At 68.2% G+C, this 57,671-nt stretch carries 42 protein-coding genes and 1 pseudogene (1 of these 43 running past the window's edge); 17 read left to right on the top strand and 26 right to left on the bottom strand.

Going from position 1 to position 57,671, the window contains the following annotated elements; genetic code table 11:
* The 14 genes from gspD to purL all read right to left on the bottom strand — a co-directional run.
* On the bottom strand, window positions 1-1,314 hold the 5' portion of the coding sequence (gene gspD, locus ACM0PK_RS10225; protein WP_414607520.1) for a type II secretion system secretin GspD. It extends 888 nt beyond the left edge of the window; the window shows 1,314 of its 2,202 coding nt (coding positions 1-1,314); it begins with the start codon at window positions 1,312-1,314; the stop codon falls past the left edge of the window.
* A 9-nt stretch (window positions 1,315-1,323) separates the two neighbouring features.
* Window positions 1,324-2,112, bottom strand: a complete 789-nt coding sequence (locus ACM0PK_RS10220; protein ID WP_180885660.1) for a type II secretion system protein, XpsN-like — start codon at window positions 2,110-2,112, stop codon at window positions 1,324-1,326.
* Complete coding sequence (gspM, locus tag ACM0PK_RS10215; RefSeq protein WP_061478433.1) at window positions 2,102-2,815, bottom strand: type II secretion system protein GspM; 714 nt, start codon at window positions 2,813-2,815, stop codon at window positions 2,102-2,104. Before gspM ends, ACM0PK_RS10220 begins: the two co-directional genes overlap by 11 nt.
* Window positions 2,790-3,935 carry a PilN domain-containing protein gene (locus tag ACM0PK_RS10210; RefSeq protein ID WP_065179642.1) on the bottom strand — a complete coding sequence of 382 codons (1,146 nt, stop codon included), beginning with the start codon at window positions 3,933-3,935 and terminating at the stop codon, window positions 2,790-2,792. The genes gspM and ACM0PK_RS10210 overlap by 26 nt, the downstream gene beginning before the upstream one ends.
* Window positions 3,932-4,795: a type II secretion system minor pseudopilin gene (locus ACM0PK_RS10205; protein WP_065179641.1), complete on the bottom strand. Its 864-nt coding sequence runs from the start codon at window positions 4,793-4,795 to the stop codon at window positions 3,932-3,934. The genes ACM0PK_RS10210 and ACM0PK_RS10205 overlap by 4 nt, the downstream gene beginning before the upstream one ends.
* Entirely contained in the window at window positions 4,792-5,424 is a 633-nt protein-coding gene (locus ACM0PK_RS10200; RefSeq protein ID WP_231352537.1) for a type II secretion system protein J, read from the bottom strand. The genes ACM0PK_RS10205 and ACM0PK_RS10200 overlap by 4 nt, the downstream gene beginning before the upstream one ends.
* Window positions 5,421-5,840, bottom strand: a complete 420-nt coding sequence (xpsI, locus tag ACM0PK_RS10195; RefSeq protein WP_414607521.1) for a type II secretion system protein XpsI — start codon at window positions 5,838-5,840, stop codon at window positions 5,421-5,423. Before xpsI ends, ACM0PK_RS10200 begins: the two co-directional genes overlap by 4 nt.
* A complete protein-coding gene (gene xpsH, locus ACM0PK_RS10190; protein WP_414607522.1) occupies window positions 5,837-6,331 on the bottom strand; it encodes a type II secretion system protein XpsH in 495 nt (164 codons plus the stop codon). The genes xpsI and xpsH overlap by 4 nt, the downstream gene beginning before the upstream one ends.
* Window positions 6,332-6,337: 6 nt before the next feature.
* A complete protein-coding gene (gspG, locus tag ACM0PK_RS10185; protein ID WP_005415225.1) occupies window positions 6,338-6,781 on the bottom strand; it encodes a type II secretion system major pseudopilin GspG in 444 nt (147 codons plus the stop codon).
* 49 nt (window positions 6,782-6,830) lie between these two features.
* The gene (gene xpsF, locus ACM0PK_RS10180) at window positions 6,831-8,051 is read right to left on the bottom strand and encodes a type II secretion system protein XpsF (RefSeq protein ID WP_069139470.1); all 1,221 of its coding nucleotides are present in this window, start codon (window positions 8,049-8,051) and stop codon (window positions 6,831-6,833) included.
* A 24-nt stretch (window positions 8,052-8,075) separates the two neighbouring features.
* Window positions 8,076-9,797 carry a type II secretion system ATPase GspE gene (gene gspE, locus ACM0PK_RS10175; protein ID WP_053499707.1) on the bottom strand — a complete coding sequence of 574 codons (1,722 nt, stop codon included), beginning with the start codon at window positions 9,795-9,797 and terminating at the stop codon, window positions 8,076-8,078.
* Window positions 9,798-9,933: 136 nt separating this feature from the next.
* Window positions 9,934-11,787, bottom strand: coding sequence for a S8 family peptidase (locus tag ACM0PK_RS10170; RefSeq protein WP_072168891.1), 1,854 nt, complete (start codon window positions 11,785-11,787; stop codon window positions 9,934-9,936).
* A 158-nt stretch (window positions 11,788-11,945) separates the two neighbouring features.
* Window positions 11,946-19,853 carry an ESPR-type extended signal peptide-containing protein gene (locus ACM0PK_RS10165; RefSeq protein ID WP_414607523.1) on the bottom strand — a complete coding sequence of 2,636 codons (7,908 nt, stop codon included), beginning with the start codon at window positions 19,851-19,853 and terminating at the stop codon, window positions 11,946-11,948.
* Between the two features lie 439 nt (window positions 19,854-20,292).
* Entirely contained in the window at window positions 20,293-24,177 is a 3,885-nt protein-coding gene (purL, locus tag ACM0PK_RS10160) for a phosphoribosylformylglycinamidine synthase (RefSeq protein WP_235646810.1), read from the bottom strand.
* An 814-nt stretch (window positions 24,178-24,991) separates the two neighbouring features.
* On the opposite strand from purL, the gene ACM0PK_RS10155 reads away from it, so the two are divergent.
* Window positions 24,992-27,091, top strand: a complete 2,100-nt coding sequence (locus ACM0PK_RS10155) for a glycosyl hydrolase family 18 protein (protein ID WP_180885668.1) — start codon at window positions 24,992-24,994, stop codon at window positions 27,089-27,091.
* A 121-nt stretch (window positions 27,092-27,212) separates the two neighbouring features.
* Here the strand turns inward: ACM0PK_RS10155 and ACM0PK_RS10150 are convergent, their stop codons facing one another.
* The gene (locus ACM0PK_RS10150; RefSeq protein ID WP_088496901.1) at window positions 27,213-27,998 is read right to left on the bottom strand and encodes a thioredoxin fold domain-containing protein; all 786 of its coding nucleotides are present in this window, start codon (window positions 27,996-27,998) and stop codon (window positions 27,213-27,215) included.
* Window positions 27,999-28,098: 100 nt separating this feature from the next.
* Window positions 28,099-29,076 (bottom strand): site-specific tyrosine recombinase XerD, encoded by a 978-nt coding sequence (gene xerD / locus ACM0PK_RS10145; RefSeq protein ID WP_414607524.1) that lies wholly within the window; start codon window positions 29,074-29,076, stop codon window positions 28,099-28,101.
* Window positions 29,077-29,132: 56 nt separating this feature from the next.
* Here xerD and ACM0PK_RS10140 point away from each other — a divergent pair, with 56 nt between their 5' ends.
* Window positions 29,133-29,624, top strand: coding sequence for an RDD family protein (locus ACM0PK_RS10140; protein ID WP_072168876.1), 492 nt, complete (start codon window positions 29,133-29,135; stop codon window positions 29,622-29,624).
* Between the two features lie 90 nt (window positions 29,625-29,714).
* Here ACM0PK_RS10140 and lptG read toward each other — a convergent pair whose 3' ends face one another.
* Together lptG and lptF are read right to left on the bottom strand one after the other, a co-directional pair.
* Window positions 29,715-30,821 (bottom strand): LPS export ABC transporter permease LptG, encoded by a 1,107-nt coding sequence (lptG, locus tag ACM0PK_RS10135; RefSeq protein WP_134972845.1) that lies wholly within the window; start codon window positions 30,819-30,821, stop codon window positions 29,715-29,717.
* Complete coding sequence (gene lptF / locus ACM0PK_RS10130; RefSeq protein ID WP_180866674.1) at window positions 30,818-31,900, bottom strand: LPS export ABC transporter permease LptF; 1,083 nt, start codon at window positions 31,898-31,900, stop codon at window positions 30,818-30,820. The genes lptG and lptF overlap by 4 nt, the downstream gene beginning before the upstream one ends.
* Before the next feature lie 104 nt (window positions 31,901-32,004).
* Between lptF and ACM0PK_RS10125 the strand changes: the two genes are divergently transcribed.
* From ACM0PK_RS10125 to ACM0PK_RS10110, 4 genes are all read left to right on the top strand, one after another.
* On the top strand, window positions 32,005-33,483 hold the full coding sequence (locus ACM0PK_RS10125; RefSeq protein ID WP_180885670.1) for a leucyl aminopeptidase: 1,479 nt from the start codon (window positions 32,005-32,007) through the stop codon (window positions 33,481-33,483).
* A gap of 82 nt (window positions 33,484-33,565) precedes the next feature.
* Entirely contained in the window at window positions 33,566-33,991 is a 426-nt protein-coding gene (locus tag ACM0PK_RS10120) for a DNA polymerase III subunit chi (RefSeq protein WP_005415211.1), read from the top strand.
* 72 nt (window positions 33,992-34,063) lie between these two features.
* Window positions 34,064-36,892 (top strand): valine--tRNA ligase, encoded by a 2,829-nt coding sequence (locus tag ACM0PK_RS10115; RefSeq protein ID WP_180885676.1) that lies wholly within the window; start codon window positions 34,064-34,066, stop codon window positions 36,890-36,892.
* A gap of 133 nt (window positions 36,893-37,025) precedes the next feature.
* Entirely contained in the window at window positions 37,026-37,847 is an 822-nt protein-coding gene (locus tag ACM0PK_RS10110) for an EamA family transporter (RefSeq protein ID WP_134972707.1), read from the top strand.
* A 45-nt stretch (window positions 37,848-37,892) separates the two neighbouring features.
* Here ACM0PK_RS10110 and rimI read toward each other — a convergent pair whose 3' ends face one another.
* Genes rimI through pssA form a run of 3 tightly spaced genes read right to left on the bottom strand, consistent with a single transcriptional unit; the run spans window position 37,893 to window position 39,663 of the window.
* Window positions 37,893-38,390, bottom strand: coding sequence for a ribosomal protein S18-alanine N-acetyltransferase (rimI, locus tag ACM0PK_RS10105; protein WP_053462112.1), 498 nt, complete (start codon window positions 38,388-38,390; stop codon window positions 37,893-37,895).
* The gene (locus tag ACM0PK_RS10100; RefSeq protein ID WP_414607525.1) at window positions 38,387-38,890 is read right to left on the bottom strand and encodes a hypothetical protein; all 504 of its coding nucleotides are present in this window, start codon (window positions 38,888-38,890) and stop codon (window positions 38,387-38,389) included. The genes rimI and ACM0PK_RS10100 overlap by 4 nt, the downstream gene beginning before the upstream one ends.
* Window positions 38,887-39,663, bottom strand: coding sequence for a CDP-diacylglycerol--serine O-phosphatidyltransferase (gene pssA / locus ACM0PK_RS10095; protein WP_134972900.1), 777 nt, complete (start codon window positions 39,661-39,663; stop codon window positions 38,887-38,889). The genes ACM0PK_RS10100 and pssA overlap by 4 nt, the downstream gene beginning before the upstream one ends.
* Window positions 39,664-39,743: 80 nt before the next feature.
* On the opposite strand from pssA, the gene ACM0PK_RS10090 reads away from it, so the two are divergent.
* The 3 genes from ACM0PK_RS10090 to ACM0PK_RS10080 all read left to right on the top strand — a co-directional run bounded on the left by ACM0PK_RS10090 (window position 39,744) and on the right by ACM0PK_RS10080 (window position 43,016).
* Window positions 39,744-40,121, top strand: a complete 378-nt coding sequence (locus ACM0PK_RS10090) for a DUF4124 domain-containing protein (RefSeq protein ID WP_414607526.1) — start codon at window positions 39,744-39,746, stop codon at window positions 40,119-40,121.
* A 586-nt stretch (window positions 40,122-40,707) separates the two neighbouring features.
* A complete protein-coding gene (locus tag ACM0PK_RS10085) occupies window positions 40,708-42,411 on the top strand; it encodes a proline--tRNA ligase (RefSeq protein ID WP_111200803.1) in 1,704 nt (567 codons plus the stop codon).
* Window positions 42,412-42,632: 221 nt separating this feature from the next.
* Window positions 42,633-43,016 (top strand): H-NS histone family protein, encoded by a 384-nt coding sequence (locus tag ACM0PK_RS10080; RefSeq protein WP_005415203.1) that lies wholly within the window; start codon window positions 42,633-42,635, stop codon window positions 43,014-43,016.
* Window positions 43,017-43,125: 109 nt separating this feature from the next.
* On the opposite strand, the gene ACM0PK_RS10075 is transcribed toward ACM0PK_RS10080, so the two are convergent.
* Window positions 43,126-44,385 carry a threonine/serine exporter family protein gene (locus tag ACM0PK_RS10075; RefSeq protein ID WP_046428410.1) on the bottom strand — a complete coding sequence of 420 codons (1,260 nt, stop codon included), beginning with the start codon at window positions 44,383-44,385 and terminating at the stop codon, window positions 43,126-43,128.
* A gap of 92 nt (window positions 44,386-44,477) precedes the next feature.
* On the opposite strand from ACM0PK_RS10075, the gene ACM0PK_RS10070 reads away from it, so the two are divergent.
* The 5 genes from ACM0PK_RS10070 to ACM0PK_RS10050 all read left to right on the top strand — a co-directional run bounded on the left by ACM0PK_RS10070 (window position 44,478) and on the right by ACM0PK_RS10050 (window position 49,040).
* The gene (locus ACM0PK_RS10070; protein WP_065179137.1) at window positions 44,478-45,599 is read left to right on the top strand and encodes an MlaE family ABC transporter permease; all 1,122 of its coding nucleotides are present in this window, start codon (window positions 44,478-44,480) and stop codon (window positions 45,597-45,599) included.
* Between the two features lies 1 nt (window position 45,600).
* Window positions 45,601-46,428 carry an ABC transporter ATP-binding protein gene (locus tag ACM0PK_RS10065; RefSeq protein ID WP_072167780.1) on the top strand — a complete coding sequence of 276 codons (828 nt, stop codon included), beginning with the start codon at window positions 45,601-45,603 and terminating at the stop codon, window positions 46,426-46,428.
* 3 nt (window positions 46,429-46,431) lie between these two features.
* Window positions 46,432-47,358: an MlaD family protein gene (locus ACM0PK_RS10060; protein ID WP_049416832.1), complete on the top strand. Its 927-nt coding sequence runs from the start codon at window positions 46,432-46,434 to the stop codon at window positions 47,356-47,358.
* Window positions 47,355-47,996: an ABC-type transport auxiliary lipoprotein family protein gene (locus tag ACM0PK_RS10055; RefSeq protein WP_125892546.1), complete on the top strand. Its 642-nt coding sequence runs from the start codon at window positions 47,355-47,357 to the stop codon at window positions 47,994-47,996. Before ACM0PK_RS10060 ends, ACM0PK_RS10055 begins: the two co-directional genes overlap by 4 nt.
* A gap of 81 nt (window positions 47,997-48,077) precedes the next feature.
* Complete coding sequence (locus ACM0PK_RS10050; RefSeq protein ID WP_111200801.1) at window positions 48,078-49,040, top strand: glycosyltransferase family 2 protein; 963 nt, start codon at window positions 48,078-48,080, stop codon at window positions 49,038-49,040.
* Between the two features lie 6 nt (window positions 49,041-49,046).
* On the opposite strand, the gene ACM0PK_RS10045 is transcribed toward ACM0PK_RS10050, so the two are convergent.
* The 3 genes from ACM0PK_RS10045 to ACM0PK_RS10035 are packed head-to-tail and all read right to left on the bottom strand — an operon-like array spanning window position 49,047 to window position 51,046.
* Complete coding sequence (locus ACM0PK_RS10045; RefSeq protein ID WP_069139453.1) at window positions 49,047-49,634, bottom strand: alpha-ketoglutarate-dependent dioxygenase AlkB family protein; 588 nt, start codon at window positions 49,632-49,634, stop codon at window positions 49,047-49,049.
* Between the two features lie 46 nt (window positions 49,635-49,680).
* Window positions 49,681-50,313 carry a CoA transferase subunit B gene (locus tag ACM0PK_RS10040; RefSeq protein ID WP_134971157.1) on the bottom strand — a complete coding sequence of 211 codons (633 nt, stop codon included), beginning with the start codon at window positions 50,311-50,313 and terminating at the stop codon, window positions 49,681-49,683.
* Window position 50,314: 1 nt separating this feature from the next.
* Window positions 50,315-51,046 (bottom strand): CoA transferase subunit A, encoded by a 732-nt coding sequence (locus ACM0PK_RS10035; RefSeq protein ID WP_069139451.1) that lies wholly within the window; start codon window positions 51,044-51,046, stop codon window positions 50,315-50,317.
* A gap of 160 nt (window positions 51,047-51,206) precedes the next feature.
* Between ACM0PK_RS10035 and ACM0PK_RS10030 the strand changes: the two genes are divergently transcribed.
* From ACM0PK_RS10030 to ACM0PK_RS10020, 3 genes are all read left to right on the top strand, one after another.
* Window positions 51,207-54,518 (top strand): DEAD/DEAH box helicase, encoded by a 3,312-nt coding sequence (locus tag ACM0PK_RS10030; protein WP_414607619.1) that lies wholly within the window; start codon window positions 51,207-51,209, stop codon window positions 54,516-54,518.
* A 98-nt stretch (window positions 54,519-54,616) separates the two neighbouring features.
* Window positions 54,617-55,963 carry a phosphohexomutase domain-containing protein gene (locus tag ACM0PK_RS10025; RefSeq protein ID WP_414607618.1) on the top strand — a complete coding sequence of 449 codons (1,347 nt, stop codon included), beginning with the start codon at window positions 54,617-54,619 and terminating at the stop codon, window positions 55,961-55,963.
* 11 nt (window positions 55,964-55,974) lie between these two features.
* Entirely contained in the window at window positions 55,975-57,378 is a 1,404-nt protein-coding gene (locus ACM0PK_RS10020) for a mannose-1-phosphate guanylyltransferase/mannose-6-phosphate isomerase (protein WP_414607617.1), read from the top strand.
* Between the two features lie 98 nt (window positions 57,379-57,476).
* Here ACM0PK_RS10020 and ACM0PK_RS10015 read toward each other — a convergent pair.
* Window positions 57,477-57,671, bottom strand: a pseudogene (locus ACM0PK_RS10015) (glutamine--fructose-6-phosphate transaminase (isomerizing)); the annotation flags it as partial.

Here is a 57,671-nt window from a genome sequence, read left to right as displayed (position 1 = left end):
CGGGGTCGAGCGCACCAGCAGGGTGTTGGTCTCCTCCACCGCCGACACGCCGACGCGGTCGCCCTCCACTTCCAGGCTGACGCTGACGTTGCCGGGCTGGCGCTGCGGCAGGTTCAGGCTGCCGTTGCTGCTGCCACTGCCACTGCTCCCGCCCAGCGTCGAGCCGAGGGTGCTGCTGTTGTTGTCCATGCCACGATCGCCGTCACCGCCCAGCTGCGACGGGATGGCGCCTGGCGCGAGCGAGGCCGGGCTGGAGGCGCCGCGGTTGCCACTGCTGGCGAAGGCCTCGCTGAGGCGCTCGGCCAGGTCGCGTGCCTTGATGTAGCGCAGCTCGTAGGAGAACAGGCGGGCGCTGCCACCTGCGGTGTCGATGCGATCCAGCCACTGCTGGATCTGGTCCAGGTAACGTACCTGCGGCGTGATCACCAGCACGGCGTTGGCGTTCTCCAGCGGCAGGAAACGGAACATGCCAGCACTGGGCGTCTTGCTCTCTTCGCCGAATACCTTTTCCAGGTCGGCCGCGACCTGCTCAGCCTTGCCCGACTGGATCGGGAACACGCCCACCGACATGCCCGACAACCAGTCGACGTCGAAGATCTCGACGGTGCGCAGGTAGTTTTCCAGTTCTGCGCGCGTACCACCGAGGGTGATCACGTTGCGGCCGCTGTCCACATTGACGATGGCGTTGGGACGCGCATACGGCTCCAGCACCTTCTTCATCTCGGTGGCGGAGATGAACTGCAGCGGGACCACGCGGACCTCGAAGCCGCGTGCGCTGGCCGCCGGCGCGGTGCTCGGCGCGACCGTGCCGGCCAGCGCCTGGTCGGCGGCGACGATGTTGTAGCGGCCGCCGCTGTAGACCATGCGCGCGTTGTTCCAGCCCAGCACCATCTCCAGCAGGTTCAGCGCCTGCGCCGGCGAGACCGGCTTGGGCGTGGCCAGGGTCACCGTGCCCTGCACGCCCGGTGCAATCACGTAGTTCTGGCCAAGCATGTCGCCAAGGATGGCCTTGACCACCGCATGCAGCGATTCGCCTTCGAAGTTGAAGGTGGCCTCGCCGGTGCTGGCGCCATGCAGCGCCGGGGCCGGTGCGCGCGCGGCCTCACGGTTGATCATGGTGCCGGTGCCGCGACGGATCACCGCCTGCGGTGCGCCCTGGCTTTCGCGGGCGGCATCAGCGGCGACGTCGGCCGCTTGGCCGGCAGCGGCGCTGGGCGACAGGTTGCCGTTGCGCTGCACGTGCGGCGCGGACACCGTACTGCAGCCGACCAGCAGCGCGAGGGCAAAGGACCAGGGAAGAAAACGCAGGTTCATGCATTCACTCTATCGGTTGGTGCCATCGCCCGGGGGCGGCGACGGTTGTTGCTGCTGTTGCTGCAGCTGGCGGCGGCGGGCCTGGATGCGTTCGCGGATGGCCTGCATCTGCGCTTCGCTGGGACCGTTGTTGTTGGCCGGTGGTGTTTTGGCAGCTGACGCCGCAGGTGTGGGGGCATTGCCGGCGGGCGGCGTCGGTGGGGTGGCCGCGACCGGGGACGGCGCCGGCGGAGCACCCGCCGAAGGCGGCACAACGATCGCACCTGCAGGCGGTACACCGTTGGCACCGCGCAGCACCGTCGGCGGCTCACCGCCCTGGCCGTTGAACACGGCCAGTTCCAGGACCTGGTTGCCACCGGGGCCGATCACCGTCGCCTGACGCGGCTGCAGCGCGACCAGCTGCCAGCCATCCACGGCTTCGCCGTTGAGACGCAGGCGCAGCGAGCGGTTCTGTTCGGTGGTGAAGGTGGCCATGCCGAAATCGCCGGTCAGCAGCACGCCGGTCAGGCGCAACGCGGCACTGGCCGCCGGTTCGCTGCCCCCCAGCAGATAGGGCCGCGGCCTGCGGTCTTCGGCGAACAGCGGGCGCTCTCCGATCGCGCTGTAGCTGTCGGCGCTGGCCATGCGCTCTGCAGCCAGCGGCGGCAGCGATGGCAGCGATGGCGCGGCGTCGGCATCACCGTCCGCGCCCGGCAGCTGGCTGCCCAGCCCGAAGACGGTTGCCAGCCAGACCATCGCCGCCCAGCCGGCCAGTGCCAGCAGGAAGCCGGTACGCAGGCTGATCTGCTCAAGCTTCATCGGCCACCTCCTGCCCTTCGGACGGGGGCGCCGGCTGGGGCGCAGGCGTGGCCTCGGCCGGCGAAGCAGCCGGCGTCGGCGCTGCAGCGGGCGCCGGAACCGTGCCATCGGCGGCGGCGCCTGGCAGCAGATAGCCGGCCAGCTCGAAGGACACATCCAGGCCCAGCCCCGATTCGTTCGGCGATTGCTGGAAGCGCTGCGCGATCAGGTTGAGGTTGTCGACGAACAGGCGGGGGCTGCCGGTTTCGAGGCTGTGCAGCACGGTGGCCAGTTCGGCCACGCCGCAGCGCAGGCGCACCTGCATGGCGACGCGCACGAACTCGGCATCGCGCCGGTTGTCGGTCAGCGGCGTGCGGTTGCTGATGGTGCAGCTGCGGTTGCCCGGGCTGGCCATCGCTACCGCATCCTGCAGCCGGGCGCCCAATGCAGCGGCGGCAGCTTCGGCGGTGGCTTCGCGCAGGAAGCCTGGCCGCTGCTGCAGTGCCTCGCGGGTAGCGCGAAGGCGCTGTTCGATCTGCGGCTGCTGCTGCAGCTGCGCCTGCACGCGCGACTCGCGTTCGCGCAGGGCGGCGACATCGGCATCGATCGCACGCAGCGGCTGGGTGAACCAGGGGTGCACCAGCAGCAGATAGGCCAGGCCCAGCACTGCCAACAGCAGTGCCAGCGCCAACCAGCGATCACGGCGTGCGCTTGGCATCGGCATCGGCCGCCTCCGGGGTCGGTGCTGCGGCCGGCAACGGCTGCAGTTCGGCGGTCATGGTGAAGCGGTCGCGGCCACTGGCCGCGCCATCGGCCTGCAACACCCCGGTCAGGTTGACCTTGCGCCACTGCGGTGCATCCTGCAGCAGCTGCACCAGCTGCGATGCCTCGCGGCTCAGGCCGATCAGCTGCAGGTTGTTGTTCTCGATCGCCAGCTTTTCCAGGTAGGTGCCTTCCGGCAGGCGCCGGGTCAGTTCGTTCCAGATCTCCACGGTACCGGCGCGCTGGCTGCGCTGCTTCTCAAGGAATGCAGCACCATCGATCAGCGCCTGCAGCTGCGCGCGTTCGCTGGCCACGCCACGCGCGCTGCGCGCGCTGCGCTCGACCTGCGCCCGCAGTTCGTCGGCGGCGGCCTGGCGGTTGTCCAGCAACTGCACCGCGGCCAGTACCAGCATCACGACGGATGCCGCTGCCAGCAGCAGGTTCCAGCGCCGCATCGGGTCTGGCCGCAATTGGCGCTGCGCGGGCGGCAGCAGGTTCACCTGCAACACGTTGCCCTGCGCATCGATGGCATCGACGCCGGCCAGCGCATCGGCCCATTGGCCCACCCGCGTGCGCCATGCTTCCAGCTGCCGCAGTGGCCACGCTACCAGTTCGACCTGCAACTGCCCTTCGCCGCCCGCGCCGAGTTCACGCACGTCATAGCTGACCTGGGACGCTTCGAACGGGGTCTGCCGGTCGATCTCGAAACCGACCACGGCACGCAGGCGGTCGGCCGCCGCGGCGGGCAGGCGCAGCGTGCGCCGCAGCACATCCGCCGCGGGCAGCAGCCACACCCGGGGCAGGCTGCGCAGGCGCGGCTCGAGTACCCGGTCCAGTTCCACCGGCGACAGCGGCCACGGCAGGCGCGCCACCACTTCGCGGCGTTCACCGGCCTCACGCCAGACCTGCAGCTGGTCGCTCTCAGGCTGCAGCAACAGGCGGGCCTGGCCCCAGCCCAACGCCCATTGCCAGCGCACCGGTACCCAGGCCAGCAGCGACTGCCGCCACCAGCGCAGGAAACGGCCAGCGCCCGGGCCGATCCGGCCCTGCACCTGCCGCAGACTGTCCTGCCACGCCGTCATCTTGCTGTCATTCCCTGCTCCCAGCGAAGCACTGTGTAGGTCCGCCCGGGAACCCCGCCCGAGCCACTGCGTATCACTGCCTGCAACACCGACCTGCGTCCACTGCTGTCGATGGCAGCGGACTCGATACTATAGGTGCCGCTGCTGCTGGCAAGCGTTGTCGTACCACCAGCGGAATCTGCATCACGCTCCTGCTGGGCGCGCTGCGCCAGCACGGTATCCGCATCCAGGCCCAGTGCGGTCAGCACCGGTGCGCCGGCGAACTGGGGATCCGGCCGCGCCTGGCGGCTGTACAGGGTCAGGTGCGGCAACATCGCCCGGTACAGCGTGCCGCGCATGCCCAGCACGCGCTGCAGCTCGCCCAGGGTCTCGAACCGCTTGTTGCGTGGGCCATAGGGCAACCCGGCTGCGGCGTAGTCCTGCGCTTCGGCACCACCGCCCGGCTGCAGCAGGCTGTCCTCGTCACGCCAGTCGATGATGGCCCCGGCCAGCTGCCGGGCCTGTGCATCGTCTTCACCCAGTGCCTTGAGGAAGGCGGCCAGCAGCGCGGCATCGGCCAGGTTCAGGTTGATCTTGCCGTTCTCGTCCAGCACCTTGATCTCGATGCTGGCGTCGTCGAACTGCCAGCGATAGGTCCGGCCATCGGCACGCCAGGGCGCGCGCTGCGGATCGGCCGACAGGCGCAGCAGTGCATATTCGAGGCCGGCGCGCGCACGTTCCTGCCCGCGTGCATCGTCATCCAGCACGCGCTGCTGCAGGTGTTCGACCCGTGCGCTCAGCGCGAATGCGCCGACCAGCGCGGTCATCAACGCGATCAGCCACAGCACCAGCACCAGTGCCGCCCCACCCTGACGCCTCATCGCGCGCCTCCGCTGCCACCGGCGCGCAGCGCCACCACCAGCGGCGGCCACGGCGCACCCCGGGCCGGCGCGATCTGGATCTCCACCAGCATCGGCAGGCGGCGGGTGTCGTCCCAGCGAGGCATCCAGTCAGTCACCTGCCCGGTGCTGGCATCGATACCCCGATAGCGCAGCTGCACCGACTTCAGGTTTTCCACCAGCACCTCGGGCGGGCGCGGCGGGTTCTCGGCGATGCGCTCGCCTTCCTGCAGCAGCACCAGCTCCAGCAGCAGGCGCTGTTGGCCATCGTGTCCGTCGACCTGCAGCGCATGCAGGTAGGGTCCGCCACGGCCGAGGTAGCCGGGCAGGTCGGCGGCGAACAGCATGCGCTGCTCTTCGCCCTGGAAGAAGACCGGCTCGCGGGTGGGATCCGGAACTTCCAGCGGCGTGCGCAGCGCAGCCGCCAGCTGCCTGCGCAGCAACGATTCCACCGCGCGCATGCGTTCGCTTTCGGCGGCGATCTGCTCGCCGCGCTGGCTGACCGCCATCGCCGAGCGCACGCTGGCAAAGGCCAACGCCAGGCCGCCGGCCAGCAACACGGTGGCCAGCATCACTTCGACCAGGGTGAACCCTGCGGCGCGGCGCCTCACCGGGCATTCTCCAGGTCGGGCGGCAACAGGCGCAGGCTGCGCCAGCGCAGCTGCTCGCGTTCGCTGTCGCCCCAGCGCACCTGCAACTGCAGCTCCGCCAGCCATGCAGTACCCGGTGACGTCGCCTGCCCGACAGTGCCGGCGCGGGGCTCCACCCACGGCTGAACCTGCAGTTTCCAGTGATAGCGCCCCTGTTCCCAGTCACCCTGTTGGCTGCCCACCTGCAGCGGCGTGTCGACACCGGCTTCGGCCAGCAACGACTGGGCGTGCAGCACCGCGCGCGTGCGCAACTCGGCATCGCGCACCTGTTTTGCGCCGCCGGACAGGCTGCCCAGCAGCAGGGTCAACGCCAGGCCCAGCAGGGCGAAGGCGATGATCACTTCCAGCAGGGTGAAGCCACGCGCGCGCCGCTTCATTGCGCCCGCCAGGGGCCGGAGCGGACCTCGCCGGTGAGCCAGCCGACGTCGACGCGCCATTCGGCGCCGTCGCGCTGCAACCGGATGCGGCCACCGCTGGAGCCACCATCGGGATGGAATTCGATCACGCCCTGCCCCGGCGCGGTGGCCAGCTGTGCGGCACCTTCGAACTGCACCTGCAGCTGTACGGGCACCTCACCGTGGCGCTGGTTGGCGCCTTCCCAGCGCCGCCGCGCCGGCTCGATGACGAAGCGCTGCGGTTCACCGCGGGCGATCGCCTGCGCGCGCACCATGCGCAGCTGGCTGGCGATGTCCTTGCCTGCGCTGCGCAGCTGCATGCCGGCGACGCCGCGCGACAGGCCAGCGGCGGTGATCAGGCCGATCGCCGCGATCAGTGCGATCACCAGCAGCATTTCCAGCAGCGACAGTCCCGCCGCGCGCCTGCCGTGCAGGCGCGGGTGGGGCAACCGGCGCGGCAGGAAATACGTCATGCGCGGTTACGGCTGGTAGCGGATGTCAGCGTCGACGCTGCTGCCGCCGGCCTTGCCATCCTTGCCCAGGCTGACCAGCTCATAGGGCTGGCCTTCGCCCGGTGCGCGGTATTCCAAGGCGTGGCCCCACGGGTCGTTCAGGTCGGCCGGCTTGGCGTACGGGCCGAGCCAGCCGCCAACACCGGCCGGTGCGGTCACCAGGTCATTGAGCGAGCCGGGCAGCTTGCCGGTGTCGATCTGGTAGTTATCGATCTTGGACGCCACGGTCTGCACCTGCGCCTTGGCGATGTTGGCCTTGCCACGGTCGGCACCGCCCAGCACGCGGCTGGCGACCAGGGTCAGCACCGCGCCGATCAGCACGATGACGATGATGATTTCCAGCAGGCTCATGCCCGACTGGTTGCGCGCGGCAGTGAAGGAAAGGCGGATCGGTCGGCGACGGGCAATCATGGACGGTCCTTTCAGTTGCGGAGTGTCGGGGTTGCAGGGAGTGCCATCGTCAACCGATGGCATTGGTCAGGTCGTACAGCGGCACCAGCACGGCCACGATCACCGCGCCCACCACCGAGGCCAGCACCAGGGTGATCGCCGGCACCATCGCCGCCAGCAGGCGGTCGATGCGCCGGGCACTATCCTGTTCGAAGGTGTCGGCCGCCTTCAGCAGCATGGTATCGAGGGCGCCGGATTCCTCGCCGACCTGGATCATCTGCAGGGCCAGGCGCGGGAAGCGCTTGCCGCGCGACAGTGCCAGCGACAGGCCGGCGCCGTTCTTCACTTCATCGGCGGCCGTTTCCACGTCGGCGGCGAGTGCGCGGTTGCCCAGCACGTTGCGGGCGATGCCCAGCGCGCCCAGCAGGGGCACGCCGTTGCGCAGCAGGGTGCCCAGCGTGCGCGCCAGGCGCGCGGTTTCCAGTTCACCGACGAGACGGCCGATGCCACGGCGCTGCAGCAGCCAGCCATCCAGCGCCAGCCGGAACGCGGGTTGCCGCGCCTTGCGCTCGAAGAACAGCGCCAGCAGCGCCGGCACCACCAGCAGCAGCACCCACCAGTCGCGCACGAACAGGCCCAGCTGCAGCACCGCATTGGTGAACCACGGCAGCGCCACGTCCAGGCTCTCGTACATCTGCGCGAACTGCGGCACCACATAGCCAAGCAGGAACAGCAGCGCGCCGCCCACCACCACCAACAGGATGGCCGGGTAGACCAGTGCGTTGATGACCTTGCCCTGCAGCGCGCGGCTGCGCTCGAGGTAGTCGGCCAGGCGTTGCAGGGTTTCATGCAGGCTGCCACCGGCTTCGCCGGCGCGCACCATGTTCACGTACAGCCGCGAGAACAGCCCATGCTGGCGTTCCAGCGCGGTGGACAGCGGTGCACCGCCGCGCACCACGTCGCGGATGTCGGTGATCGCGCGGCGCGATCGTTCGTCCTCGGGCAACCCCAGCAGGATCGACAGCGCGCGGTCCAGCGGCTGGCCGGCACCGAGCAGGGTCGCCAGCTGCTGGGTGAACTGCAGCAATGCAGCGCCCTGCAACGGGCGCTGCTGCAGCAGGTTGCGCCAGCTGCTGCCGCCGATCGCGCCGGCGTCGGCCAGCTGCGTCTCCATCGGCAGGTGGCCCTGGTCCTGCAGGCGCGCGATCAGCTCGGCCTCGCTGGCCGCTTCCATCTGCCCGTCGAAGACCTCACCGTGCGGATTGAGCGCCTTGTAGCGGTAGTTCGGCATGTCAGCCCCGGCGCCCTGCACGCATCAGCTTTCCTCGGTCACGCGCAGCACTTCCTCGATGGTGGTCTGTCCGCTCAACGCCTTGGACAGGCCATCCTCGTACATGGTGCGCATGCCGGCTTCGCGGGCGATGCGCTCGATCTCGCCCATGCCATCGCGACGCATCACCGCACGCCGCAGCGCATCGTTCATCACCAGGAATTCCATGATGGTGGTACGCCCCAGGTAGCCGGTCGGCGCCAGCGCCGAGGGCTTCGGGCGGTAAAGGTGGATCGGTCCCTCCGGCTGCAGGCGGCGCAGCTCGAAGCGTTCGATCTCCTCTGGCGAGGCTGCGTAGCGTTCGGCATGGGTCGGCTCCAGCCGGCGCACCAGGCGCTGGGCGAGGATGCCGTTGATGGTCGAGGTGAGCAGGTAATCCTCCACGCCCATGTCGAGCAGGCGGGTGATGCCACCGGCCGCATTGTTGGTGTGAAGGGTGGACAGCACCAGGTGGCCGGTCAATGCCGACTGGATGGCGATGCGCGCGGTTTCCAGGTCGCGCATTTCACCAATCATGATGATGTCCGGATCCTGGCGGACGATGCTGCGCAGCGCGTTGGCGAAATCCAGGCCGATCTGCGGCTTGGCCTGGATCTGGTTGATGCCCTCGATCTGGTATTCGACCGGATCTTCCACCGTGATGATCTTGACGTCGGCGGTGTTGAGCTGGCTCAGCGCGGTGTACAGCGTGGTGGTCTTGCCCGAGCCGGTCGGGCCGGTCACCAGCAGGATGCCGTGCGGCTGCTCCAGTACCTTGCGGAACTGCGGCAGGAAGGCGTCGGTGAAGCCGAGCCGGTGGAAATCGAAGACCACCGTTTCACGGTCCAGCAGGCGCATCACCACGCTTTCGCCATGCGCGGTGGGCACGGTACTCACGCGCAGGTCCAGCTCCTTGCCCTGCACGCGCAGCATGATGCGGCCGTCCTGCGGCAGGCGGCGCTCGGCGATGTTGAGCCGGGCCATGATCTTGATGCGGCTGATCACCGCGGCGGTGAGGTTGGCCGGCGGGCTTTCGCCCTCCACCAGCACGCCATCGACCCGGTAGCGGACCTTCAACCGGCTCTCGAACGGTTCGACATGGATATCCGAAGCGCGCAGTTCCACCGCACGCTGGATCACCAGGTTGACCAGACGGATCACCGGCGCTTCCGAAGCGAGGTCGCGCAGGTGCTCGATATCGTCGACCGCGCCGCCCTCGCCATCGGCGGTTTCCACGATCGCGCCCATCGCGCTGCGGCCCTGGCCGAACCAGCGCTCGACCAGGTCATCGATCTCCGCGCGCATGCCCAGCACTGGTGTCACCGGAACCCCCAGCGCCAACTGCACGGCCTGCTGCGGATAGGCATCGTGGGCATCGGCCAGCCACAGACGCACCCCGTGTTCATTCAGCTCCAGCGGGCACACATGGAACTGTTTCAGGAAACGCAGCGACAGCGGCAGTCCCTCGGCCAGCGCCTGCGGCGGGGCTTCCGGCACCTGCTTGCCCTCCAGCAGCGGCAGGCCCAGCACCTCGGCGCTGGCCTGTGCCTGGTCGCGTTCAGACACCAGGCCCAGGCGCACCAGCAGGCCCAGCAGGCTGCCGCCGGCCTCGGCGTGCAGCGGCCGCGCGCGCGCCAGGTCTCCTTCCTTGAGCCGGCCGCGTGCCAGCAGCGCATCCAGGATGCGGCCTTCGGCATCGTCGGTAACGGTTGCAGCGAGCGCGTTCACGTGACTCTCCTGTCAATCGGACCGACTTTAGCAGTTAAGCCATGATTTCCGCCGCCATGCGGCCAGCTTTCGTAAAAAGACGAAGCCCGTCACACAGGATGACGGGCCTCGGCCGTTCAACTACGACACGTCAGGCTTACTGCGTGGCGAGGATGCTCACGCCGTTGTAGGCCGCTTCGCCCACCACCTTGATGTAGTAGGTGCCTGCCACCGGCTTGTTCACCCGTACCGTTTCGGACGTGCCGGGACGGGTCGACTTGCCATCGTTGTCGCTGGCGCTCGGCTCGCGTCCCTGGGCGATGTAGACCGACACGTTGCCGGTGCCACCGTAGGTGATCACGCTGAGCTGCTTGCCAGCGGCTGCCTCGAAGCTGTACAGGCGGCTGCTGCCGGCCGTACCGTTCAGGCCCCCCACGGCGGCCTTGTTGGTCAGCGGCGTCGCCACCGGCCCGCAGTTCTCGGTGCACGGCTCTTCCAGTGCCTTGGCCAGCGCCGCCTTGGCATCGACGATGCCGGTGCCGATCGGGGTGGCGGTCGGGATGCTGACCGGGAACGGGCGCGCGGTTTCCTTCAGCAGCGCGCGCATCGCGGCGGGGGCCAGCGGATCCTTGCCCTTGGCGATCAGCGCGCTCTGCACCAGTGCAGCGACGGCAGCCACGTGCGGCGAGGCCATCGACGTGCCACCCATGCCCATGTAGCTGTAGCTGCCTGACTCCGGCGTGGTGGCCGCATCGGAACCGGACTGCCAGACGTAGCCGCCCGGATTGCCATCGACGCTGCCGCCACCCCCCGGACCGGACAGGTCCACGCGGGTGCCGTAGTTGGAGTAGTAGGTGATGCCGCCGGTGATGCGGGTGGCGCCGACGGTCACCACGCCGTCGCAACTGGCCGGACGGTACTTGGATGCGTTGTCGGTCTCGTTGCCGGCCGCCACGACCACGGTGGTGCCACGCGAGATCGCGCCATTGATCGCATCCTGGTAGGTTCCGTCACAGCTGCCGCTTCCACCCAGGCTCATGTTGATGATCTCGGCCGGGTTGGCATTGGCGGGCACGCCCGCCACGGTGCCGCCGGAGGCCCAGGTGATGGCGTCGGCGATATCGGAAAGGTAGCCACCGCACTTGCCGAGCACGCGGACCGGCAGCACCTTGGCCTTGTGCGCGACACCGGCCATGCCGACGCCGTTGTTGGTCTGCTCGGCCACGGTGCCGGCCACATGGGTACCGTGCCAGGAGCTGTCCTCCGCGACGGAGCCGGTGTAGCACTCGTTGTCGTTCTCGACCCAGTCGCCATAGTCCTGCGCGCCCGGCACGCGATCGTTGGTGGCACGGCGCGACGTCTCGGCATCGCTGATGAAGTCGTAGCCTTCCAGCAGGTTGCCGACCAGGTCCGGGTGCTGCGGCAGGATGCCGGTGTCGAGCACGGCCACTACCACGCCCTCGCCCTGCGATACATCCCACGCCGACGGTGCGTTGATGCCACCGGTGGCGTTGTGCAGGTGCCACTGGTACTGCTGGTAGTACGGATCGTTCGGCGCCAGCGCCGGCTGCACGTCACCGGCGCGCAGCTCGGTGCGGCGCAGCTTCACGTCGGCTTCGGCGTACTGCACGGCCGGGTCGGCCTTCAGTTCCTTCAGCACGCGCTGCAGTTCCGCAGGCGCCAGGCGCCCCTGCAGGCGGATCAGGTCGGCACCGACGCCGAGCCTGCGCACGACCTGCGGGCCCAGCGTGCTGGCGCGGGCGGTGCCACCGGACAGGCTGGCGCGGGTCAGCGCGGACTGCACGGTGGACAGCTTGGCCGAACGGTCGCCCGCCGCAGCGGTGCCGGCACGATACTTGACGATGATGCGCTCGGCGCCCGGCTCGGCGGTGCTGGCCTGGCGCACCGGTTCACGGGTCGGCAACCCGGCGGCGTGGACGGCACCCACCGCGGTCATCGACAGCACGGCGGCGGCAAGCACATTGATGCGAAGGTTCTGCTTCTTGATCACGTCGAAATTCCTCTTCTGGGTCATGGATCGAACCAACACTGCGGCCATCATTCCTTGACGACTCCCGGCCGGCCCAGCCGGGATTGCCGTGACCTCCCCCCAGGCCCTCGTTGCAGGTGATGCGCCGGCGTGGGTGGCCGCCGGCGCAGTGGTTTGGCTTACCAGCCGAAACCAGCACCGACGCCAACCGAGCTGTCGTCGCTGCTGAAGGCACCGCCGAAGGTGACCGTGGCGCGATCGCTGATCGCACGCTGGTAGCCCAGCGACAACGCCGACTCGCCGCCCTGGAAACCGATGCCGACGCCGACCCGGTTCTGGGTGCGGATACCGGCGGCACTGGTGGCCATGTTGAGCATCGCCGCGCTCATGGCGCCCTGGCGGTCGATGCGGCGATCCATGTGGCGCAGGCGCCCGTCGATCTCGCCCTTGAACACATCGAAGCTGTCGGCGACGGCCTGCACGCGGCTGTCGGTGTAGCTGTTGGCAGTGGCCATGCCACGGTCCAGCTGGCCCTTGTTGACGGCGTCGGTGGCGGTGGTGCCGGCGGCGACGTTGGTGACCTGGCGTTCGTTGCCTTCGCTACCGACCGACACGGTGTTGGCACGATCGGCAACCGAGCCCTGGCCCAAAGCCACCGCGTTGGCAGCCGTGGCACTGGCACCCTGGCCGATGGCGGTGGACGAGGCGCCACTGGCCACTGCGCCCTCACCCATGGCGACGGCATTGAAGCCCGTGGCCGGGGTGCCAACCGGAATCCCGGCACCGGCGGCGGCGGCCGTCGGCGTGCCCTGCACGCGTGCGGTGCTGGCCGGTGCCGCGTCGGCGGTGGCCGGTGCGTCGGCGACGCTGGCCAGTGCGCTTTCATCCAGCGAGGCACTCATCGAACGCAGGCTTGCCGTTCCCGAACGCGTGCCTCCGGCGGTGCGGCGATCGATCTCGCTGACCTTGCGGTCCAGCGCACCGAGCGCATCGCCGACGTTGCTGTAGGTGGCGCCCTGGATCACGTAGTTCGGCGCCACGAACACGCCCTGCATGCCGACGCTGGCGCCACCGCCGAGGAAGCTGGCGGCATCACTGAGCGACTGGAACAACTGCCCGCCATTGATCGCCTGGCGGCTGCCGGCGGCGATGCTGCCGGCACCGACGTTGTCGATGGTGGTGCCCTGGAAGCCGGACAGGGTCAGGCGATCACGGCTGGCGTCGTCATAGCCGACTGCACTGGCCGCCGTGGTCTCGACCGTCGCGATGCGCGAATCGAAATCACCGACGCGGGTTTCCACTGCGCCCACGCGCTGGTTGGTGACGTTGAGCTGCGAACCGGTGACCGCATCGGTGCTGCCGGCAGCGATGCGGCCGTCGGCCACATTGACGATGCGCCGCGTGGCCGGGCCATCGGTGCCATTGCCGCCGCCGACCGAGACCACGTTGGCATCGAGCGCACGCGAACCCGCCCCCAGAGCCACCGAGTTCGCACCGGACGCGCCGGCGCTGTTGCCCAGTGCAAGCGCACCATTGCCAATGGCCATCGCGTTGGCACCCAGCGCATTGCTGCGTGCACCACTGGCACTGGCGGCCGAACCGACCGCAGCGGCATCGCTGCCGCTGGCACTGGCGGTACCCGCACCAGTGGCCTTGACGTAGCGTGCGGTGCCATCGGCGGTCGCCGCGACCGCATCGAGCTGGCCACGATTGACTGCATCGGTGCGCTCGGTACCGGCGGCGACACGGGTGATCTGACGATCACTGGTGCCGCTGCCCACTGACACGGTATTGGCACGATCAGCCACCGAGCCGGCACCCAGTGCGATGCTGCCGGCTGCCGACGCATTGGCGCTGACACCCACTGCGGTGGCATTCGCGCCGGTGGCCTTGCTGCCGTAGCCGACCGCCGTACCAAGCCGGCCACTGGCTTCGGCATAGCTGCCCAGCGCGGAGGCACCGTCAGCCGAGGCGTTGGCGCGGAAGCCGCTGGCCTGCGACTGCGTGCCGCTGGCCGTGGCCTGCGCACCACTGGCGGTGCTGTAGGCACCCTTGGCCTGGGCACCGGTGCCGCTGGCGCTGGCACCGAGTTCGCCGGCGCTGGCGCCGCTGCCCACCGCCACGCTGTCGACACCACTGGCCTGTGCGTTGTTGCCCAGAGCCGCGGCGTTGTTGCCGGTGGCCAGGGCATCGACGCCGATGGCGGTGGCGTTGACGGCCATGGCGTTGGCTCCGCTGCCCAGCGCGGTGGCGCCGTTGCCGACGGCGTTGGCCGCGTTGCCGGCGGCCAGTGCGTTGTCGCCGTCGACCAGGGCACCGGCTTCGCCATCGGCGTTGCCGCTGGCCTGGAACTGCCGGGCAGTCCTGTCGGCAACGCTGGCAACCGCGTCCAGCTGGCCCTTGTTCACCGCGTCGGTGGCCTCGGTGCCGGCTGCGACATGGGTCACCTGGCGCTCACCGCCCGCGGTGCCCACGGCCACGGTATTGTCGCGCTCGGCCTTGGAGCCGGCGCCCAGCGCCACGCTGTTCAACCCACTGGCGGTGGCACTGGCGCCCAGTGCCGTGGCATCTGCCGCATCCGCCCACGAGTTCCAGCCGATCGCGGTGGCGTAATCTTCGGTCGCCCAGGCGCCGGCACCGAAGGCCGCCGCGCCGGTGCCGCTGGCGCGCGACGGGATCAGGCCGAAGAAGGTGCTGCCACCGATGGCCACGCTCTCAGCGCCACTGGCTTCGCTGGACTGGCCGACCGCAACGGCACCGCTACCGGCCGCGGCGGCGCCGAAGCCCACTGCCGTGGTGTTGGCACCGCTGGCCGCCGAGCCGTAGCCCAACGCGGTCCCGAGGCGACCGCTGGCTTCAGCATAGCCACCGACCGCGGTGGTGCCATCGGCGGAGGCGGCACTGCGGAAGCCACTGGCCAGTGCCTGCGTGCCGCTGGCGTTGGATTCGGTGCCGGTCGCGGTGCTGTACGCACCACTGGCCTGTGCACGCGTACCCGCGGCGCTGGCACCCAGCTCGCTGGCGCTGGCGCCGGTACCGAGCGCAAGGCTGTCTTCGCCGGTGGCCTGTGCGGTACTGCCCAGTGCTGCGGCGTTGTTGCCGGTGGCCAGCGCATCGATGCCGACCGCCGTGGCGTTGGCCGCCAGTGCATTGGCGCCGCTGCCGAGTGCGGTGGCACCGTTGCCGATGGCGTTGGCCGCATCACCGGCCGCCAGCGCGTTGTCGCCCTCGACCAGGGCGCCGGTTTCACCATCGGCGTTGCCACTGGCCTGGAACTGCCTGCTGGTCTTTTCCGCTGCTGCGGCTACTGCGTCGAGCTGGTTCTTGTTGACCGCATCAGTGCCCTGCGTGCCAGCGGCCACGTTGGTGATCTGGCGGGTATTGCCACCACCGCCCACCGACACGGTGTTGTCGCGGTCCGCGATCGAATCGGCGCCCAGCGCCACGCTGTTGGCCGCGCGCGATTCGGCGGCGTTGCCCAGTGCGGTGCTGTTGATGCCACCGGACCAGGCGCCACCACCGACGGCGGTGGAGTAATTGCCCGATGCTTCGGTGGCCAGCACGCCGAACAGCGAACCGCCGACGGCGACGCTGTTGGTGCCGGTGGCCAGGCTGCCCTGGCCGGTGGCGGTGCTGTAGGCACCCGACGCCTCGGAGTCGCCGCCCAGCGCCACGCTGTTGGAACCGGAGGCATTGGCGAAGTTGCCGAAGGCGGTGGCATTGAACGCCGAAGCCTGCGCATAGCCACCGATGGCGGTGCTGTAGCCACCGGTCGCTTCTGCGCCGATGCCGAACGCTGCCGACGCGGTGCCGCTGGCGACGCTCTCGCTGCCGACCGCGGTGGCGCCGCTGCCGCTGGCGTTGCTGAAGTAGCCCACCGCCACGGCTTCCTCGCCGGAGGCTTCGGACAACACACCGTTGGCGGTACTGCCGGCACCACTGGCGATGCTGGCGGCACCGAACGCTGCGCTCTGCTCGCCGCTGGCTTCGCTTTCCGCACCCTGCGCGGTGGCGTACTCACCGGTCGCCTGTGCGTTGGCACCGACGGCGCTGGCGTTGGCGGCGCTGGCCAGCGCGTTGAAACCGATCGCCTGCGCGTTGTTGGCCAGCGCGTTGGCACCACTGCCGAGCGCGGTGGCGCCGTTGCCGATGGCGTTGGCCGCATCACCGGCAGCCAGCGCGTTGTCACCCTCCACCAGCGCACCGGCTACGTCGTCGCCGCTGCCACTGGCCTGGAAGAAGCGGCTGGTGGTGGTGGCGGTACTCGCGACCGCATCCAGCTGTGCCTTGTTCACCGCGTCCGTGGCTTGGGTACCGGCAGCGACGTTGGTGATCTGCCGCTCGTTGCCGCTGCTGCCCACCGACACCGTGCGTGCACGGCTGGCAACGGAACCGGCACCGAGCGCGACAGCATTGCTGGCGCTGGCGTTGCTGCCGGCGCCCAACGCAATCGCGCTTTCACCACCGGCCACCGTGTTGGTGCCGATGGCAATGCTGTTGAGGCTGTTGCCCAGCGCCTGGAAGCCCAGCGCCACGCTGTTGTCGCCATAGCCGAAGGCACCACGGCCGACCGCGGTGGAGCTGGCACCATTGGCCCAGCTGTTGTAGCCGATGGAGGTTGCGCCACTGCCGCTGGCCCACGCCGCGTTGCCGAATGCCGAGGCATTGGTGGCGGTGGCCCACGCACCCGAACCGAACGCTGCTGCGCCACTGGCCGTCGCCCAGCTGTAACCACCGACAGCGGTGCTGTCATCGCTGCTGGCGAAGGCGCTGTCACCGACCGCGACCGCATAGCTGCCGGTGGCGCGCGACTTGCCGCCTGCCGCGAAGCTGTTGTCGCCACTGGCCTTGGCGGCATTGCCGAACGCGCTGCTGGCAGCCCCGGTGGCCTGTGCACCGCTGCCGACCGCCGTGGCATCGGCGGCCGCCGTGGTGCCCACCTGCTGCGCCTTGCCGTCGGCGCCGATGATCGGCTGGTTGTACTCATCGTAGGCCTGCCCGAGGCCACCGATGGCAACACCGCCGTTGCCGGTGGCGCTGCTGTTGCGACCCACCGCCACGCTGTCATCACCGATCGCCGACGCGGCAGCGCCATGTGCAACCGCGCCGGCGCCAATCGCATTGCTCGACGAACCGGCCGCGACCGCGCCTTCGCCCTCGGCGAACGCACCGGCATCACTGCCCGCTTCGGGTTGTGCCTGGAAGAAGCGCGCGGTGCCGTCGGCGGTGCTTGCCACAGCGTCCAGCTGCGCCTTGTTCACTGCATCCGTCGCCTGCGTACCCGCGGCCACGCTGACGATCTGGCGTTCATTGCCATTGGTGCCCACGGCCACCGTATTGGCCCGATTGGAGCCCGAATAGGCGCCCAGCGCGACACTGTTTTCGGCGCCAGCGGTGGCGTAGTAACCGATGGCCGTGCTGTCCTTGCCGATGGCCCAGGTCTGCGCGCCCAGTGCACTGGCGTTGTCGCCTGCGGCATAAGCGAAGTAACCCAGCGCGGTGGATTCCGCGCCCACTGCTTCGGTGAAGCTGCCGTTGGCCAACGAGCGGTCACCACTGGCGACCGCACCGCCGCCTACCGCGGTGGAGGACACACCGCTGGCCCGCGTCTGCACATACAGTCCCATGCCCGGCACGATGTCGGCCGGGCCACCGATGGCAACGCTGCCAGCGCCGGTGGCGCTGCTCTGCGTTCCCAGGGCGGTGGCGTTGCTGCCACTGGCGGTGGCCGCCGCGCCGAAGGCCGCGCTGCCCTGCCCCGAGGCCAGCGCGTTGCTGCCGACGGCAGTGGCGCTCTGCGCGATGGCGACGGCGCCCGCACCCAGTGCACTGGTGCCATTGCCGATCGCATTGGCCGCCTCGCCAGCGGCCAGCGCATCTTCACCTTCGGCCAGCGCACCGGCATCGCTGTTGCTGCTGCCGGTGGCCTGGAAGTGCTTGGCGGTGGCATCAGCCACGGCAGCGACGCCCTTCAACTGGGCCAGATTGACCGCATCGGTGGCTTCACTGCCCGCGGCAACGCTGGTGATCTGCCGCTCGTTGCCTGCGCTGCCCACGGCCACGCTGTTGGCGCGCACCGCTTCGGAGTTCGCGCCCAGTGCAACGCTGTTGGCACCGCGAGCGGTGGCGTAATAACCGACGGCGGTACTCTGCGCGCCGCTGGCCCAGGTCTGCGCAGCGAGCGCGCTGGCATTCTCACCCGGGGCATAGGCGAAGTAGCCCACGGCGGTGGATTCCGCACCGGACGCTTCGGTCAGGCTGCCGTTGGCCACCGCACGATCACCGCTGGCAATGGCACCGGCGCCGACGGCCGTCGCCGCTTCGCCGCTGGCCTGGGTCTGCACGAAGAAGCCCAGGCCCGGAATCAGGTCGGCCGGGCCACCGATGGCGACGCTGCTGGTACCGGTGGCGGTGCTCTGCGTACCCAGTGCGGTGGAGTAGTCACCGATGGCATTGGCGACCGCACCGAATGCGGACGACTGCGCACCGGCGGCATACGCGCCAACGCCGTAGGACGACGCCGCAAATCCACTGGCTTCGGCACTGGCACCGACTGCAGTGCCACCGACGCCTGCGCTGGTGGCGCCGGTTTCCACCGGCACGCCGCCACTGGTGATCAGCGGATTGCCATCAGCATCAACGGCGGCACCGCCGACGGCGACGCTGCCCGGGCCGTTCGCCTGTGCGTTGTTGCCGAACGCGGCGCTGTTCTGGCCTGACGCCAGCGCGTTGTTGCCGATGGCGGTGGCGTTCTGCGCAACGGCCGTGGCACCGGCACCCACGGCGGTGGTGCCATTGCCGATGGCGTTGGCCGCCTCGCCGGCCGCCAGTGCCTCGTCACCTTCGGCCAGCGCGCCCGCATCGCTGTTGCGGCTGCCCGTGGCCTGGAAGTGCTTGGCGGTGGCATCGGCCACGGCGGCCACGTCCTTCAACTGGCCGACATTGACCGCGTCGGTATCTTCAGTACCCGCCGCGACGCTGGTGATCTGCCGGGTCAGGCCATATTCGGCGGCGCCGACCGACACGGTGTCGACACGGTCGGCCAGCGAGCCGGCGCCAAGCGCCACGCTGCCGGTGGCAACCGCCGCCGAGTTGGACCCCAGCGCGGCGCTGTACTCACCCACGGCGGTGCTGAACGCACCCACCGCGATCGATGCTTCGTTGGCGGCGGTGGCGCCGCGGCCCAGTGCGGTACTGCCCAGGCCCATCGCCACGGCACCGCCACCCACGGCAGTGGCGCCATCGGCAGTGGCTTCGGACAACGCGCCCAAGGCGGTGGCCGCGCCATTCTCGCTTGCCGCATAGGCACTGGCGCCGACGGCGGTGTCACCAAGACCGAACGCGGCAGCACTCTGCCCGACCACCACGCTGGCGTCACCGATTGCCAATGCGCCCTGGCCGAACGCGCTGGCGCCCAGGCCGGCGGCAATCGCCTGGGTACCGATGGCGGTGGTGGCATTGGCCAACGACTGCGCACCGGCGCCCGCTGCAACCGCGCCCTGCCCGTCGATCTTCGCCGCGTCGCTGTCATCACCTGCGCCATCGGCCTTGAAATAGCGGTTTCCATCTGCGGCGACGTCCGCCAGCGCGGCCTGCGTGGCGCGCGCCTGCGCATCCAGCTGTGACTTGTTCACCGCATCGGTGGCCTGGGTGCCTGCAGCCACGTTGGTGATCTGCCGTTCCTTGCCGGCATCGCCAACGGACACCGTGTTGGCGCGGGTGGCCCTGGAGCCTGCGCCCAGCGCCACGCTGTTGGCGGCAGTGGCGCTGCTGTTGCTGCCGATCGCCACCGCGTTGCTGCCCTTGGCACTGGCGGAGCCTTCCACCAGGCATTTTTCCAGCAGCTTGCCGCTGAATGCCACGCAGGTGGCGCTGCCGCCGATCTGCACCGACTGTGCAATGGCGGAACCGCTCAGGCCCAATCCCAGTACCAGGCCCAGTGCCACCGCCAACAGCGCGGGCGTGGCCGGTGTCGTATCGCGGCGCTGGTCGACAACACCACCGCTGCTGTCGGAGGAGGCCAGTTCCGAGGCCACCACCAACTGACCCAATGCTTTGTTCCAGACCTTGCGATAAATCCGATTCATCGGTACGGCTCCTGATTGGACTGGTTTTGGGCAAAGCAACGCCACCGCCGGGCCTTCTGGCCCAACGTCCCCTGGGGGCGTTTTTTCGCGTGATTTACTGCGGGGTATTGCCGAACGGCGCGCAGCGACAGAAAACCGAGCGCGTACGCCGAGCGGTTACTGCGGAATGAATGGTTCTGAAACGGGGTTCAAGTGTTAACGGCAACTTTGCAGATCGTCAAGACTTTGACACGACAAATGCTATTGCCGTGAAGCAGTTCACCATTTCGCGTGTTTATAAAAGTATTTTGTTAGGTACACGTGACGGACCGCTGGCGCATGAAAACCGATGTAACTAGCGGGCGCGACAAGGGTTTCACGCGTACAAAGAAAAACCCGCCGACGAAGCGGCGGGTTTTTCCATACGCGGTGGCATTGCGCCCTGCGCGGAACGACGCGATCAGCCGCACCATACCCGCGCGTTGCGGAACATGCGCATCCACGGCGAATCACCCTGCCATTCCGCCGGTGCCCAGCTCAGGTTGAGCGCGCGCGGGGTACGTTCCGGGTGCGGCATCATGATGGTGACGCGGCCGTCGCTGCTGGTCAGGCCGGTGATGCCGTCCGGCGAACCGTTCGGGTTCAGCGGGTACTGGCTGGCCACCTTGCCATTGCCATCGATGTAGCGCAGCGAGACACGTGCAGCAGCCTGGTCGACGGCATTGTCGAACACGGCCTGGCCCTCACCATGCGCCACCGCCACCGGCAGGCGCGAGCCGGCCATGCCACGCAGCAGGATCGACGGCGATTCCACCACTTCCAGCAGCGCGGTACGGGCTTCGAACTGCTCGCTGGCATTGCGGCGGAACTGCGGCCAGTGCTCGGCACCCGGAATGATGTTCTTCAGCTGGCTCATCATCTGGCAGCCGTTGCATACGCCCAGCGCGAAGCTGTCTTCGCGCGCGAAGAACGCGGCGAAGGCATCACGCAGTGCGCTGCGCTCCAGGATCGAGGTGGCCCAGCCACGGCCGGCACCGAGCACGTCGCCATAGCTGAAGCCACCACAGGCCACCAGGCCGGTGAAATCCTGCAGGGCCACGCGGCCTTCAATCAGGTCGCTCATGTGCACATCGAAGGCACGGAAGCCGGCACGCTCGAAGGCGTTGGCCATTTCGATCTGGCCGTTGACGCCCTGCTCGCGCAGCACCGCCACGCGCGGACGCGCACCGGTGCTGATGAACGGTGCGGCCACGTCTTCGTTGAGGTCGAAGCTGAGCTTCGGCTTCAGGCCCGGTGCGTTGAAGGCACGCGCGACCTCGCGCTCGGCATCGGCGTTGGCCGGGTTGTCGCGGCGCTTCTGCATCGCGTGGGTGACCGACCACCAAGCGTCGAACAAGGCCTCCCAGCGCCACTCGGCCAGGTTCTCGCCGCCCAGCGACACGCGCACCACCGGTGCGGTGGTTGGCTTGGCGATGCGCTGCGCGCATTCGGTCAATGCATGGCGTTCAACCAGGTCGGCAAACGCGGCACGGTCTTCGCGCGCGATCTGCACCACCGCGCCCAGTTCTTCGTTGAACAGGCTGCGGAACGGATCATCACCCCAGGCATCGAGGGCGATATCCAGGCCCAGGCGCGAGGTGAAGGCCATTTCGCACAGGGCGGCGAAAGCACCGCCGTCGCTGCGGTCGTGATACGCCAGCAGCAGGCCGGACTGGCGTGCATCGCGGATCAGTTCGAAGAAACCCCGCAGGCGCTGCGGATCGTCCAGGTCCGGGGCGGCACCGGCGAAGGCCGGCAGGTCGCCGTGGTCGGCATGCACCTGGGCCAGGATCGAACCCCCCAGGCGCTGCTTGCCGGCACCGAGGCCGATCAGCCACAGCTCGCTGTCCACCTCCCGGTCGAGCAGCGGGGTCAACTGCTGGCGCACGTCGGCGACCGGCGCGAACGCCGAGATCACCAGCGATACCGGCGACACGCTCTTGTGCGCTTCGCCCTGGTCGTGCCACTGCGCCTGCATCGACAGCGAGTCCTTGCCCACCGGGATGCTGATGTCCAGCTGCGGGCACAGTTCCATGCCCACCGCCTTCACCGCGTCGTACAGCAGCGCGTCTTCGCCGGGGTGACCGGCCGCAGCCATCCAGTTCGCCGACAGCTTGATCTCATCCAGCGCATCGACCGGGGCCGCGCACAGGTTGGTCAGCGCTTCGCCCACCGCCATGCGTGCCGAAGCAGCGGCATCGAGCAGGGCCAGCGGGGTGCGCTCGCCGATCGACATCGCTTCGCCAGCCACGCCATCGAAGTCGGCCAGGGTGATCGCCACGTCGGCCACCGGCAGCTGCCACGGACCGACCATCTGTTCGCGCGCGGTCAGGCCGCCAACGCTGCGATCACCGATGGTGACCAGGAAGTTCTTCGAGGCCACGGTCGGGTGCGCGAGCACGCGCAGGCCGGCTTCCTGCAGGTCCAGGCCACCGGTCTTCAGCGCCGGCCAGCGCGGTGCCGGCGGGTGCGCGGTATCGCGGTGCATCTTCGGCGGCTTGCCGAACAGCACGTCCATCGGCAGGTCGATCGGTGCATCGGCCGGGGTGTGGCCCGGCACGGCGCCGTAGGCCACCACCAGATGCTCTTCAGCGGTGGCCACGCCGACGGCCGCGAAGGGGCAGCGTTCGCGGGCGCACAGCGCGGCGAACTCGGCCAGGCGCTCCTGGGCCACGCCCAGCACGTAGCGTTCCTGCGACTCGTTGCACCACAGCTGCATCGGTGACAGCGACGGATCATCGGTGGGCACCTTGCCCAGGTCGATGACACCACCGACGTTCGAGTCGTGCAGCAGTTCGGGGATGGCGTTGGACAGGCCACCGGCGCCGACGTCGTGGAAGAACTTGATCGGGTTGTTGGCGCCCATCGCCACGCAGCGGTCGATGACCTCCTGGCAGCGGCGCTCCATTTCCGGGTTGTCGCGCTGCACACTGGCGAAGTCCAGGTCCTCGGCGCTTTCACCGGAGGCCACCGAACTGGCCGCACCGCCGCCCAGGCCGATCAGCATCGCCGGGCCACCCAGCACGATCACCGCATCACCGGCCTGCAGCGGGATCTTGTCGACCTGCACGCGATCGATCGCACCGAGGCCACCGGCCAGCATGATCGGCTTGTCGTAGGCGCGCACCAGGTCGGCGCCTTCCGGCAGCTCGAAGCTGCGGAAGTAGCCGAGCAGGTTCGGGCGGCCGAACTCGTTGTTGAACGCGGCGCCGCCGAGCGGGCCGTCGGTCATGATTTCCAGCGCCGGTGCCATGCGCGGGTTCAGCGCGCGCGGCGCCTCCCACGGCTGCGGCAATTCCGGAATGCGCAGGTGCGAGACCGAGAAGCCGGTCAGGCCTGCCTTGGGCTTGCCGCCACGGCCGGTCGCGCCTTCGTCGCGGATCTCGCCACCCGCGCCGGTCGAAGCGCCCGGGAACGGTGCGATCGCGGTCGGGTGGTTGTGGGTTTCCACCTTGATCTGGAAGGCACTGGGCACCTGCGCTTCGCGGCGGTATTCGCCACTGGCCGGATCGGGACGGTAGCGCGACGCCGGATGGCCTTCGATCACTGCAGCGTTGTCGCTGTACGCGCTGAGCGTGTGCTGCGGGGTCTGCTGGTGGGTGTTCTTGATCATCCGGAACAGCGAGCGGTCCTGTTCCTGGCCATCGATGGTCCAGCTGGCGTTGAAGATCTTGTGGCGGCAGTGCTCGGAATTGGCCTGCGCGAACATCATCAGTTCCACATCCGACGGCGAGCGGCCCAGCGCGGTGAAGCGTTCACGCAGGTAGTCGATCTCGTCCTGGGCCATGGCCAGGCCGAGGCGCTGGTTGGCGGCCTCCAGCTGGTCCACCGGCACGCGTTCCAGCTCGCCACGGGCCGGCGCCGAGAACAGCGCCTGGCCCTGCTCCACGGTCTCCAGCACCGACTGCGTCATCGGGTCGTGCAGCGCCTTGACCAGCGCCTGCTGGGCGTCAGCATCTGCCGGCCAGCCCTGCACGTCGATACGCAGGCCACGCTCGACCCGGCTGACCGGCTGGCCGGCACCGCGGACCAGTTCGGTGGCCTTGCTCGACCAGGGCGACAGCGTGCCCAGGCGCGGCACCACGATGCGGCTGACTGCGCCTTCGGCCACGGCTTCGGCCTGCGGCGCCGCTTCGAGGATGCGGCACAGCGTGATCAGGTCGGGGGCGGCGCTGCCTTCGGGCTGCACGAAGTAGACGTGCCAGGCACCGCTGATGCGCAGGGAGGGAGCGATGGACTGCAGGCGGGATTCAAGACGTTCGCGGCGGAACGGCGACAGGGCGGGCGCGCCCTCGAGGACCATCATGTCCGGGGAACCGTAGTTGGGAAACGGGCCCGACATTGTACCGGAAGCGGGGGGAGGGCTTTGGCCGGGCGGCGCCCGGCACCTGCCGAGGCCAGGGCAACGGCAACAGCAACGGCCCAAGCAAAAGCGGGGTTCACATGGGATGGCGGGGCGGTGGGGGCCAGCAGGACACGCCGTAAACCCGTCCATGGGGGCTCAATGGCGCCATCCATGGCGCCAACGGTCCTGCTGGCCCCCACCACCCCGCCCCCGACAGATTTCCGCGATCTGCCGCCATGCGTGGATGCTCCCCGGTAGTGCCGGCCGCTGACCGGCAACCAGGAAAATGTCAGAAGTCAGGCATTGAAGAGCGAAGCGACCGGCTTCTGCTTTTGATTTTTTGTTCTGTCTTTCGTGGCTGGCCGCGCAGGAACCTGTCCGTGGCCGGGCGGGTGGGCTGCGCAGGGGCGTAAGCGCCATGGATGGCGCGCCCGAGCCTACAGGGACGTATTCACGGCGTCCCCTGCGCAGCCCACCCGCCCGGCCAACCCCAGAAATCTGCTTTTCGCGGAAAGCCCCAGCCACGAGGGGGCCCCGCCGCTGGCCGCCGACCGCGCGCCAGCGCCGCTTTCCGCCCAAATCCTCGAACCATGCGCTTGCTCACGGATTGACCACGCAATTGATGACAACGTTGTCCCCACCTGGTGCCGGACTCTCTCCCCGGCCTCCCAGGTGCCTCCGTCCGGCCCCTCCGTCGCCTTCCCGGGCGATGCCCGGACCTGCGTCACGCGCGGCGCCATCGGGGCCCGCGCGCCCTTTGATCGGAGACTCACCCATGTACGACCCGATTGTGCGCAGTGCCGAACGTTCGACCCGAAGCTGTCGTCCCCGCCACTTGGCCTGGCTGCTTGCCCTGGCCGCCGGCAGCGCCGCCCTGCCCGGCCTGGCGCAGGCCGCCAGCTGTGCCGGCGTGGCCCAGTGGGACCAGGCCAAGATCTACCGGGCCGGCGATACCCTGCAGAAAGGAGGCGTCCTCTATCGGGCGAACCAGGACATCTGGAACGCGCCGCCGGACCATCCGGCCGGTGCGCCCTACTACACCAACCTCGGTGCCTGCGATGGCACCGGCACCAACCAGCCGCCGGTGGTCAGCCTGACCTCGCCGGCCAACGGCGCCACCTTCAGCGCCGGCAGCACGGTCAACGTGACCGCCACCGCCAGCGATCCGGACGGCAGCGTCGCCAAGGTCGAATTCTTCCGCGACGGCAGCACGCTCGGCGTGGCCACCAGTGCGCCGTATGCGGCCAGCTGGGCCAATGCCAGCGCCGGCAGCCACACCCTGCGCGCGGTCGCCACCGACAACAACAACGCCACCGCCAGCACCGCGACGATCACCATCACCGTCAACGCCGCCAGTGGCGATACCACCGCACCGAGCGTACCCGGCGGGTTGGCGGCCGGCACCCGCACCGCCAACAGCATCGCGCTCAGCTGGAGTCCTTCCACCGACAACACCGGTGGCAGTGGCCTGGCCGGCTATGACGTGTACCGCAACGGCAGCCTGGTCGGTTCGCCGTCCAGTGCCAGCTATGTCGACGGCGGGCTGACCGCGTCGACCACCTACCGTTACCGCGTGCGGGCGCGCGACAACGCCGGCAACGCATCGGCGCAGGGCACCGAGATCAGCGCCACCACGCTGGCCGGCGACGGCGGCACCACCGGCAAGCGGGTCATCGGTTACTTCACCCAGTGGGGCATCTACGGCCGCAACTACCGGGTCAAGAACATCGACAGCAGCGGCTCGGCGGCGCGCCTGACCCACATCAACTACGCATTCGGCAACGTGCGCAACAACCGCTGCGAAGTCGGCATCACCCAGCCGTCGGACCCGAACAGCGGTGCCGGTGGCGATGCCTTCGCCGACTACACCAAGGCCTTCAGTGCCGCCGAGAGTGTCAGCGGCAGCGCCGATACCTGGGACCAGCCGTTGCGCGGCAACTGGAACCAGCTCAAGCAGCTCAAGGCCAAGTACCCGAACCTGAAGGTACTGATCTCGCTGGGTGGCTGGACCTGGTCGCGCGGCTTCTCCAGCGCGGCGCGCCCGGAAAACCGTCAGGCCTTCGTTGCCTCGTGCATCGACGCGTACATCAAGGGCAACCTGCCGGTGACCGACGGTGCCGGCGGCGCCGGTGCGGCGCTGGGCGTGTTCGACGGCATCGACATCGACTGGGAATACCCGGTGGCCTGCGGCATCGAATGCGGCAAGCCGGAAGACAACGCCAACTTCACCGCGCTGATGGCCGAGTTCCGCCGCCAGCTCGATGCGGTGCGTCCGGGCCTGTTGCTGACGGTGGCGGTGGGTGCCGGCATCGACAAGATCCGCGTCACCGATCCGGCGGCGTACCACCCGTACCTGGACTACATCAACGTGATGACCTACGACTTCCACGGCGCGTGGGATGCGAGGACCAATCACCAGTCGGCGCTGTTCGATTCGCCGAATGATCCGTCCACCGGCGACCAGAAGCTGTACAACAGCAACGACGCCATCGAGGCCTTCATCAGCCGTGGCGTGCCCGCCGCCAAGCTCAACCTGGGCATCGGCTACTACGGGCGTGGCTGGACCGGCGTGGCCAATGCCAACAACGGCCTGTACCAGACCGCCAGCGGTGCCGCCCCGGGCACATATGAAGCCGGCATCGAGGACTGGAAGGTGCTGAAGAACCTGGCGTGGCCGGGCTACACCGACAACACCGCCGGCGCCACCTGGATCTACAACGGCAGCACGCTGTGGAGCTTCGACACCCCGGCCAACATCACCCGCAAGATGGGTTACGTGAAGACCCAGGGCCTGGGCGGCGCGTTCGTCTGGGAGTTCAGCGGTGACGATGCGCAGGGCACGCTGACCAAGGCGGTCAGTGATGGCCTGAAATAAGGCAAAAGCCGGGGGCGCATTTTGCGCCCCCGGCCTCTGATCTGTGGCGCCGAGCCCATGCTCGGCTGATGGTTGCGCAGCCGAGCATGGGCTCGGCGCTACAGGAAAAGGTCAACGGCGATCAGCGCTTGGCCGACAGCTTTTCCAACGCCGCGCGCAACTGTGCCGGCGGCAGGTAGCCCCCCAGCTGGGTGCCGTCCGGCGCGAAGATCGCCGGCGTACCATTCACGCCCAGCTGCTGGCCCAGCGCGTACTGCATCGCCACCGGATTGGTGCAGTTCTTGGCGGGAACGTTGCCGCCGCGCTTGGCGTTGGTCAGCGCCTGGCGACGATCCGCTGCACACCAGACCGAAATCATGTCGGTGTAGTCCTTGCTGCCCAGACCCATGCGCGGGAACGCCAGGTACTCGACGGTGATGCCGTTGCGGTTGAGCTCGGCGATGTCCTGGTGCAGCTTGCGGCAGTAACCACACTCGATGTCGGTGAACACGCTGATGGTGTACTTGGCGTTCGGCGCGGCGAACACGATGCGATCGCCGTGGTTGGCCTTGGCCAGCAGGCCGCGGCGATAGCCGAGCAGGCCTTCGCTGTTGGCCGGGCCCTTGGCGCGGGTGTCGTAGGGCTGAGACTGGAACAGATAGCGGCCGTCATCGGACACATACAGAAGCTGGCCTGAAACGACGACCTCGCGGAAGCCGGGGAAAGGCGCGGCGCCAATGTAGTCCACCTGGAAACCGGGGTTCAACGCGGTCAGTGCGGCGCGTACCGCCTGGTCGGCGGGCGCATTCGCGGCCGGACTGGCCTTGGCCGCAGCGGCGGCGGGTGCCTTGGCGGCCGGTGGAGCCGGCTGGGCGCAGGCGGTCAGGCTGAGCGCACCGAACACGGCGGCGATGGCAAATCGGAGCATGGAGCGGTCCGCGACAGAAGAAGACCCCGGATTCTGACACAGCCACCGCGACCGGGCGGCGACGGCCGGCAGCGCCCCGGGCAGCGATTCAGCCCGGCGCTCAGCCACGCGGATGGTGGCGGGCGTGCAGCTTCTGCAGGTGCTCGCGCGCGACCAGGGTATAGATCTGGGTAGTCGACAATGAACTGTGGCCGAGCAGCATCTGCAGCGCGCGCAGGTCGGCACCGCGGTTGAGCAGATGGGTGGCGAAGCTGTGCCGCAGGCCATGCGGGCTGATCCGCGCCGGGTCGATGCCGGCCACCTGTGCGTGGCGCTTGACCAGATGCCAGAACGCCTGCCGGGTCAGCGCATGCAGCGTCGGTTCGACGAACAACGGGGCCTGCCCATCCGCCAGGGCATGCACCTTGCCCTTGCCGACCAGCTGCGGGCGCGACTGCTGCAGGTAACGCTCCAGCCAGTGCTGGGATTCCTCGCCCAGCGGCACCAGCCGTTCCTTGCTGCCCTTGCCGGTGACCCGCAGCACGCCCTGGCGAAGGTTGACCGCCGTGGCCGGCAGCAACACCAGCTCGCTCACGCGCAGGCCGGCGGCATACATCAGTTCCAGCATGGCGCGATCGCGCAGGCCCAGTGGGCTGTCGACATCCGGTGCTGCCAACAGCGCGTCGATCTGGCTCTCGGCCAGCGCCTTGGGCAGCAATCGTGGCAGCTTCGGCGGATCCAGCAGCGCACTCGGGTCCTCGCTGCGTTCGCCGCGCCGCACGCCATCGGCGAAGAACGCCCGCAACGCCGACAGCAGGCGCGCATTGCTGCGCGGCGACCAGCCATGCCGGGTGCGCCAGGCCAGATACTCGAACAATCCGGGACGCTCGATGCCGGCCAGGCCACCGTCGCGTCCATCCATCCAGCGCGCCAACCCTTCGAGGTCACGCCGGTAGCTGTCGAGGGTGGCGCGGGCCAGGCCGTTCTCGGCCCAGATCGCATCGAGGAAGCGCTGGATGCGCACGCTGTCGTCGGCGCGAAGCTCGGGCAGTTGCTGGACCAGCTGGCGGCGTTCGGCGGGGGTGGAAACAAGAGCCATGCGTGCAGGATACGAGGGCCACTGCGGGCACGGCCAGCTTTGCGTATGCTCGGCGCATGTCCCGCCCTGCCACCGACACGGCCCCTGCGGCCGCCACCGAAATGCTCCACCCGCGCGCATTGCTGCTGTGGCGCGTGCTGGCGATGGTCTACGACGCACTGCCGGTGCTGGCGCTCTGGATGCTGGCCGGCACGCTGTTCACCCTCGCCTACACCTTCAGCGGCCACGCACAGCGCGAGAACATCGCGCCGTTCAGCGCCTGGCAGTGGCTGCTGTGGGCGGTGTGCTGGGCGGTCACGGGGTGGTACGCCACGGCCAGCTGGCGCCGTGGCGGACAGACCCTGGGCATGCGCCCGTGGCGGCTGAAAGTGCAATCAATCGATGGCACGCCGTTGCGGCGCGGGCAGTTGTGGCTGCGCTTTGCGGTAGGCACGCTGTCCCTGCTGCTGGGCGGACTGGGATTCTGGTGGGCGTGGGTCGACCGCCAACGCCTGACCTGGCACGACCGCGCCAGCGGTACCCGCCTGGTGCGGATGCCGAAACGGTAAGGCGCTGTCTGTAGAGCCGAGCCCGTGCTCGGCTGCTTTCCGCACTGTACGTGACAGCCGAGCACAGGCTCGGCTCTACAACAATCAGAATCAGCCCGACTTGCGCCGGAACAGCAGTCCGGACACAGCCAGCATCACGATCGGCGGCAGCGCATAGGCGATGCGGTAATCGAATTTCAGCGCGCCGGCCATGCGGCCGAAGAACAGCTGCAGCAGCCAGAAGCCCAATGCGAACAGGATGCCCAGGAACAGGCGCTTGCCCATGCCGCCGCTGCGCAGCGATCCGAACGCGAACGGCACCGCCGCCAGGCACAGGGCCAGCACGTTCACCGGATAGAACCAGCGGCTCCAGTACACATCCTCGAAATCGCGCGCGTCCAGCCCGTTGCGTTCGCGGTAGGCAATGCTGGTGCTCAGCTCGGACACGCTGAGGTTGCGCGGCTTGGCGATACCGGTCGCCAGCGCGGCCGGGTCCAACTTCGAGTTCCAGGGCTCACGTGCCACTTCCTGACGGGTTGCCGAGCGCTCGCCAAAGGTGTCGCGGCGCACGCCGGTCAACACCCAGCCGTCCTTGTCGTGCTCGGCGGTGGCGGCGTGGGTCAACGAGGCGATCTTGCCGTCTTCGGCGACCCGGTACAGGCGCACATCACGCAGGATCAGCCGCGTGCCCTTGTCGCCCACCAGCTGCTCCTCGCCGCTCTGCGCATTGAGGAAGGTGTCGCCTTCGCGTGCCCACAGCCCCGAGTAACGGGTAGTGGCAATATCCCGCCCCCATTTGGCGCTGGATTTCAGCGCATCGGCACGGTCCTGGCCCCACGGGCCCAGCGTCTCGGCGCTGAGCACCATCACTGCGGTCAGCAGCGACAGCGCAATCGCCACCGACACGCTCAGGCGCTTGCGCGACAGGCCCAGCGCGCGCAGCGCGGTCAGCTCCGAGGTCGCGGCCAGCTGGCCCAGGCCCATCAGCGCGCCGATCACCGCGGCGGTGGGGAAGAAGGTGTAGGCACGGCGGGGCACGGTGTACAGCACCCACGCCGCAGCATGGCCCAGCGAATAGCCGTTCTTGCCGATGTCCTTGAACTCACCGGAGAAGGCCATCACCACGTCCAGGCCGGTCAACACCGCCCAGGTGAGCAGCACGGTGGTGAACACCGCACGACCCAGGTAGAAATCGAAACGCATCGGGCGCAGCTTCATGCGCGGCCTCCCTTCGGGCGGGCCAGGCGGCCATCGCGCGCGTACATCCAGATGGCGAACGCCAGCAGCGGCAGGGTCAGCCACCACAGGCCCAGCGCGCCGGGAATCCTGCCGTCGGCGATCCAGCCGGCGCCGATGAAGGTCAGGTTGGTGCCCACCATGTAGGCCAGCAGGGCCAGCATCATGCGCCCGTAGCGCTGCTGGCGCGGCGAGCTGCGGCCCAGCGGCACGGTCAGCAGGGCGAACGCCAGCGCGATCAGCGGCGGTGCCAGCCGGCGATGCAGCTGCGCCTGTGCCTGCGGCCGTGCATCACCGATCAGCTGCAGGGTCGGCATCAGTTCCGGGTCGTCCTCGGTGCGGGTCTGTGCGCCATCGGGCAGGGCCACGTCGTTGCGGGCGAAGGTCGCCAGCCGGTAATCCAGCCCAGCGGCCACCGGGCCTTCCACCTGGTGGCCATCATCCAGCTCCAGGAAACGCTGGCGGGTGCCCTCGAAGTACATGCGGCCACTGTTGGCCGACACCACTTCCAGGCGGTCGTCCTTCTGCCGCTGCAGGAACACCTTGCCCAGCTCGGTGCCGTCAGGCGAGATCGAGGACAGGTAGACCACGCCGCCATTGGGCAGCGGCGTGAACCGGCCCGGCTCCAGGCCGGCCATCAGCACGCTGCGGTTGGCCTCGATGATCATCTGCTCGGCCACCCGGCCTGCCCACGGGCCCAGCCACAGCGAGCAGGCGCCGACCAGCAGCACCACCGGCACCACCAGCATCAGCAGCGGTCGCAGCAGTCGCTTGGGGCCAACACCAATGGCGGTGATGACCGCCATTTCCGAGTCGCGGTACAGCCGCGCCACGGCCAGCAGCAGGCCCAGCATCAATGCCAGCGGCAGGATCAGCGGCAGGTAGGCGATGAACTGCAGGCCCAGCTGGGAGAACAGCAGCTTGGCCGGCAGGCGTCCGTCGGCGATGTTGCCGAGGATGTCCACCAGCACGCCGCCCACGCTGACCACCAGCAGGACGATCAGGGTAGCCAGGAAACTCTGGACGAAATCGCCCAGCAGGTATCGGTCGAGCTTCAGCATGGGGCGGTGGTTTAAACTCTGGGGTTCGTTCGCGGTGCCGCCCAGTCTACTGTCTGGGCGTAAACGGCCTGCGATTGTACGGACTCGCCAATGGAATCTGCTCAATGGCCCTCGAATTCACCCTGAACCACGTTGCTCCGGCCGCCGCCACCGTTGATTGCCTGGTGGTCGGCGCGTATGCCGACCATACCCTGACCCCGGCCGCGCAGGCCCTGGATGCCGCCAGCGGTGGCCGCCTGGCGGCCTTGGCCGAGCGTGGCGACCTGTCCGGCAAGACCGGCGCAACCACCTTGCTGCACGACCTGCCGGGCGTGACCGCCCCGCGCGTGCTGGTGGTCGGCCTCGGTGAAGCCGCCCGTTTCGGCGTGCCGCAGTACCTGAAGGCCGTGGGCGACGCCGTGCGCGCGCTGAAGGCCGGTGCTGCCCGCAGCGCACTGTTCACCCTGTCCGAAGTGGCGGTGAAGGACCGCGACGCGGCCTGGGCGATCCGTCAGGCGGTGATCGCCGCCGATCACGCCGCCTACCGCTACACCGCCACCCTGGGCAAGAAGAAGGCCGACGACGCCGGTCTGACCCAGCTGGCCATCGCCGGTGACGACGCGCAGGCGCTGGCTCAGGGCCAGGCCATCGCCGCCGGTGTCGAGTTCGCCCGCGAGCTGGGCAACCTGCCGCCCAACTACTGCACCCCGGCCTATCTGGCCGACGTGGGCGTGAAGTTCGCCGGCGAGCACGACGGTGCCGAAGCCGAGATCCTCGACGAGCACCAGATGGAAGCGCTGGGCATGGGCTCGCTGCTGGCCGTGGCCCGTGGCTCGGCCAACCGCCCGCGCCTGGTCGTGCTGAAGTGGAACAATGGCGGTGATGCGAAGCCGTACGTGCTGGTCGGCAAGGGCATCACCTTCGATACCGGTGGCGTCAACCTGAAGACCCAGGGCGGCATCGAGGAAATGAAGTACGACATGTGCGGTGGCGCCAACGTCATCGGCACCTTCGTCGCTGCGGTCAAGGCCAAGCTGCCGCTGAACCTGGTGGTGGTGGTGCCGGCGGTGGAGAACGCCATCGATGGCAATGCCTACCGTCCGTCCGACGTGATCACCTCGATGTCGGGCAAGACCATCGAAGTCGGCAACACCGACGCCGAAGGCCGCCTGATCCTGTGTGACGCGCTGACCTACGCGCAGCGCTTCGAGCCGGCCGCGCTGGTCGACGTCGCCACCCTGACCGGTGCCTGCATGGTCGCCCTCGGCCACCAGACCGCCGGCCTGATGAGCAAGCACGACGACCTGGCCAATGAACTGCTGGCCGCCGGCGAGCATGTGTTCGACCGCGCCTGGCGCCTGCCGCTGTGGGACGAGTACCAGCCGATGCTGGATTCGACCTTCGCCGACGTCTACAACATCGGTGGCCGCTGGGCTGGCGCGATCACCGCCGGCTGCTTCCTGTCGCGCTTCACCGAAGGCCAGCGCTGGGCCCACCTGGACATCGCCGGCGTGGCCAGCGATGAAGGCAAGCGTGGCATGGCCACCGGCCGCCCGGTCGGCCTGCTGAGCCAGTGGCTGCTGGACCAGGTCGCCCGCGCCTGATGCCGTACCCGACCCTGGCCGGCAGACGCCGGCCGGGGCCTCGCCCGGCACTGCCGGGCCCCTGCCTGACCCGGACCCTGCCATGCCCCGCGCCGACTTCTACCTGATCGCCAAGCCCCGCTTCCTGACCGAGCCGCTGCGCCTGGTCTGCGAGCTGGCGCGCAAGGCCAACGACGCCGGGTTGTTCACCCTGGTGCTGGCCCGCGACCAGGCCCAGGCCGAGGAGCTGGACGAGCTGCTGTGGGCGTTCGACAACGACGCCTACATCCCGCACCAGATCGCCGGCGAAGACATGGACGAGGAAGAGGCCCTGGTACTGATCGCGGTACCCGGCACCGAGGCACCGGCGCGTCCGCTGGTGATCAACCTGCGCGACGAGCCCTGGCTGGGCCAGTGCGAGCGCGTGCTGGAAGTGGTGCCGGCCGATCCGGAAGCGCGCGAACCGCTGCGCGAGCGCTGGCGCCAGTACAAGGCCGCCGGTTACGACCTGAACAAGCACGACATGTAAGCGCGCCCCGGCCCCCTTGATGGGCCGGCGCCGCGCCCTGATCCTTCAACGATTACCTCCTGGTTCCCCCGCATGACCCAACTCGCCTCCAGCTACGACCCGACGTCCTTCGAGACCGACCTCTACGAGGCCTGGGAGAAGGCCGGCCACTTCAAACCGTCCGGCACGGGCGAGCCGTACACCATCCTGCTGCCGCCGCCGAACGTGACCGGCACCCTGCACATGGGCCACGCCTTCCAGCAGACCCTGATGGACGCGCTGGTGCGCTACCACCGCATGCGCGGCTACGACACGCTGTGGCAGGTCGGTACCGACCACGCCGGCATCGCCACCGAAATGGTGGTCAGCCGCAACCTGGCGCTGGAAGGCAAGGGCGAGACCCGCGATTCGCTGGGCCGCGAGGGCTTCATCGGCAAGGTCTGGGAGTGGAAGCAGCAGTCCGGCGACACCATCGAACGCCAGATGCGTCGCCTTGGCACCTCCGCCGACTGGTCGCGCAGCACCTTCACCATGGACCCGCAGCCGTCGGCGGCAGTCAATGAAGCCTTCGTGCGCTGGTACGAGCAGGGCCTGATCTACCGCGGCCAGCGCCTGGTGAACTGGGACCCGGTGCTGAAGACCGCCATTTCCGACCTGGAAGTGGAGAGCGCCGAGGAAGACGGCTTCCTGTGGTCGATCGCCTACACGCTGGACGAAGGCCTGAGCTACGAGCACGTCGAGCGCGATGCCGACGGCGTGGAAACCCTGCGCGAAACCCGCGACTACCTGGTCGTCGCCACCACCCGCCCGGAAACCCTGCTGGGCGATACCGCGGTGATGGTGCACCCGGAAGACGAGCGTTACGCGCACCTGATCGGCAAGAGCGTGGTGCTGCCGCTGACCGGCCGCCGCGTGCCGGTGATCGCCGACGACTACGTGGACCGCGCGTTCGGCACCGGCGTGGTCAAGGTCACCCCGGCGCACGATTTCAACGACTATGAAGTCGGCGTGCGCCACAGCCTGCCGATGATCAACCTGTTCACCCCGGTGGCGGCGCTGAACGAGAATGCGCCGGAACGCTTCCAGGGCCTGGACCGCTATGAAGCGCGCAAGGCGGTGCTGGCCGAACTGGAAGACCTGGGCATCCTGGTCGAGACCAAGGCGCACAAGCTGCAGGTGCCGCGCGGCGACCGTACCGGCCAGGTGATCGAGCCGTACCTGACCGACCAGTGGTTCGTGAAGATGGACGACCTGGCCAAGCGTGGCCTGGAACTGGTCGAGGACGGAAGCATTTCCTTCGTGCCGCCGAACTGGATCAACACCTACCGCCACTGGATGAACAACATCCAGGACTGGTGCATCAGCCGCCAGCTGTGGTGGGGCCACCGCATCCCGGCGTGGTTCGATGCCGCCACCGGCAACTGCTACGTCGGTCGCAGCGAAGAGGAAGTGCGCGCCAAGCACAACCTGCGCAGCGACGTGGTGCTGAACCAGGAAAGCGACGTGCTGGAGACCTGGTTCTCCTCGCAGCTGTGGCCGTTCTCCACCCTGGGCTGGCCGAACGAGCAGGCCATGGCCGAGCGTGGCTTCGACCGCTACCTGCCGTCGTCGGTGCTGATCACCGGCTTCGACATCATCTTCTTCTGGGTGGCGCGCATGATCATGGCCACCGACAACCTGGTCGGGAAGATCCCGTTCAAGGATGTCTACTTCACCGGCCTGATCCGCGACGGCCAGGGCCAGAAGATGTCCAAGAGCAAGGGCAACGTGCTCGACCCGCTGGACATCATCGACGGCATCACCATCGACGATCTGGTTGCCAAGCGCACCGGCGGCCTGATGCAGCCGAAGATGGTCGAGAAGATCGAGAAGGCCACCCGCAAGGAATTCCCGGACGGCATCGCCGCCCATGGTGCCGACGCGCTGCGCTTCACCATCGCCGCGCTGGCCACCCACGGCCGCGACATCAAGTTCGACATGAACCGCGCCGAGGGCTACAAGAACTTCTGCAACAAGCTGTGGAACGCCAGCCGCTTCGCCCTGATGAACACCGAGGGCGCTGCGTTCACCGGCGTGCCCAAGCCGCGCACCGATGCCGAGCGCTGGATCCTCGCGCGCCTGGCCGCCACCACCGCCGAGGCACAGGGGCATTTCGCCGCCTACCGCTTCGACCTGCTGGCGCAGTGCCTGTACGAGTTTGCGTGGAACGCGTTCTGCGACTGGTTCCTGGAACTGAGCAAGCCGGCCCTGAACGGTGACGACGCCGCCGATGCCGAAAGCACCCGCCACACCCTGCTGTACGTGCTGGAAGCACTGCTGCGCCTGCTGCACCCGCTGACGCCGTTCATCACCGAACAGCTGTGGCAGCAGCTGGCCCCGCGCCTGGGCCTGGCCGAAACCACGCTGTCGCTGCGCCCCTACCCGACCGCCGCCGAGTTCGAAGGCGATTTCGCCCAGGCCGAGGCCGACGTGGAATGGCTGAAGGCGGTGATCAGCGCGGTGCGTCGCGTGCGCAGTGAGCTGAACGTCGCGCCGTCCAAGCTGGTGCCGCTGCGCCTGCAGGCCGGCCTGGAACAGGACCGCGTGCGTATCGAACGCTTCAGCGCTTCGCTGTCGTTCCTGCTGAAGCTGGACAGCATCCAGTGGCTGGCCGAAGGCGAAAGCGCACCGCCGGCGGCCGCCGCGATCGTGGGCGAGCTGAAGCTGCTGGTGCCGCTGGAGGGCCTGGTCGATCTCGATGCCGAGCGCGCGCGCCTGGACAAGGAGATCAAGCGCGTAGAAGGCGAGCAGGAAAAGAGCGAGACCAAGCTGGCCAGGTTCACCGACAAGGTGCCGCCGGCCGTGGTCGAGCAGGAGCGCGTGCGCCTGGCCGACTGGAACACCCAGCTGGCCGGCCTGCGCGAACAGCGCGCGAAGCTGTAACGCCGCGCTCTGGTGCGTGCCAACCAAGGTTGGCACCTACCATGGCGGGAGAGGTTGGCACCCAACCAAGCGGAATGGGAAACGCCGGGCAATGCCCGGCGTTTCCATTTCCCCCGCATGGCATCATCGCCGGATGCCTCTTTCGATCTTCCTGCTGGTTCTCGCCGCTGCGGCACTGCATGCCAGCTGGAATGCGATCGTCAAGCGCGGGCCGGACAAGTTCCTCGGCACGGTGCTGGTCACCGGAAGCGCAGCGCTGCTGTCCGCCGCTGCGCTGCCCCTGCTGCCGTTCCCGGCCGCGCACAGCTGGCCCTGGCTGGCCGCGTCGGTGCTGCTGCAGGTGACCTACTACGGATTGGTCGCGCGCTGTTACCAGCAGGTCGACATGAGCCTGGCCTATCCGCTGATGCGTGGCTGCGCGCCGATCCTGGTCGCACTGGCGGGCGCGCTGCTGGGTGAGACGCTGCCGGTGGCAGCCTGGCTCGGGGTGGTGCTGGTAAGCACCGGCATCCTGTGCATGGCGCTGGGTGCACGGGGCGGCCAGCTGCGACTGCCGCTGCTGACCGCAGCGATGATCGCCACCTACACGCTGGTCGACGCGCACGGCGCACGCCAGTCCGGCAACGCGCTCAGCTACACGTTGTGGTTGTTCCTGCTGTCGGGCATCCCGCTGCCGCTGTGGGCGGTGTACACGCGCGGCAGCGCGGTGCTGGACTATGCACGGCAGCATTGGCCGCTGGGGCTGGCCGGCGGCGTCGGCACCACCGCCTCCTATGCGATGGCATTGTGGGCCATGACCCAGGCGCCGGTGGCAATGATTTCGGCGCTGCGCGAATCCTCGATCCTGTTCGCGCTGCTGATCTCGGTGTTCCTGCTGCGCGAACGGATACCCCGCGCGCGCTGGCTGGCGGCGTCGCTCATCATCGGTGGCGTGCTGGCGTTGCGGCTGGCGTGATGGGCGCGTTGGTAGTGCCGGCCGCTGGCCGGCAACCCGTCTGCGTCACAGCGGCGGCATCGCCTGCAGGTCGCCGTCGACCAGCTCGATGGCCATCACCACCGCATCCTCGCGGCCCTGTGCAGCCGGGTAGTAGCGCGGGCGGCGGCCGATCTCGTTGAAGCCTTCGCTGTGGTACAGCGCCAGTGCCGGCGTATTGGATGGGCGCACTTCCAGGAACACGCGCTGTGCGCCGCGATCGGCGGCCAGCCGCACCAGCGCGCGCAGCAGCTGGCGGCCCAGCCCGCGCGACTGCGCCAGCGGATCGATGCAGATGTTGAGCACGTGCGCTTCATCCGCGGCGATGCTGAGCACTCCATAGCCGACCAGCAGGCCATCACGCTCCATCGCCAGGCCGGGATAACCGGCGCGCAGGCAGTCGATGAAGATGCCGCGGGTCCAGGGAAACGGATAGCCCCGCAGCTCGATCGCCATCACGGCATTGAGGTCACTCTCGCGCAGCGCACGCAGGCTGACCGGGCCGGGCCGGGTTACCGCGCTCACGGCGTGCCCCGCTTGCGCAGGGCACGCAGCTGCGGCCACAGCGCACGCTTGGCGGCCGGGTCGCGGCGCAGCTGGTCCAGCGGCCAGCTGTCCATCAGCATCTGGGTGGCCGGGTCGTTCGGGTTGCAGCCGGAGGCGCGCAGCAGTGCGATCTGCAGGCGATCGGGCAGGCGTACCGCCGGCTGGCGTGCGTTGCCGCTGGGCAGCGGGCGCTCAGCCGCCGGCACGGTATCCGGGGCACTGACCGGCGTTTCGCGGCGCGGCGGTGCCGGGCGTTCCGCGCGTACTGCGGTCGCGGGCGCGGCGTGGGCGTCGCGCGGCGGCACAGCGGCCCGCACCGGCTCCGGCGGGGCAACACTGGCTTCGGCTTCGGCCACGCTCAACTGCAATGCGGCATCCAGCTCGGCGGCCAGCTGGCCGTCGTGATAGACGGTATAGCCCATGGCCTGCAGCCAGGCCTGCTGGGCCGGTGACCACAGCACGGGCAGGTCCTGGCTCACGCGGCCTCGGGCTTCTTGCGCAGGCGCTGCACGGCCCACATCACCGGGCCGGACAAGGCGTACAGGATGCCGACCGCGAACAGCACGCGCGGCAGGTCGATGACCGCAATGGCAATGGCGACCGGCACCAGTGCCAACACCAGGAACGGCACGCGATCCGAACGGGTGCCCTTGGCATCGCCGCCCTTGAAGCTCCAGAAACGGATACGGCTGACCATCAGCAGCGCAGCGATGATCGTCACCGCCAGCGCCACATAGCGCAGCTGGTTGCCGTCCCAGCCCAGGTTGCCGTCGGCAAACGCCCAGACGAAGGACATCATCAGGCCCGCTGCGGCCGGGCTGGCCAGGCCGACGAACCAGCGCTTGTCGACCACCGCCACCTGCGTGTTGAAGCGGGCCAGGCGCAGCGCCGCGCAGGCCGCATACAGGAAGGCCACGGCCCAGCCGACGCGGCCGAGCAGCGGATCATCGAACTTCAGCCACGACAGCGACCAGTGGTACATCACCAGCGCCGGGGCCATGCCGAAGCTGACCAGGTCGGCCAGCGAGTCGTACTGCACGCCGAATTCGCTGCTGGTACCGGTCAGGCGCGCCACGCGCCCGTCCAGGCCATCCATCACCGCCGCCACGAACACGGCGATGCTGGCATTGACGAAATCCCCGTTGGCCGCGGCGATGATCGCGTAGAAACCGGAGAACAGGCCGGCGGTGGTGAACAGGTTGGGCAACAGGTAAATCGTGCGCGAGCGCGGCGGCGGTGTGATCGGGTCCATGGAATCCAGTTTAATCGACTTGCCAGTGCTCGGCGCCAATGCTGCAATCGGCGTTCTACGCCCATTCCGTGGAGTTTGCCATGCGTGCCCTGTCCTGCCTTGGATGCCTGCTGCTGTTGGCCAGTGCCAACGCCGTGGCCGGTCCCGTGTACAAATGGAAGGACGCCCATGGCGTGACGCAGTACTCGGAGACCCCACCGGCGGGCAAGAAGTACGAGACCCGCGAGCAGGCCCGCACCCCGCAGGCCGCGGCCAGCACCGAGACCCCGGCCGCGCCGGTTCCCGAGCAGTGCAGCACGGCCCGGGCCAACCTGGCCCTGCTGGACGGCGGTGGCCAGGTGATGCAGGACACCGATGGTGATGGCAAGGCCGATACCGCGTTGACTGCGGAACAGCGCAGCGCGCAGAAGGGATTGGCGGAGGCCGCCATCAAGGCCTACTGCCCACCGGCGGGTTAAGGGGGTCGGCAGGGCTGCGCCCTGCACCTGCCGAGGCTGCAAGCAACGGCAACGTCAAAAGCGGGCATTCCGTGGAATGGCGGGGCGGTGTCGGATTGCGGGGACGCCGCAAGTACGTCCATGTAGGCTTGGCAGCCGCATCCATGCGGCTGACACCCCGCAATCCGACACCGCCCACCCCCGACAGATTTCCGGTGGCCAGTAGATCCACGCCATGCGTGGATAAAATCTGTCGGATCTCGAATTGAATCCGGGGTCAGATCCGTTTTCCTGCGGAAAACGGATCTGACCCCGGGAGCCATTCCGACAGCTCGCAGGAAACTGTCGAAGGCGGGGTGGGTCCGGTTGCGGGAGTGTCCGCGGCATGGATGCCGCGGCCAAGCCCCCATGGATGGGTTTACGGCGTCTCCCGCAACCGGACCCACCCCGCCATCCCACGGGAAACCCGCTGTTGCTTCGGCTGTTGCTTCTGAGGTTGCCGGCCAGCGGCCGGCACTACGGCGGGTGCAGGGCGCGGCCCTGCCGATACCCCTCCCCCCGGCCGGGCTGGCAGAATAGGCGTCTCTGCCGTTATCCGAAGCCGACGATGCGCCTCTCCCAGTTCCACCTGCACACCACCAAGGAAACCCCCAGCGACGCCGAGCTGACCAGCCATCGGCTGATGCTGCGCGCGGGCATGATCCGCAAGCTGGCATCGGGCCTGTACACCTGGTCGCCGCTGGGCCTGCGCGTGCTGCGCAAGGTCGAGCGCATTGTTCGCGAGGAAATGGACCGGGCCGGCGCGGTGGAATTCCAGATCCCGACCATCCAGCCGAAGGAACTGTGGGAGCAGACCGGCCGCTGGCAGAAGTTCGGCCCGCAGCTGCTGAAGATCAAGGACCGCAAGGACCAGGTGTTCTGCTACAGCCCGACCGCCGAAGAAGCCGCCTGCGACTTCGCGCGCAGCGAGCTGTCCAGCTACAAGCAGCTGCCGGTGAACTTCTACCAGATTCAGACCAAGTTCCGCGACGAGATCCGCCCGCGCTTCGGCGTGATGCGCGCGCGCGAGTTCCTGATGAAGGACGCCTATTCGTTCCACCTGCACGATGAGTGCCTGGTACGCGAGTACGAGAACATGAAGTCGGCCTACAGCCGCATCTTCACCCGCCTCGGCCTGGACTTCCGCATGGTGCAGGCGGACTCCGGCGCGATCGGTGGCGATGCTTCGCAGGAGTTCCACGTGATCGCCGATTCCGGCGAAGACGCCCTGGTGTTCTCCACCGGTTCGGACTACGCGGCCAACATGGAGGCGGCGATCGCTGCCGATCCGGCACCGCGTGCGGCCGCCACCGAAACAATGCGCAAGGTGGATACGCCCACCCAGAAGACCTGCGAGGACGTCGCGGCCCTGCTCGGCATCGACCTGCAGCGCACGGTGAAGTCGGTGGCACTGATCGCCGGCGAAGGCGAGGCACAGCAGTTCGTGCTGGTGCTGGTGCGTGGCGACCATGAGGTCAACGAGATCAAGCTGGCCAAGGTGGCCGGGCTGGACGAGCAGCGCTTCGCCAGCGAGGCGGAAATCGCCGAGTACCTGGGCAGCGTGCCAGGCTTCCTCGGCCCGGTCGCGCCGGCCAAGGCCATCCGCGTGGTCGCCGATCGCGAAGTGGCGGCAATGGCCGACTTCGTCGTCGGCGCCAACGAGGCCGGTTTCCACCTGGCAGGCGTCAACTGGGGCCGCGACCTGCCGGAACCGGAAGTGGCCGACATCCGCAACGTGCGTGCCGGTGATCGTGCTGTGGACGGCGGTGAACTGAAGATCGCCCGTGGCATCGAAGTCGGCCACGTGTTCCAGCTCGGCCGCAAGTACGCCGAAGCGCTGGATGCCACCGTGCTGGATGAAAACGGCAAGGCGGCGGTGATGGCGATGGGCTGCTACGGTATCGGTATCTCGCGCGTGGTGGCTGCCGCGATCGAACAGAACCATGACGATGCCGGCATCATCTGGCCGGACGCGATGGCGCCGTGGCAGGTCGTGGTGTGCGTGATCAACCCGAAGGGCGATGCCGCCGTGGCCGACGCTGCAGCCAACCTGCTGCAGGAGCTGCGCGACGCCGGCCTGGACGCCGCGCTCGACGATCGCGGCCTGCGCCCGGGCGCGATGTTCGCCGACATGGAACTGATCGGCATCCCGCACCGCGTGGTGGTCAGCGAACGCGGCCTGGCCGCCGGCACCTACGAGTACCGCGCGCGCCGCGCCAGCGAGGCGGAGAGCCTGGACAAGGCCACCCTGCTGCAGCGACTGCAGGGCTGACGTGGAAAGACCGGGGCCTGCCCCGGTCTTTTTTTTTGGCGCGCGGCCTTTCCCTATATTGCAGCGGACATAATCCGGTCAAAATCACCGCGACAGCGTCTGCATGCCGCCACGCCATGACCCGCCTGCATTTGTGCTGTGATTAATTCATCTCTATTCTGTCCGCCGACGCCATGGACTGGCTTGTCCCGTCCACACATTAGTTTCCGGAGTAACCGTAAATGAGCATTGACCTGACCGGCCTGTCAGCACGCGAGCTGGGCGCCCTGATCCGTACCGCCAAGAAGCAGCAGACCATCGTCGCCAAGCGCCGGCCGATCACCAAGGTGCGCGCCCAGCTGACCAAGCTGGCCAAGACCGAGGGCTACACCATCGAGGAACTGTTCGGCGACGCCCCGGCCCCGCGCGCGCGCAAGGTGGCCAAGGTCGCCAAGGCACCGTCGAAGACCGCCGGCCGCAAGCTGGGCAAGGTTGCCCCGAAGTACCGCAACCCGGCCAACCCCAAGGAAACCTGGACCGGCCGTGGCAAGCAGCCGCGCTGGATGGCTGAACTGACCGCCAAGGGCAACAAGAAGCCGGAAGATTTCCTGATCAAGAAGGCCTGAGGCCGGATCGGGGAGCAATAAAAAACGCCGGCGAAAGCCGGCGTTTCCTGTTTGTAGAGCCGAGCCCACGCTCGGCTATCCATATGCAAAGCCGAGCATGGGCTCGGCTCTACAGGGTCTTGCGCGCCGGCATCAGCAGGTTGCCGAACAGCAGGCCCGCCACCAGCGCCATCACCACGTTCAGAACGGTGAGGAACACGCTCTGGCCGGCGCCGACATCCTGTTGCTGGACCAGGGTCAGCACACCGCGCAGGCTGGTGCTGCCGGGCACCATCATGATGATGCCGGGCAGGCGGATGATCGCGCCCGGACGCCCCACCAGGCGACCGAACAGATTGCCGCCAGCGGTCAGCAGCATTGCCGACAGGAAGATACCGGCCGGTGCGCCCCAGGCGTGGCCGCCGAACTTGGAGATCGCATAACCGGCCACCGAGGCGGCAATCACCCACGGATAATCGCGGCGATTGGCCTTGAACAGCATCGCGAAGGCAAATGCGGCGGTCAGCAGCGAGCCCCATTCCACCCACGGCCCCTGCGGCCGCGCGGCCCGGATCACCGGATCCAGGCCAAGCACATCGGCCAGGGTCACCGCGATCATCGCGCCGACGCTGAGCTTCATGATGGTGGTCAGCGCGCCGGCAAAGCGCGCGGTACCCGATACCCAGTGCTGGCTGGCCAGCTCATTGACCGCATTGGTCAGCGACATGCCGGGCAGCAGCACCACCAGCGAGGCGATGATCACCGTATTGAGGTTGAGCGCACCAATGAACGACGCGACCAGGGTGGCGACCATGCCGGCCAGCAGCGCGGCCAGCGCCTCGGCGGCTTCGCGGGTGGCCGGGCGACGGTCGGTGACCATGCCGAGCAGGCCGATCATCAGGCCGATGACACCGGCGGTGGCGATGTCCAGCCACGGCAGCTTCCACATGCCGGCCACGCCAGCCGCGCCGAGGGTGAACGACAGGATCGTGCGCAGCTTGCCGCGTCGGCCCGGATCCTTGTCCAGCTGGCGCAGCGCAGTGTGGCCCTGGGCGATGCTCATCCGCCCGTTGGACACTTCTTCGGCGATGTGGTCGGCAACGCTGAGCTTGTGCAGGTCGTTCTCACCCGGTGCCAGGCGGATCACGCGGGTGATGTCGCTGGAGCCGATCGCCTGGGCCGGATCGCTGAAGCTGAGGATGATACCGGTGGGATTCGACCACGGTTCACAATCCAGATCGAGCTGGCGGGCCAGGGCAACCACCGCCGTTTCCAGGCGCTGGGCCGTGGTGCCATAGCTGTGCAGGCGTCCGGCGATCTCGGAAACGAAGGCCACGCGCTGTGCGTAGGTGGCCTGGGGTGTGGGGATCGTGTGAGCATCTGCGGACATGCGCCGTAGTATTACCTACGCTGGGGCCCGCCGGAGAAATTCATCCAAGTTCGACGCGAAGCCCGATACAGAACGGTTATGCTGCGACCCGAATGGCCCACGTCACCCCGAACCTCGCTCCCCAGCTCGAACAGGATGCCCACGACCCGGGCCTGATCCGCCTGTCCGGCACCTGGACCTTGAAGACCGCGCTGGCCGCGGCCGAAGTCCTGCGCGGCGTTCCCGACGCGCTGACCGGCATCGATGCCACCGGCATCGAGCAGCTCGATTCGGCCGGCGTGCTGCAGGTGCTGCGCGTGGCCCATCGCGCCGATCTCCACGAAGACGCGCTGCAGTTCCGCCCGGACCACCAGGCGCTGGTGTGCACCATCGAGGAAGTGGCCGATGACCGGCCCAAGGCCAAGCGCGATTTCGGCGTGCTGGCCGCGCTGGAGCGGCTGGGCGTCAGCGTCCACGCCACCGGCCACAACATCAAGGCCCTGTGCAGTTTCCTCGGCGAGAACCTGGTCAAGGCGGCGCGGCTGGTCAAGGAACCCCGCCGCTTCCGGCTGACCGCCACCGTGCATCAGATGGAGCAGGTCGGGCTGGATGCGGTGCCGCTGGTGGCGCTGTTGTCCTACCTGGTGGGTGCGGTGATCGCGTTCCTCGGCTCGACCATCCTGCGCGACTTCGGCGCCGAGATCTACGTGGTCGAGCTGGTCAACATCGCCTTCCTGCGCGAGTTCGCCGTGCTGCTGACCGCGATCGTGCTGGCCGGCCGTACCGCCAGCGCGTTCACCGCGCAGATCGGTGCGATGAAGGCACGCGAGGAGATCGATGCGATGCGTACGCTGGGCCTGGACCCGGTCGACCTGCTGGTGCTGCCACGCTTGCTCGCCCTGCTGGTCACCCTGCCCTTGCTGACCTTCATCGCGATGATCGCCGGCCTGGCCGGCGGCATCACCGTCGGTGCGTTCGACCTCGACATCCCGCCGCAGATGTACATCGCGCGCATGCACGAGACGATGGAAGTGCGGCACCTGCTGGTAGGCCTGTCGAAGGCGCCGGTATTCGCCCTGGTGATCGGCCTGATCGGCTGCCTGGAAGGGCTGAAGGTGGAAGGCACCGCCCAGTCGGTGGGCGAACGCACCACCTCCAGCGTGGTGCAGACGATCTCGCTGGTGATCATCATCGACGCCTTCGCGGCGTTGTGGTTCATGCACATGGACTGGTGACATGAGCACATCCGCCCTCCCCGAATCCATCGACATGCACGACGACCAGGGCCACGAACTGGCCATCCGCGTGCGTGGCCTGGTCAACCGGTTCGGCAGCCAGACCGTGCACGAAGACCTGGATCTGGACGTACGCCGCGGCGAGATCCTGGGCGTGGTCGGCGGCTCCGGCACCGGCAAGTCGGTGCTGATGCGCTCGATCCTCGGCCTGCGTGTGCCGGATGCTGGGCAGATCGAAGTCCTCGGCCGCGATGCGCGTGCCGACGACGCCGAGAGCCGCCTGCACATCGAACGCAATACCGGCGTGCTGTTCCAGGACGGTGCCCTGTTCTCGTCGCTGACCGTGGGCGAGAACGTGCAGGTGCCGTTGAAGGAACACCACCGCGAACTGCCCGAGCGCTGGCACTACGAACTGGCGCTGCTGAAAGTGAAACTGGCCGGCCTGCCCGCCGACGCGATCAACAAGCTGCCCTCGCAGCTCTCCGGCGGCATGCGCAAGCGCGCAGGCCTGGCCCGGGCGCTGGCGCTGGATCCGCCGCTGCTGTTCCTGGACGAACCCACCGCCGGCCTCGACCCGATCGGCGCGGCCGCCTTCGACCGCCTGATCAAGACCCTGCAGGAAGCGCTGGGGCTGACCGTGTTCCTGATCACCCACGACCTGGACACGCTGTACGCCATCTGCGATCGCGTCGCCGTGCTGGCCGACCGCAGGGTGGTGGCCAATGCGCCGCTGCCGGACATCGAGAAACTGGATCATCCGTGGATCCAGGAATACTTCCACGGACCCCGCGCGCGCGCCGCGCGGGGCGAACAGATCGAGAGTGCCTGAGCCATGGAAACCAAAGCCAACTACGTGCTGATCGGCGCGTTCACCCTGATCACCGGCCTGGCCCTGCTGGCCTTCGGACTGTGGGCGGCCAAATACTCCTCCGACCGCACCTGGCAGGAGTACCGCGTGGTCTTCCGCGAAGCGGTGACCGGCCTGTCGGTGGGCAGCCCGGTGCAGTACAACGGCATCGCGGTGGGCTCGATCACCGAACTGAACCTGGTGCCCGACGACCCGCGCCAGGTGGTCGCGCGCATCCGCCTGAACTCCAACACGCCGGTCAAGACCGATACCCGCGCCAAGCTGGCGATCACCAGCCTGACCGGCCCGTCGATCATCCAGCTCAGCGGCGGCACGCCGCAGTCGCCGGCGCTGACCACGGTCAACAAGGATCCGGCACCGATCATCCCGACCACGCCCTCGGCGCTGCAGAACATCACCGATGTGGCCAACCGCATCGTCGAGCGCATGGACCAGATCCTCAGCGACCGCAACGTGGCCTCGATCAACGCCACGCTGGCCAACCTGGAGACGATCAGCGGCGGCCTGGCCGACCGCGACCAGGGCACGCAGGCGCTGCTGCTCAGCGCGCGCGATGCCGCCCGTAGCCTGGACACCACGCTGAAGACCACCAACGGCACCATCGAGCGCCTGGACAAGAACCTGGTGCAGCAGCTGCCCGGCATCATCGACAAGCTCGACGCGACCCTGGCCAAGCTCGACTCGGCCGCCGGCAATGCCGATTCGATCCTTGGCGAGAACCGCGCCGCGATCAACAGCTTCGCCAACGATGGCCTCGGCCAGCTGGGCCCGACGCTGACCGAACTGCGTGGCCTGATCCGCGACCTGCGCCGGGTCAGCGACCGCCTCGAGAACAACCCCGCGCGCTACCTGCTGGGCCGCGACGCACCGAAGGAGTTCGAACCCAAATGAGCCCGACCACCCTTCCGCGCCTGCTGCTGGCCGCTTCGATGGTCACCCTGCTGGGCGGCTGCTCCATCCTCGGCAGCAGCGAGAAAACCGCGGTGACGCTGTACTCGCCGTCCGTGCAGGTCAAGGCGGACCCAGCCTGGCCGCAAGCCAGCTGGCAGCTGGTACTGGCCAAGCCCAGCGCCGCGCGCATGGTCGACAGCCCGCGCATCAACGTGCGGCCTACACCGTCGCAGCTGGAGATCTACAAGGGCGCCAGCTGGGCGCAGCCGGCCACCGACATGATCGAGGACACCCTGCTGCGTGGCTTCGAGGATTCCGGCCGCATCCGCGGCGTGGCCCGCAGCACTGCCGGCATCCGCGCCGACTACAAGCTGTCCACCGACGTGCGCCGCTTCGAATCGGATTACCAGGGACAAGCCACGCCGACCGTGGTGATCGAGGTCAACGCCAAGCTGATCCATGTCGCCGACCAGCGCGTGGTGGCCGACCGCACCTTCCGCCAGGCGCAGCCGGTCGGCAGCACCGACGTGCCGGCGGTGACCGCGGCCTTCGAGCGCGGCCTGCAGCAGCTGGCACAGGATGTGGTGGGCTGGACGCTGGTGAGCGGGCAGGCCGATCAGCCAACTGTTGCGCGCTGACGGGAGCGTCGCCAGGCACGCCCGGCGAGGCCCCGGGTGGGTACGTGCGATAATGACGAATCACGGTCTCTTGCCACACTGATGCCCGCATCCGTCTCCATCGCCGTCTGCACGTACAACGGTGAGCGCTTCTTGCAGGAGCAGCTCGACAGTCTGCTGGCACAGACACGCCGCCCCAACCAGATCGTGATCCGGGACGATCTATCAACTGATGGTACCTTGGCGTTGTTGCAGGCCTTCGTGCCACGTGCCGAAGCTGCGGGCATTACCGTGGACCTGCAAGTGAACCCACAGAACGTCGGCTATCGACGGAACTTCGATGGTGCGCTGCGTGCCTGCACTGGCGAGATCATCTTCCTGTGCGACCAGGATGATGTATGGCATGCCAACAAGATAGCGCGCTTCTGCACCGAGTTCGGTGCACGGCCTGGCTTGCTTGCCCTGCACTGCAATGCTCAGTTGATCGATGAGGCCGGGCAGCCGCTGCAGCAGACATTGTTCGATGCGCTGCGTTACCTGCCCGGGGATCTGGCGCGCATGCATGCCGGCGGCGGCTTCCGTCTGATGCTCAAGCGAAACCTGATGACGGGCGCGGCGATGGCGTTCCGTCATTCGGTGCTGGCCGATGCTCTGCCACTACCGGACAAGGACTGGGTGCACGATGCCTGGATCGGCACGCTGGCAGCCATGCGTGGGGGCATCGACAGCCTTCCCGAGGCACTCATCGGCTATCGCCTGCACAGCAACAACCAGTTGGGCCTGGGCGGCAATGACACGGCGCCACGCGCGGTACGACGCAAGCGGCAACTGGAGACCGAGTGCGTGCAATCGGGCTTGTTGCTGGCGCGCGGACGCGAACTGAGCCTGCCCCAGCCATTGCTGGCGTGGGTGGAACGCAAGCAGCAGCACGTTTCGGTACGAGCGACGCTGCCCACCTCCCGCATGCGGCGTTTACCGGTCGTGATGGGGCAATTACTCTCCGGAAACTACAGCAATTTCGGTCGCGGCCTGCTGTCAGCCTGCATCGATCTGGTACGCGCGTAGTTTCTTTCAGCCGGGCTGGATCCACCGGAACGTAAGGTTGATCCGCTCTCCCTGCACCCGCGCCATCTTCGGCAGCGCGTGCTGGTAGAAGCGCTGGGTCTGTCCGGCCATCAGCAGCAGGTCACCGTGGCCAAGCACGAATTCAGCCTTGCGCGCCGGATCGTCGCGTCGGCGCAGCAGGAAACGGCGCGCGGCACCCAGGCTCAGCGACGCGATCACCGGGGCCGGCCCCAGCTCCGGCTCGTCATCGCTGTGCCAGCCCATGTAGTCGCCGCCGCCGCGATAGCGGTTCAGCAGCACGCTGTTGAAGCGGCTGTAGCCTTCGGCCTGCAGGCGCTCGCGCACGACCTGCAACACAGGCGGCCACGGATGCGGCACGAACTCGGCACCGGAGTAGCGGTAGCGCGCCTGCGGGTCGCCGATCCAGCAGCTCAGCCGCGGCGAATCCACCCAGTTGCCGAACATACGGATGCGGTGGACCTCCCACCGCACGTCGGCCAGCAGCGCCCCCATGAGCCGGTCGGAGTCGGCAGCGGCCAGCCAGCCCGGCAGGTGCTGGACGTCGGCGTCGGGCAGGTCATGGGGAAACAGCATGGCACCCCTTTGAGAAACAGGGCGGCCCTAGGCCGCCCTTGCACCTTCAGTCGCGCAGGAACGCGACGCCGGTCTTTTCCTTCAGCTCGTCATCACTGACACCCGGCGCGGCCTCCACCAGCAGCAGGCCCTTGTCAGTCACGTCGAACACGGCCAGATCGGTAATGATGCGGTCGACCACGCCCACGCCGGTCAGCGGCAGCGTGCATTCGGCCAGGATCTTGTGCTCACCGTTCTTGGCGGTGTGCTCCATCAGCACCACCACGCGCTGCACGCCAGCGACCAGGTCCATCGCACCGCCCATGCCCTTGACCATCTTGCCGGGCACCATCCAGTTGGCCAGGTCGCCCTTGTCGGTCACCTGCATGGCACCGAGGATGGCCAGATTGACGTGTCCACCGCGGATCATCGCGAAGCTGTCGTGGCTGCCGAAGTAGCTGGCGCCCGCACGTGCGGTGACGGTCTGCTTGCCGGCATTGATCAGGTCAGCGTCGACTTCAGCGTCGGTCGGGAACGGGCCGATGCCGAGCAGGCCGTTTTCCGACTGCAGCCATACATCCACGCCTTCGGGAATGTGGTTGGCGACCAGGGTCGGCAGGCCGATGCCCAGGTTCACGTAGGCGCCATCGGTCAGTTCCTGGGCGGCACGGGCCGCCATTTCATCGCGGGTCCACGCCATGTCAGTTGCCCTCCGCGCGGATGGTGCGCTGTTCGATTCGCTTCTCAGGATGCGGGTTGTGCACGATGCGGTGCACATAGATGCCCGGCAGGTGCACCTGATCCGGGTCGATGGCGCCGACCGGCACGACCTCTTCAACCTCCACGATGCAGACCTTGCCGGCCATCGCACAGGCCGGGTTGAAGTTGCGCGCGGTCTTGCGGAACACCAGGTTGCCGGCCTCGTCGGCCTTCCAGGCCTTGACCAGTGCCACGTCGGCGCGCAACGCGGTCTCCATCACGTAGTGCTTGCCATCGAACGCGCGGGTTTCCTTGCCCTCGGCCACCACCGTGCCGTAGCCGGTGGCGGTGAAGAACGCCGGAATGCCTGCACCGCCGGCACGCAGGCGTTCAGCCAAGGTGCCCTGCGGATTGAATTCCAATTCGAGCTCGCCGGCCAGGAACTGGCGTTCGAACTCCTTGTTCTCGCCCACGTAGGACGAGATCATCTTCTTGATCTGCCGCGTTTCCAGCAGCTGGCCCAGGCCGAAGCCATCAACGCCAGCATTGTTGGAGATCACGGTCAGGCCTTTGGCGCCGCTGTCGCGCAGCGCAGCGATCAGCGCCTCGGGAATGCCACACAAGCCAAAGCCACCCACGGCCAGGGTCTGGCCATCGGCGACCACCCCCTGCAGGGCCTCCGCCGCACTGGCGTAGCGCTTGCCGCGCTTTCCGCCGGAAGTCGATTGCTGCATTGCTGTACTACCCTGCACGTTGAGGATGACGGCATTCTAGCTGGAGGGCGGCGAAGGGCCTGGATGCGCCGCAGCATTGACGGAGCACTGGGCGGGCATTGGGTAGAATGGGCGATTCCCCCCAGAAGGGTGCTTCAGCGCCTGCGCCCCTCCATCTACGATGACGCTGACCTTCACCGATGAAGACCTGTTCCGCTGGATCGACGAATGGACACTGCAGAAAAGCGAGCAGTGCCTGGGGGGCGTGCGCAACCGGCAACTTCGCGAGGGCCTGCTGACGGCCGAGGTGCAGGGTTCGGCCAGGTATCCCTACCACGTGGAGATCGATCTGGCCGCCAGTATGCGCACCGCGCGCAGCCGCCTGCAGAGTGCCTGCTCCTGCCCCGTCGGCCGCGCCTGCAAGCATGTGGCGGCGGTGCTGGTCTCCCACATGCTGGAACCGCTGGCCATGGATGAGAGCCCCCTGACCGAACAGGACCTGGCGCAAGCGCCGCGTGCTGAACTGCTGGCGAAGCTCTCGCGTTGGCAGAGCACCCGGATCCGGCCGGCCCAGCCACGCCGGAACGGTGTCATCTTCGAACTGTCCACCTACAACCATCGCCCCGCCGTGCTGGTCCGGCGCGTCAAGTACGGTGCCGATGGTGCGATCAGCCCGGGCAAGTGGATGGATATCACCGCAGACCTGCTGCTGGAGCCTCCCGCATACCTCACCCCGACTGATCTGGCGGTGATGATCCAGCTACGCACCCAGCGGCAGCCCGCGACGAAAGACGAATGGATCGACTTCGCGGCCACCCTGCAGCTGATCGTCTCCAGCGGCCATGGCTGGGTCTCATGTGGTACGCAGGACGTGCTGGCCCGGTCGGGCGCTCCACGCCGCGGCGAACTGGGCTGGGCCGTTGACATGGCGCAGGGCGCGACGCTGCTGGAACCCACGTTGAGCGTGGAGGGCGGCGCCAGAGGCGTGGTCCTGGGCCGGAGTGCGTGCTATCTGGACCCGGTCACCGGCGAGGTCGGTCCACTTCAGCTGGATGTCAGGCCCGAAGACGCCGACGCGTTCCTGAGCCTGCCCAGTTTGTTACCCAATGAAGCGTCGGTGGTCGCACAGATGCTGCAGCAGATCGACCCTGCGCTGCCGCGCCCCGGTGCAAGCGACACGCTGCCCACCCTGCAGATCACTTCGATGATTCCTGTGCTGCGCCTGCATACGATCGAGTTCCGGCCGGCATGGCTTGGCCGTGGCGACGCTTCGCAATGGGCCGATATCGCGACCGTGGCCTTCGAATACGACGAGCACATCCGGTTCCTGGACGATCCGAGCCTGTTCGCACACGATCCGGAGGGCCAGCTTGCCCTGCTGCCCCGCGACCTGGCTGAGGAATCACGGCGTGAGGCCGAGCTGCGCACGGTGGGACTGCATCGCGACACGGCTCCGCGGGCGCCATTGGAGGGCGCAGGACCTCAGTTCCAGTTGCGCACCCATGACTGGACACGGTTTCTGCTGGACGACGTGCCGCGCCTGGAGGCCTTGGGCTGGAAAGTGGAGACGGACGACGATTTCCGCCATCGCATCACCCGGGTGGATGTGATCGACCTCGACATCCAGGCGGACCCGGCGGATGCGGGCTGGTTCAACCTGGGCCTGGATATTCAGGTGGAAGGCCGCAACGTGTCGATGGTTCCGCTGCTGCAGCAGGTGCTGCAATCCGATCCCCGCTGGATGCGTGGCCAGCTGGACGCCATCGGCGACGATGAGAACATCCTGTTGACGACGGGCGACAACACGTGTCTGGCACTGCGGGCCGCACGACTGAAGCCGATCATGGCCCTGTTGGCGGACCTGTTCGCCCAGCGCGGCGCGCCGCTGCGCCTGTCTGCGCTTGACCGTGGCCGCCTGCAGGCGCTGCAGGACACGGCGCACCTGCAGTTCCGGGGGCGCAAGGACACCCAGGCGATGGTGCAGCGGCTGATGCAGGCACCCGCATTGGGTGAAGTGCCGCCGCCGGCAGGGCTGGTGGCAACGCTGCGTCCCTATCAGCGCGAAGGCCTGTCGTGGCTGCAGTACCTGCGCCAGCAGGGCCTGGGGGGCGTGCTGGCCGATGACATGGGGCTGGGCAAGACCGTACAGACGCTGGCGCATGTGCTGGTCGAGAAGGAAGCCGGCCGCCTGGACCGTCCAGCGCTGCTGGTGGTGCCCACTTCGCTGCTGCACAACTGGCAGAGCGAAGCGGCACGCTTCACCCCGGCCCTGCGCGTGCTGACCCTGCATGGATCGGCACGTGAAACGCTGTTCGAGGCGGTTCCCGGGCACGACCTTGTACTCACCACCTACCCTCTGCTGTGGCGCGACGAGCAGGCGCTGCAGGCACATGCCTACCATCTGCTGATTCTGGATGAAGCCCAGCAGGTGAAGAATCCGAAGTCACGCGCGGCCATCACCCTGCGCACGCTGCAGGCGCGCCACCGGCTGTGCCTGACCGGCACGCCGCTGGAAAACCACCTGGGCGAACTGTGGACGCAGTTCGACTTCCTGCTGCCCGGCCTGCTCGGCAGCGAGAAACAGTTCAACCAGCATTGGCGCCATCCGATCGAACGTGGCAGCGACCACCGCCGCGCCACCTTGCTGGCGCAACGGCTGCGTCCGTTCATCCTTCGCCGGCGCAAGGACCAGGTGGCGTCAGAGCTTCCGCCCAAGACCGTCATTACCCGCGCGGTGGAAATGGAGGGCGGCCAGCGTGATCTCTATGAAACCGTGCGCGCAGCGATGGAAAAGCAGGTGCGCGAAGCCATCATCGGCAGCGGGCTGGCGCGCAGCCACATCGTGGTGCTGGATGCGTTGCTGAAGCTGCGCCAGGTCTGCTGCGATCCGCGCCTGCTGCCGGGCGACGCTCCGGCCCGCAATGCCGGTTCGGCCAAGCTGGAGCTGCTGCGCGACATGTTGCCGTCGATGGTCGAGGAAGGCCGGCGCATCCTGCTGTTCTCGCAGTTCACCGGCATGCTCACGCTGATCGCGCAGACGTTGGATGATCTGGGCCTGGCCTATGTGACCCTGACCGGCGACACCCAGGACAGAGCCACGCCGGTGCAGCGCTTCATGCAAGGCGAGGTGCCGGTGTTTCTGATCAGCCTGAAGGCAGGTGGCGTCGGGTTGAACCTGACCGCCGCCGATACCGTCATCCACTTCGATCCGTGGTGGAACCCGGCGGCCGAAAACCAGGCCAGCGATCGCGCCCATCGCATCGGCCAGCAGCAGCCGGTGTTCGTTTACCGGCTGATCGCCGCAGGCAGCATCGAAGAACGGATTGCCGAGCTGCAGGAGCGCAAGGCCACGCTGGCCGACTCCATTCTCGAAGGCGGCGGCGCTACGGGGCCACGCTTCAACGAAGAAGATGTGCAGGCGCTGCTGGCGCCGTTGCCGGGCCTGCCCGGCAAGCGTTTGCGTAAAGCGGGCAAGCGGTCGACGCGAACCTGACCCTTGGACGCCAGTCACGTGGCGTTGCGCCATGGAAACGATTCCCATACAGGACTGGGACTACAATCGTGGGCTGAGCTCCCCAAGGATCCCGATCGATGCCCCTGCCCGCCTTCAAGGCCTATGACATCCGCGGCCGTGTGCCGGAAGAACTGAACGAAGACCTGGCCCGCCGCATCGGCGTCGCCTTGGCCGCGCAGCTCGCTCCCGGTCCAGTGGTCCTCGGCCACGACGTGCGCCTTACCAGCCCCGCGCTGCAGGACGCATTGGCCGCAGGCCTGCGCGGTACCGGGCGCGAGGTGATCGACATCGGCCTGTGCGGCACGGAAGAAGTCTATTTCCAGACCGACCATCTGGGCGCGGCCGGCGGCGTGATGGTCACCGCCAGCCACAACCCGATGGACTACAACGGCATGAAGCTGGTCAAGGAGAACGCGCGCCCGATCAGCTCCGATACCGGCCTGTTCGCAATTTCCGATGCGGTCGCCGCCGACACGTCCGAGGCCCAGCCCCCGCGCGCCGGTCAGAGCGCCCGGCACGACAAGAGCGCGTATATCCAGCATCTGCTGAGCTATGTCGATGCTGGCAAGCTGCGGCCACTGAAGCTGGTGGTCAACGCCGGCAACGGCGGCGCCGGTGCCATCGTCGACCTGCTGGCACCGCACCTGCCGTTCGAGTTCATCCGCATCTGCCACGAACCGGACGGCAGCTTCCCCAACGGCATTCCCAACCCGCTGCTGCCGGAGAACCGCGCCGCCACTGCCGACGCGGTGCGCGAACACGGCGCCGATTTCGGCATTGCCTGGGATGGTGACTTCGACCGCTGCTTCTTCTTCGATCACACCGGCCGCTTCATCGAAGGCTACTACCTGGTGGGCCTGCTGGCCAAGGCGATCCTGGCGCGCAACCCGGGCGGCAAGGTCGTGCATGACCCGCGCCTGGTCTGGAACACCGTGGACATGGTCGAGCAGGCCGGCGGTGTACCGGTGCAGTGCAAGAGCGGCCATGCCTTCATCAAGGAAAAGATGCGCGCCGAAGACGCGGTGTACGGCGGCGAGATGAGCGCCCACCACTACTTCCGCGAGTTCGCCTATGCAGACTCCGGCATGATCCCGTGGTTGCTGATCGCCCAGCTGGTTTCCGAAAGCGGGCGCTCGCTGGCCGATTGGGTCGAAGACCGCATGGCGGCCTACCCCTGCAGCGGCGAGATCAACTTCAAGGTCACCGATGCAAAGGCCGCTGTCGCGCGCGTGATGGAGCACTTCGCGGCGCAGTCGCCCACCCTGAACCACACCGATGGCATCAGTGCCGACTTCGGCGACTGGCGCTTCAACCTGCGCAGCTCCAACACCGAGCCGCTGCTGCGCCTGAATGTTGAAGCACGCGGCGATGCAGCGCTGATGCAGGCGCGCACCGACGACATCTCCCGCCTGATCCAGCAGTAATCGAGGAACGCATGAGCAGCATCCAGCCCGTCATCCTGTCCGGTGGATCCGGTACCCGCCTGTGGCCGCTGTCGCGCGAGGCGTACCCGAAGCAGTTCCTGCCGCTGGCGGGTGAACTGACGATGCTGCAGGCCACCTGGAAGCGCGTGGCGCCGATCGCCGCGCGCGGGCCGCTGGTGATCGCCAACGAAGAGCACCGTTTCGTCGCCGCCGAGCAGCTGCAGCAGGTTGGCGCCGAGCCGGCCGCGATCATCCTTGAACCGGTCGGCCGCAACACCGCCCCGGCCATCGCCGTTGCCGCGCTGGAAGCCACCCGCGACGGCGCCGACGCCCTGCTGCTGGTGCTGCCCTCCGATCATGTGATCACCAACGAGACCGCATTTCGCAGCGCCGTGCAGGCGGCGGCCGGTGCTGCCGAGGCCGGCAAGCTGGTCACCTTCGGCATCGTGCCGACCGGACCGGAAACCGGCTACGGCTACATCAAGGCCGCCGATGGCCAGGGCCTGCGCGCGGTCGAGCGCTTCGTCGAGAAGCCCGACCTGGAAACCGCGACCGGCTACGTCAGCAGCGGCCAGTATTATTGGAACAGTGGCATGTTCCTGTTCAAGGCCTCGCGCTACCTGCAGGAGCTGGAACGCTTCCAGCCCGCGATGCTGGCTGGCAGCCGCCAGGCCTGGCAGCAGGCGCGCCGCGCTGCCGACTTCACCCGCCTGGACAAGGACGCCTTCACTGCCGTTCCGTCCGATTCGATCGACTACGCGGTGATGGAGAAGACCGCCGACGCGGTGGTGATTCCACTGGATGCGGGCTGGAACGATGTCGGTTCGTGGACTGCGCTGCGCGACGTCTCGCAGCAGGACGGCGATGGCAACGCGCACCAGGGCGACGTGATCGCCATCGACTGCCGCAATACCTATGCCTACGGCCAGCGCCTGGTGGCCATGGTCGGCCTCGATGACATGATCGTGGTCGAGACCGACGATGCGGTGCTGGTGGGCAAGGCCGACCGCATGCAGGAGGTCAAGACCGTGGTGGCACAGCTCAAGGCCGAAGGCCGCAGCGAGGCCACCTGGCATCGCAAGGTCTATCGCCCATGGGGCGCCTACGATTCGATCGACAACGGCGAGCGCTTCCAGGTCAAGCGCATCACGGTCAAGCCCGGTGGCACGCTGAGCCTGCAGATGCACCACCATCGCGCCGAGCACTGGATCGTGGTCAGCGGCACCGCCGAGGTGACCCGTGGCGATGAAGTGATCCTGCTCAGCGAGAACCAGAGCACCTACATTCCGTTGGGCGTGACCCACCGCCTGCGCAACCCGGGCAAGCTGCCGCTGGAACTGATCGAAGTGCAGTCGGGCAGCTACCTCGGCGAGGATGACATCGTGCGCTTCGAGGACACCTACGGGCGCAGCTGAGGTCCCTGGTCCCTGTTGCGCGGCCAGCGGCCCGGCATCCGCATCTACCGGATTTAAGCCGAATCCAGTGCCACTGCGGCTCTGGATTCCGCCTCATCTCACTCCACCGTCACGCTCTTGGCCAGGTTGCGCGGCTTGTCCACGTCGGTGCCACGTGCCAGCGCGGTGTGGTACGCCAGCAGCTGCACCGGAATGGTATGCACGATCGGGCTGAGCACGCCCGCATGGCGCGGCGTGCGGATCACATGTACGCCTTCGGACGCGTTGAAGTTGCTGTCCTGGTCGGCGAACAC

This window comes from Stenotrophomonas sp. FR010, from assembly GCF_047520755.2.
Lineage (GTDB): Bacteria > Pseudomonadota > Gammaproteobacteria > Xanthomonadales > Xanthomonadaceae > Stenotrophomonas > Stenotrophomonas sepilia.
This window is presented reverse-complemented; position numbering and strand designations above follow the sequence as displayed.

What these genes read in the sequence shown, in the direction of transcription:
- ACM0PK_RS10115 (WP_180885676.1), top strand. Translation starts at nt 34,064, where the DNA reads ATGACCCAACTCGCCTCCAGCTACGACCCGACGTCCTTCGAGACCGAC.
- ACM0PK_RS10025 (WP_414607618.1), top strand. Translation starts at nt 54,617, where the DNA reads ATGCCCCTGCCCGCCTTCAAGGCCTATGACATCCGCGGCCGTGTGCCG.
- ACM0PK_RS10065 (WP_072167780.1), top strand. Translation starts at nt 45,601, where the DNA reads ATGAGCACATCCGCCCTCCCCGAATCCATCGACATGCACGACGACCAG.
- ACM0PK_RS10140 (WP_072168876.1), top strand. Translation starts at nt 29,133, where the DNA reads ATGTCCCGCCCTGCCACCGACACGGCCCCTGCGGCCGCCACCGAAATG.
- ACM0PK_RS10205 (WP_065179641.1), bottom strand. Translation starts at nt 4,795, where the DNA reads ATGAGGCGTCAGGGTGGGGCGGCACTGGTGCTGGTGCTGTGGCTGATC.
- xpsI (WP_414607521.1), bottom strand. Translation starts at nt 5,840, where the DNA reads ATGAAGCGGCGCGCGCGTGGCTTCACCCTGCTGGAAGTGATCATCGCC.
- ACM0PK_RS10030 (WP_414607619.1), top strand. Translation starts at nt 51,207, where the DNA reads ATGACGCTGACCTTCACCGATGAAGACCTGTTCCGCTGGATCGACGAA.
- ACM0PK_RS10035 (WP_069139451.1), bottom strand. Translation starts at nt 51,046, where the DNA reads ATGCAGCAATCGACTTCCGGCGGAAAGCGCGGCAAGCGCTACGCCAGT.
- pssA (WP_134972900.1), bottom strand. Translation starts at nt 39,663, where the DNA reads ATGGACCCGATCACACCGCCGCCGCGCTCGCGCACGATTTACCTGTTG.
- ACM0PK_RS10020 (WP_414607617.1), top strand. Translation starts at nt 55,975, where the DNA reads ATGAGCAGCATCCAGCCCGTCATCCTGTCCGGTGGATCCGGTACCCGC.
- gspM (WP_061478433.1), bottom strand. Translation starts at nt 2,815, where the DNA reads ATGCCGATGCCAAGCGCACGCCGTGATCGCTGGTTGGCGCTGGCACTG.
- ACM0PK_RS10045 (WP_069139453.1), bottom strand. Translation starts at nt 49,634, where the DNA reads ATGCTGTTTCCCCATGACCTGCCCGACGCCGACGTCCAGCACCTGCCG.
- lptG (WP_134972845.1), bottom strand. Translation starts at nt 30,821, where the DNA reads ATGAAGCTGCGCCCGATGCGTTTCGATTTCTACCTGGGTCGTGCGGTG.
- xpsH (WP_414607522.1), bottom strand. Translation starts at nt 6,331, where the DNA reads ATGACGTATTTCCTGCCGCGCCGGTTGCCCCACCCGCGCCTGCACGGC.
- ACM0PK_RS10050 (WP_111200801.1), top strand. Translation starts at nt 48,078, where the DNA reads ATGCCCGCATCCGTCTCCATCGCCGTCTGCACGTACAACGGTGAGCGC.
- xerD (WP_414607524.1), bottom strand. Translation starts at nt 29,076, where the DNA reads ATGGCTCTTGTTTCCACCCCCGCCGAACGCCGCCAGCTGGTCCAGCAA.
- ACM0PK_RS10040 (WP_134971157.1), bottom strand. Translation starts at nt 50,313, where the DNA reads ATGGCGTGGACCCGCGATGAAATGGCGGCCCGTGCCGCCCAGGAACTG.
- lptF (WP_180866674.1), bottom strand. Translation starts at nt 31,900, where the DNA reads ATGCTGAAGCTCGACCGATACCTGCTGGGCGATTTCGTCCAGAGTTTC.
- ACM0PK_RS10090 (WP_414607526.1), top strand. Translation starts at nt 39,744, where the DNA reads ATGCGTGCCCTGTCCTGCCTTGGATGCCTGCTGCTGTTGGCCAGTGCC.
- ACM0PK_RS10060 (WP_049416832.1), top strand. Translation starts at nt 46,432, where the DNA reads ATGGAAACCAAAGCCAACTACGTGCTGATCGGCGCGTTCACCCTGATC.
- ACM0PK_RS10220 (WP_180885660.1), bottom strand. Translation starts at nt 2,112, where the DNA reads ATGAAGCTTGAGCAGATCAGCCTGCGTACCGGCTTCCTGCTGGCACTG.
- ACM0PK_RS10125 (WP_180885670.1), top strand. Translation starts at nt 32,005, where the DNA reads ATGGCCCTCGAATTCACCCTGAACCACGTTGCTCCGGCCGCCGCCACC.
- ACM0PK_RS10110 (WP_134972707.1), top strand. Translation starts at nt 37,026, where the DNA reads ATGCCTCTTTCGATCTTCCTGCTGGTTCTCGCCGCTGCGGCACTGCAT.
- ACM0PK_RS10070 (WP_065179137.1), top strand. Translation starts at nt 44,478, where the DNA reads ATGGCCCACGTCACCCCGAACCTCGCTCCCCAGCTCGAACAGGATGCC.
- ACM0PK_RS10155 (WP_180885668.1), top strand. Translation starts at nt 24,992, where the DNA reads ATGTACGACCCGATTGTGCGCAGTGCCGAACGTTCGACCCGAAGCTGT.
- ACM0PK_RS10055 (WP_125892546.1), top strand. Translation starts at nt 47,355, where the DNA reads ATGAGCCCGACCACCCTTCCGCGCCTGCTGCTGGCCGCTTCGATGGTC.
- purL (WP_235646810.1), bottom strand. Translation starts at nt 24,177, where the DNA reads ATGATGGTCCTCGAGGGCGCGCCCGCCCTGTCGCCGTTCCGCCGCGAA.
- ACM0PK_RS10210 (WP_065179642.1), bottom strand. Translation starts at nt 3,935, where the DNA reads ATGACGGCGTGGCAGGACAGTCTGCGGCAGGTGCAGGGCCGGATCGGC.
- ACM0PK_RS10165 (WP_414607523.1), bottom strand. Translation starts at nt 19,853, where the DNA reads ATGAATCGGATTTATCGCAAGGTCTGGAACAAAGCATTGGGTCAGTTG.
- ACM0PK_RS10150 (WP_088496901.1), bottom strand. Translation starts at nt 27,998, where the DNA reads ATGCTCCGATTTGCCATCGCCGCCGTGTTCGGTGCGCTCAGCCTGACC.
- ACM0PK_RS10080 (WP_005415203.1), top strand. Translation starts at nt 42,633, where the DNA reads ATGAGCATTGACCTGACCGGCCTGTCAGCACGCGAGCTGGGCGCCCTG.
- xpsF (WP_069139470.1), bottom strand. Translation starts at nt 8,051, where the DNA reads ATGCCGAACTACCGCTACAAGGCGCTCAATCCGCACGGTGAGGTCTTC.
- ACM0PK_RS10120 (WP_005415211.1), top strand. Translation starts at nt 33,566, where the DNA reads ATGCCCCGCGCCGACTTCTACCTGATCGCCAAGCCCCGCTTCCTGACC.
- gspG (WP_005415225.1), bottom strand. Translation starts at nt 6,781, where the DNA reads ATGATTGCCCGTCGCCGACCGATCCGCCTTTCCTTCACTGCCGCGCGC.
- ACM0PK_RS10085 (WP_111200803.1), top strand. Translation starts at nt 40,708, where the DNA reads ATGCGCCTCTCCCAGTTCCACCTGCACACCACCAAGGAAACCCCCAGC.
- ACM0PK_RS10075 (WP_046428410.1), bottom strand. Translation starts at nt 44,385, where the DNA reads ATGTCCGCAGATGCTCACACGATCCCCACACCCCAGGCCACCTACGCA.